This is a genomic window from Devosia sp., from assembly GCF_024707125.1.
Classification (GTDB): domain Bacteria; phylum Pseudomonadota; class Alphaproteobacteria; order Rhizobiales; family Devosiaceae; genus Devosia.
In genome coordinates this window covers 576,717-634,387 of record NZ_JANQAH010000011.1, presented here as the reverse complement: position 1 = coordinate 634,387, position 57,671 = coordinate 576,717, and the positions used below count along the sequence as shown (strand labels likewise).

The 57,671-nt window shown below is 61.5% G+C and carries 43 protein-coding genes, 4 pseudogenes and 1 riboswitch (2 of these 48 cut by a window edge); of the genes and pseudogenes, 30 read left to right on the top strand and 17 right to left on the bottom strand.

What is annotated here, in order from left to right; genetic code table 11:
• The 3 genes in view from NVV77_RS17840 to NVV77_RS17830 are tightly spaced (at most 18 nt apart) and all read left to right on the top strand, a layout consistent with a single transcriptional unit that may run on beyond the window.
• A protein-coding gene (locus NVV77_RS17840; protein ID WP_295415297.1) for a sialic acid TRAP transporter substrate-binding protein SiaP crosses the window boundary here: on the top strand, positions 1-339 show its 3' end. The gene continues 657 nt to the left of window position 1, outside the view; the window shows 339 of its 996 coding nt (coding positions 658-996); its start codon lies beyond the left edge, outside the window; it ends in the stop codon at positions 337-339.
• Between the two features lie 3 nt (positions 340-342).
• Entirely contained in the window at positions 343-852 is a 510-nt protein-coding gene (locus NVV77_RS17835) for a TRAP transporter small permease (RefSeq protein WP_295415296.1), read from the top strand.
• An 18-nt stretch (positions 853-870) separates the two neighbouring features.
• On the top strand, positions 871-2,172 hold the full coding sequence (locus NVV77_RS17830) for a TRAP transporter large permease (protein ID WP_295415295.1): 1,302 nt from the start codon (positions 871-873) through the stop codon (positions 2,170-2,172).
• Positions 2,173-2,304: 132 nt separating this feature from the next.
• On the opposite strand, the gene NVV77_RS17825 is transcribed toward NVV77_RS17830, so the two are convergent.
• Positions 2,305-2,694, bottom strand: coding sequence for a hypothetical protein (locus NVV77_RS17825; protein ID WP_295415294.1), 390 nt, complete (start codon positions 2,692-2,694; stop codon positions 2,305-2,307).
• Between the two features lie 106 nt (positions 2,695-2,800).
• Between NVV77_RS17825 and NVV77_RS17820 the strand changes: the two genes are divergently transcribed.
• Both NVV77_RS17820 and NVV77_RS17815 read left to right on the top strand, forming a co-directional pair.
• The gene (locus NVV77_RS17820; RefSeq protein ID WP_295415293.1) at positions 2,801-4,069 is read left to right on the top strand and encodes an extracellular solute-binding protein; all 1,269 of its coding nucleotides are present in this window, start codon (positions 2,801-2,803) and stop codon (positions 4,067-4,069) included.
• Positions 4,070-4,182: 113 nt separating this feature from the next.
• Positions 4,183-5,775 carry a DUF5060 domain-containing protein gene (locus NVV77_RS17815; protein ID WP_295415292.1) on the top strand — a complete coding sequence of 531 codons (1,593 nt, stop codon included), beginning with the start codon at positions 4,183-4,185 and terminating at the stop codon, positions 5,773-5,775.
• Between the two features lie 145 nt (positions 5,776-5,920).
• On the opposite strand, the gene NVV77_RS17810 is transcribed toward NVV77_RS17815, so the two are convergent.
• Positions 5,921-6,604: a response regulator transcription factor gene (locus NVV77_RS17810; protein WP_295415291.1), complete on the bottom strand. Its 684-nt coding sequence runs from the start codon at positions 6,602-6,604 to the stop codon at positions 5,921-5,923.
• An 84-nt stretch (positions 6,605-6,688) separates the two neighbouring features.
• On the bottom strand, positions 6,689-8,119 hold the full coding sequence (locus NVV77_RS17805; RefSeq protein WP_295415290.1) for a histidine kinase: 1,431 nt from the start codon (positions 8,117-8,119) through the stop codon (positions 6,689-6,691).
• Positions 8,120-8,279: 160 nt separating this feature from the next.
• Between NVV77_RS17805 and NVV77_RS17800 the strand changes: the two genes are divergently transcribed.
• From NVV77_RS17800 to NVV77_RS17770, 8 genes and pseudogenes are all read left to right on the top strand, one after another.
• Entirely contained in the window at positions 8,280-12,242 is a 3,963-nt protein-coding gene (locus NVV77_RS17800) for a peroxidase family protein (protein WP_367178648.1), read from the top strand.
• A complete protein-coding gene (locus NVV77_RS17795) occupies positions 12,190-17,685 on the top strand; it encodes a beta strand repeat-containing protein (protein ID WP_367178667.1) in 5,496 nt (1,831 codons plus the stop codon). The genes NVV77_RS17800 and NVV77_RS17795 overlap by 53 nt, the downstream gene beginning before the upstream one ends.
• A 72-nt stretch (positions 17,686-17,757) precedes the next feature.
• Positions 17,758-19,521: a type I secretion system permease/ATPase gene (locus NVV77_RS17790; RefSeq protein WP_295410010.1), complete on the top strand. Its 1,764-nt coding sequence runs from the start codon at positions 17,758-17,760 to the stop codon at positions 19,519-19,521.
• Positions 19,518-20,393, top strand: a pseudogene (locus NVV77_RS22045) (cadherin-like domain-containing protein); the annotation flags it as partial. The gene NVV77_RS17790 and the pseudogene NVV77_RS22045, both read left to right, overlap by 4 nt.
• Before the next feature lie 86 nt (positions 20,394-20,479).
• Positions 20,480-20,785: pseudogene (locus tag NVV77_RS22040) on the top strand (calcium-binding protein); the annotation flags it as partial.
• A gap of 138 nt (positions 20,786-20,923) precedes the next feature.
• Entirely contained in the window at positions 20,924-21,346 is a 423-nt protein-coding gene (locus NVV77_RS17780) for a hypothetical protein (protein WP_295410007.1), read from the top strand.
• A gap of 23 nt (positions 21,347-21,369) precedes the next feature.
• Positions 21,370-22,719, top strand: coding sequence for an HlyD family type I secretion periplasmic adaptor subunit (locus NVV77_RS17775; protein WP_295415289.1), 1,350 nt, complete (start codon positions 21,370-21,372; stop codon positions 22,717-22,719).
• Positions 22,720-23,433 (top strand): response regulator transcription factor, encoded by a 714-nt coding sequence (locus NVV77_RS17770; protein WP_295415288.1) that lies wholly within the window; start codon positions 22,720-22,722, stop codon positions 23,431-23,433.
• 32 nt (positions 23,434-23,465) lie between these two features.
• Here NVV77_RS17770 and NVV77_RS17765 read toward each other — a convergent pair whose 3' ends face one another.
• The 5 genes and pseudogenes from NVV77_RS17765 to NVV77_RS17745 form a co-directional block, all read right to left on the bottom strand.
• On the bottom strand, positions 23,466-24,473 hold the full coding sequence (locus NVV77_RS17765; RefSeq protein WP_295415287.1) for an ABC transporter substrate-binding protein: 1,008 nt from the start codon (positions 24,471-24,473) through the stop codon (positions 23,466-23,468).
• 2 nt (positions 24,474-24,475) lie between these two features.
• Positions 24,476-25,225: an ABC transporter ATP-binding protein gene (locus NVV77_RS17760; RefSeq protein WP_295415286.1), complete on the bottom strand. Its 750-nt coding sequence runs from the start codon at positions 25,223-25,225 to the stop codon at positions 24,476-24,478.
• Entirely contained in the window at positions 25,222-26,019 is a 798-nt protein-coding gene (locus NVV77_RS17755; RefSeq protein ID WP_295415285.1) for an ABC transporter permease, read from the bottom strand. The genes NVV77_RS17760 and NVV77_RS17755 overlap by 4 nt, the downstream gene beginning before the upstream one ends.
• A gap of 11 nt (positions 26,020-26,030) precedes the next feature.
• Positions 26,031-26,640, bottom strand: a pseudogene (locus NVV77_RS17750) (YkoF family thiamine/hydroxymethylpyrimidine-binding protein).
• Positions 26,631-26,743, bottom strand: a riboswitch (TPP riboswitch). (Overlaps the previous pseudogene by 10 nt.)
• Positions 26,744-26,859: 116 nt before the next feature.
• Positions 26,860-27,528, bottom strand: a complete 669-nt coding sequence (locus NVV77_RS17745; protein ID WP_295415284.1) for a GntR family transcriptional regulator — start codon at positions 27,526-27,528, stop codon at positions 26,860-26,862.
• Positions 27,529-27,664: 136 nt separating this feature from the next.
• On the opposite strand from NVV77_RS17745, the gene NVV77_RS17740 reads away from it, so the two are divergent.
• From NVV77_RS17740 to NVV77_RS17690, 11 genes are all read left to right on the top strand, one after another.
• Positions 27,665-28,282 carry a flavin reductase family protein gene (locus NVV77_RS17740; protein ID WP_295416196.1) on the top strand — a complete coding sequence of 206 codons (618 nt, stop codon included), beginning with the start codon at positions 27,665-27,667 and terminating at the stop codon, positions 28,280-28,282.
• Positions 28,283-28,293: 11 nt separating this feature from the next.
• The gene (locus NVV77_RS17735) at positions 28,294-28,995 is read left to right on the top strand and encodes an aspartate/glutamate racemase family protein (RefSeq protein ID WP_295415283.1); all 702 of its coding nucleotides are present in this window, start codon (positions 28,294-28,296) and stop codon (positions 28,993-28,995) included.
• Between the two features lie 292 nt (positions 28,996-29,287).
• Positions 29,288-30,256: an ABC transporter permease gene (locus NVV77_RS17730; protein WP_295415282.1), complete on the top strand. Its 969-nt coding sequence runs from the start codon at positions 29,288-29,290 to the stop codon at positions 30,254-30,256.
• 12 nt (positions 30,257-30,268) lie between these two features.
• Entirely contained in the window at positions 30,269-31,207 is a 939-nt protein-coding gene (locus NVV77_RS17725) for an ABC transporter permease (RefSeq protein ID WP_295415281.1), read from the top strand.
• Between the two features lie 13 nt (positions 31,208-31,220).
• The gene (locus NVV77_RS17720) at positions 31,221-32,414 is read left to right on the top strand and encodes an amidohydrolase family protein (protein ID WP_295415280.1); all 1,194 of its coding nucleotides are present in this window, start codon (positions 31,221-31,223) and stop codon (positions 32,412-32,414) included.
• Positions 32,411-33,901 carry an amidohydrolase family protein gene (locus NVV77_RS17715; protein WP_295415279.1) on the top strand — a complete coding sequence of 497 codons (1,491 nt, stop codon included), beginning with the start codon at positions 32,411-32,413 and terminating at the stop codon, positions 33,899-33,901. The genes NVV77_RS17720 and NVV77_RS17715 overlap by 4 nt, the downstream gene beginning before the upstream one ends.
• Positions 33,894-34,880 carry an ABC transporter ATP-binding protein gene (locus NVV77_RS17710; protein WP_295415278.1) on the top strand — a complete coding sequence of 329 codons (987 nt, stop codon included), beginning with the start codon at positions 33,894-33,896 and terminating at the stop codon, positions 34,878-34,880. The genes NVV77_RS17715 and NVV77_RS17710 overlap by 8 nt, the downstream gene beginning before the upstream one ends.
• Positions 34,877-35,839, top strand: coding sequence for an ABC transporter ATP-binding protein (locus NVV77_RS17705; protein WP_295415277.1), 963 nt, complete (start codon positions 34,877-34,879; stop codon positions 35,837-35,839). Before NVV77_RS17710 ends, NVV77_RS17705 begins: the two co-directional genes overlap by 4 nt.
• A gap of 83 nt (positions 35,840-35,922) precedes the next feature.
• Complete coding sequence (locus NVV77_RS17700) at positions 35,923-37,491, top strand: ABC transporter substrate-binding protein (protein ID WP_295415276.1); 1,569 nt, start codon at positions 35,923-35,925, stop codon at positions 37,489-37,491.
• Positions 37,492-37,544: 53 nt separating this feature from the next.
• Positions 37,545-39,023 carry an amidohydrolase family protein gene (locus NVV77_RS17695; RefSeq protein WP_295415275.1) on the top strand — a complete coding sequence of 493 codons (1,479 nt, stop codon included), beginning with the start codon at positions 37,545-37,547 and terminating at the stop codon, positions 39,021-39,023.
• Between the two features lie 24 nt (positions 39,024-39,047).
• On the top strand, positions 39,048-40,520 hold the full coding sequence (locus NVV77_RS17690) for an amidohydrolase family protein (protein WP_295415274.1): 1,473 nt from the start codon (positions 39,048-39,050) through the stop codon (positions 40,518-40,520).
• A 31-nt stretch (positions 40,521-40,551) separates the two neighbouring features.
• On the opposite strand, the gene NVV77_RS17685 is transcribed toward NVV77_RS17690, so the two are convergent.
• From NVV77_RS17685 to NVV77_RS17675, 3 genes are all read right to left on the bottom strand, one after another.
• On the bottom strand, positions 40,552-42,183 hold the full coding sequence (locus tag NVV77_RS17685) for a tetratricopeptide repeat protein (protein WP_295415273.1): 1,632 nt from the start codon (positions 42,181-42,183) through the stop codon (positions 40,552-40,554).
• A 468-nt stretch (positions 42,184-42,651) separates the two neighbouring features.
• Positions 42,652-44,061: an aldehyde dehydrogenase family protein gene (locus NVV77_RS17680; RefSeq protein ID WP_295415272.1), complete on the bottom strand. Its 1,410-nt coding sequence runs from the start codon at positions 44,059-44,061 to the stop codon at positions 42,652-42,654.
• 78 nt (positions 44,062-44,139) lie between these two features.
• Entirely contained in the window at positions 44,140-45,123 is a 984-nt protein-coding gene (locus NVV77_RS17675; protein ID WP_295415271.1) for a LuxR C-terminal-related transcriptional regulator, read from the bottom strand.
• A 302-nt stretch (positions 45,124-45,425) separates the two neighbouring features.
• On the opposite strand from NVV77_RS17675, the gene NVV77_RS17670 reads away from it, so the two are divergent.
• Positions 45,426-45,638, top strand: a complete 213-nt coding sequence (locus NVV77_RS17670; RefSeq protein ID WP_295415270.1) for a cold-shock protein — start codon at positions 45,426-45,428, stop codon at positions 45,636-45,638.
• 96 nt (positions 45,639-45,734) lie between these two features.
• Here NVV77_RS17670 and NVV77_RS17665 read toward each other — a convergent pair whose 3' ends face one another.
• Positions 45,735-46,157 carry a VOC family protein gene (locus NVV77_RS17665; protein WP_295415269.1) on the bottom strand — a complete coding sequence of 141 codons (423 nt, stop codon included), beginning with the start codon at positions 46,155-46,157 and terminating at the stop codon, positions 45,735-45,737.
• On the opposite strand from NVV77_RS17665, the gene NVV77_RS17660 reads away from it, so the two are divergent.
• On the top strand, positions 46,143-47,027 hold the full coding sequence (locus NVV77_RS17660) for a helix-turn-helix transcriptional regulator (protein ID WP_295415268.1): 885 nt from the start codon (positions 46,143-46,145) through the stop codon (positions 47,025-47,027). The genes NVV77_RS17665 and NVV77_RS17660 overlap by 15 nt on opposite strands.
• Before the next feature lie 52 nt (positions 47,028-47,079).
• Here NVV77_RS17660 and NVV77_RS17655 read toward each other — a convergent pair whose 3' ends face one another.
• The 4 genes from NVV77_RS17655 to NVV77_RS17640 are packed head-to-tail and all read right to left on the bottom strand — an operon-like array spanning position 47,080 to position 51,333.
• Complete coding sequence (locus tag NVV77_RS17655) at positions 47,080-47,841, bottom strand: SDR family oxidoreductase (protein ID WP_295415267.1); 762 nt, start codon at positions 47,839-47,841, stop codon at positions 47,080-47,082.
• Positions 47,838-48,764, bottom strand: a complete 927-nt coding sequence (locus NVV77_RS17650) for a dihydrodipicolinate synthase family protein (protein ID WP_295415266.1) — start codon at positions 48,762-48,764, stop codon at positions 47,838-47,840. Before NVV77_RS17650 ends, NVV77_RS17655 begins: the two co-directional genes overlap by 4 nt.
• A 21-nt stretch (positions 48,765-48,785) precedes the next feature.
• Entirely contained in the window at positions 48,786-49,646 is an 861-nt protein-coding gene (locus tag NVV77_RS17645; protein WP_295415265.1) for an amidohydrolase, read from the bottom strand.
• The gene (locus NVV77_RS17640) at positions 49,639-51,333 is read right to left on the bottom strand and encodes a dihydroxy-acid dehydratase (RefSeq protein WP_295415264.1); all 1,695 of its coding nucleotides are present in this window, start codon (positions 51,331-51,333) and stop codon (positions 49,639-49,641) included. Before NVV77_RS17640 ends, NVV77_RS17645 begins: the two co-directional genes overlap by 8 nt.
• Before the next feature lie 186 nt (positions 51,334-51,519).
• Between NVV77_RS17640 and NVV77_RS17635 the strand changes: the two genes are divergently transcribed.
• Positions 51,520-52,539 carry a Gfo/Idh/MocA family oxidoreductase gene (locus NVV77_RS17635; protein ID WP_295416195.1) on the top strand — a complete coding sequence of 340 codons (1,020 nt, stop codon included), beginning with the start codon at positions 51,520-51,522 and terminating at the stop codon, positions 52,537-52,539.
• 34 nt (positions 52,540-52,573) lie between these two features.
• Entirely contained in the window at positions 52,574-53,227 is a 654-nt protein-coding gene (locus NVV77_RS17630; protein WP_295415263.1) for a GntR family transcriptional regulator, read from the top strand.
• Positions 53,228-53,565: 338 nt separating this feature from the next.
• Here NVV77_RS17630 and NVV77_RS17625 read toward each other — a convergent pair whose 3' ends face one another.
• A complete protein-coding gene (locus NVV77_RS17625) occupies positions 53,566-55,167 on the bottom strand; it encodes a beta-xylosidase (protein WP_295415262.1) in 1,602 nt (533 codons plus the stop codon).
• Positions 55,168-55,497: 330 nt separating this feature from the next.
• Here NVV77_RS17625 and NVV77_RS17620 point away from each other — a divergent pair, with 330 nt between their 5' ends.
• Together NVV77_RS17620 and NVV77_RS17615 are read left to right on the top strand one after the other, a co-directional pair.
• The gene (locus NVV77_RS17620) at positions 55,498-57,405 is read left to right on the top strand and encodes an ABC transporter substrate-binding protein (protein ID WP_295415261.1); all 1,908 of its coding nucleotides are present in this window, start codon (positions 55,498-55,500) and stop codon (positions 57,403-57,405) included.
• A gap of 73 nt (positions 57,406-57,478) precedes the next feature.
• Positions 57,479-57,671, top strand: a pseudogene (locus NVV77_RS17615) (ABC transporter permease) (it continues 813 nt past the right edge of the window).

The following is a 57,671-nucleotide window of genomic DNA, read 5'->3' as shown; positions in this document are numbered from 1 at the left end:
GCAAAGTTCTACGAAGTCACCAAGCAGATCGTCCTCACCAGCCACCTCGTCGACGGCATCAATGTTGCCGTCAACAACCAGACGTGGGAGCAGCTGACTGACGAGGAAAAGGCGGCAATGACCGAGGCGGCCGTTGCTTCATGCGACTGGAACAATACAGAGCGTCTCGCCAATGAAGAACGCCTCGTGTCCTTCTTCGAGGAGAAGGGTCTGACGATCACCACGCCCGACGTCGATGCCTTCCGTACCCACGTTCAGGATTTCTATCTCACCTCCGACCGGGCGGCCTCCTGGCCAGAAGGCTGGGTCGAGAAGATCAACGCCCTTGCCGCCGAGTAAATCATGACCGACTACACCGCATCCGTGAGGCGGATGCCGACATGGCTGCGGGTACTCAAGGAGGGCGCCGACCTTGTCGGCGTCCTTCTCTTCACCACCGCCTTCCTCGGCTTCATCGTCCAGATTTTCTTCCGCTACGTCGTCAACCGTCCGATCCTGTGGACGGAAGAAGTGACGATGATTGCCTTCGTCTGGACCGTGTTCTGGGCGGCGGCATTCATGGTCAATATCCGCGAGCATGTCGCATTCGACGTCGTCTATGAGGTCATGACGCCGCGGGTAAAGCGCATCATGACCATCTTCTCGATGGTCGTCCTCATCGCCACTTTCCTGCTGCTGATCCCCGCCACCTGGGACTATCTCGAATTCCTGCTGCGCAAGCGCAGTCCGGTGCTGCGGATCTCCATGACCTGGATTTACGGCTGCTACCTGCTGTTCGTGGTCAATTTCACCATCCAGGCCGCAGTGCGGCTATGGCGCCTGTTCACGCCCGATTGGGGCAAGCAGATCTAGCGCCGCGCGAGGTTCATTATGCTGGCTGAATACGCCCTTCCCATCATGCTCGTGGTTCTCGTCGCGACCACGATCGCCGGCCTGCCCATGGGCATCGCCATGATCGCCTCGAGCGTTCTCTATCTCTTCATTTCCGGTCGCGACGTTGGTCTCGGCGCCGAAATGGTGCTTAACGGCATTTTCGGCAATTTCGCCGCCGTCGCCGTGCCGCTCTTCATCTTTGCCGCCAATATCATGGACGCCGGCAAGATATCCGATCGATTACTGCAATTCTGTTTGGCCCTTGTTGGCCGTAGCCCCGGCGGCATGGCGCAGGTGAACATCCTCACCAGCCTCATCTTCTCGGGCATGAGCGGCAGCGCCATTTCCGACGCCGCAGGCGTGGGCAAGGTCGTCAACGACATGATGATGCGCGAAAACCGCTATCCGCCCGGCTATGCCGGTGCGCTGACTGCGGCAACGGCCGTGGTCGGGCCGATTTTCCCGCCCTCCATCCCCATGGTCTACTATGCCCTGGTGTCGTCGGCCTCGATCGGCGCACTGTTCCTCGGCGGCGTGGTCCCCGCATTGTTGATCGTCGGCTTCCAGATGGTCGCAGCTTATTTCACTGCCAAGAGGCGTGGCTTCCCGGTTGAAGATGCCATCCCCTTCCGTCAGTTCCCGATGATCTTTCTCAGGGCCTTTCCCGCCCTGCTGATGCCGGTCATCTTGCTCGGTGGCATCTATACCGGCGTCTTCACGCCCACCGAAGCGGCTGCCGTCTCCGCCTTCTATGCCCTGCTTCTGGCCCTCTTTGCCTATCGCACTCTGGGTCCCAAGAGCTTCGCCGCGGTGGTCTATGCCACGGTCAAGACCACGGCAGTTGTCTCTGTCGTTCTCTGCGGTGCCTTCATCTTCAACTATGTCATTGCCGTCGAGCGCATCCCGCAGATGGTCTATGAGTTCTTCGCCTACTACCAGATGGAAGCCTGGCTGTTCCTGCTCTTGCTGAACATCCTCTTCCTGATCCTCGGCTGTTTCCTCGACGTCTCAACCATCCAGCTCGTCATCGTGCCTTTGTTCATCCCGACCGCTCTCGCGCTCGGCATCGATCTTGTGCATCTCGGCGTCGTGCTGGTGCTCAACATGATGATCGGCCTCATCACCCCGCCCATGGGCATGCTGCTCTTCGTCATCAAGGCGGTGAACGGCATACCGATCAGTGCCATGATCAAGGAGCTCTGGCCGCACCTGCTGCTGCTGATTGTGGTGCTGTTCATGATTACCTACATCCCTGACCTGGTGCTGTGGCTGCCGCGACAGGCAGGGGCGATGCAGTAGGTTTGGCCTGTCTCTGAAGCGATATGCGAGGCGGTTTGCTCCCACCCCTTCCGGGGTGGGGCACTTTTCTTTTCTTTGATGAAGAGCAATGCGCCGCCGCTTAGGGGCGGCCGTCTTGGAATGTGCAAGAGCTCAGGCGACTTCCTGGGGCGCGCAGTGCACACGAGCAGTTTCGCCTCGGCCTGAGTGGCCGCGATCGTTCAAACCAAAATCGCCGAGAAGCTGCCACGATGCTGCTGCGCTCAAATACTGAGCCTCGGTTGCGTCAGCGTTTGTTCCGGGGTGTTTTTCTCGGCTTGCCTGCTGAATTGTCTTCAACGCCAGCCTGATCGAACAGCGCCTTGGTTTCGATTTTTTGTCAAAATTCGACCATTGATTGTCGATTTTTTGCGAAACCGCAGAAATCGATAGTGACATGCGCGAGAAAATCTGCAAATTCTTCCATACAAGATGATGGTTTTGACTAAAGCTTGTCCGGCCGCAAGTGACCCTGCGGTTGTGCGATGGCGTGCGCTTGCTCAAAATTATGCTGAAATTTGAGTTGGTTAGCGCGCCGTAACTGGAAGCTGATGGTTCCAGGAGCGAGCTGATCCTGACGTTCAATGCCTGTTGATGAGGAGAAATAGGTATGTCTTTGAATCGTAGAGCTCTTTTGCAACTGGGTGGTGCTGCCCTTACTCTCTCTGCACTTCCTGCATTCGCGCAGGAACGTCGGTTGCGTGCCATGTGGTGGGGCGGGCAAGATCGCCTGAACCGCACAGTGAAGGCCATCGAAGACTTCATGGCCGCCGAGCCCGGTGTCGTTGTTGAGACGGAAACCGTGGGCTCAACAGCGGACTATTTTGTGAGCCTCGCCACCAAGATCGCTGGCGGCAATCCACCCGACCTCATGCAGCTGGGATACAGCCAGATTGCGGAATACGCGCAGCGCGGCGTACTCGAGCCGCTGGATGATTATGTCGGCAATGAACTCGACATCAGCGACTGGCCCGCGTCTTCCGTTGATGCTCTTCGGGTCGATGGGAAGCTCTACGGCGTCAACCTCGGCAACAACACCACAGCGCTCTTCTACGACAAGGATGCGTTTGCAGCAGTCGGTGCCATCGACATAGCGCTCGATACGTCCTGGAGCGAATGGTTCGACCTGGCCGAGCAGGTCACGAAAGCCAATGGCGGCAAATATTACGGGATGAGCGACGGTAGCGGAAACGCACTGGTCTACGAGAATTTCGTTCGTCAGAAAGGCTTCCAGTCCTACGGCGATGGTGGCGTGGGGGCTCCCGCGGAAACCGCCGCGGAGTGGTTCGACATGTGGGCCCAGGCACGCGCTCGCGGCGCCATTCCGCCCGCCGACGTTGCAGCGCTGGACGTGGAAACGATCAGCGAAAATCTACTGATCCAAGGCCAGGCCGCCACGAATTTTGGGCATTCCAACCAGATCGTCGCGCTGCAGGGAGCAACGCCTAAAAAGCTCGGCATGGCAATGTATCCGCAAGGGGCCGGCGACCTGATCGGTCAATTCATGCGTCCGGCGCAGCACTTCTCGATCTTTTCCGGATCGCAGTTCAGGTCGGACGCCGTCAAGCTCGCGAATTTCCTCGTGATGAACCCGATTGGCGTGAAATCGCTTGGCGTCGAGCGCGGCGTTCCTGCGTCGCCTTCCATGCAGGAGGTTCTTGCACCAGAGCTCGACGAACTGCCGCGCGCGTCCCTCGAATTCGTTGCAGCGGTCACGCCCGTGGCAACGCCCATTCCGCCTCCGCCCCCGAGAGGCGCCACCGAAGTGGAAACGATGTTCCGCGAGCTTAGTCAGCAGGTTTCCTTCGGTCAGATCGACGCTGAACAGGCGGGCAAAACCTTCGTCGAGCAGGCTAACGCGATCCTCGCCCGCGCCTGACTGATCGACCGGCGGGTGCATCTCGCCGGTCATTCCAAACCAACCCGTCACGGGCGATTGCCGCCCGTTATGCAAATAGCGCTCGCCCCCTTTCGTCGGCGACGAGGATCATTATGTCGAAAATAGCCATGTCCACTGCCGAAGCCACGCTCTGGGCTCCCTTGGAACTCTCGCTTTCCGGGCCCGCCGAGGGTAATCCCTACCTTGAAGTGACGCTCTCGGCGACTTTCTCCAATGGCGACCTGACCCTCGTGATACCAGGGTTCTACGACGGTGACGGAACCTATTGCATTCGCTTTTTGCCGACGCGGGAGGGGCACTGGCAGTACCGCACCGCCAGCAATGCCAGCGAAATGCATGACCTGGCTGGTGTGTTGACCGTCGGGCGGGCTCGGGCAGGGGATCATGGTCCTGTAAGGGTCGCCGAGAAGTTCCATTTCAGCTACGCCGACGGCAGCCGCTACCTCAATATCGGCACCACGGCCTACGCCTGGAATGTCCAAGGCGACGCCATGGAAGAGAAGACGCTGGCGACGTTGAAGCGGGCGCCCTTCACCAAGATCCGTATGTGCGTCTTCCCAAAACACTATCGCTATAATCAGAACGAGCCCGATCGCTATCCTTTCGCCTTGCTCAAGCAGGGCGAGAGTAAGTGGCCCGCCACTGTAGAGGACTCTGGTTGGCAATTCGACTTCGACCGACCGAACCCTGCCTATTTCAGGCATCTCGAGATGCGGATCCGGCAGCTCGGCGGGATCGGCGTCGAGGCGGATCTGATCCTGCTGCACCCCTATGATCGCTGGGGCTTTTCGCGGATGAGTGCGGAGCAGGACGATCGCTATCTTCGCTACATTGTTGCGCGCCTCGCTGGCCTGCCCAATGTGTGGTGGTCGATGGCTAACGAATACGACTTCATGGAGAACAAGTCGCTCGCCGACTGGAACCGGATGATCGACGTCGTCGCCGACACCGACCCGTACGGTCACCTTCTCTCGATCCACAACGCCTTCCCGCTCTTTGACTGGCACCATCCCAAGATCACACATGTCAGCATCCAGCGGCCGGAAACCGAGCATTCTCTTCTCTGGCGTGAGCGCTATGGAAAGCCTGTCTCGGTGGACGAGTGCTGCTACGAGGGCGACATCGCCGAGCAGTGGGGGAACATCAGCGGCCGCGACATGATCCACAAGTTCTGGCTGGGTGTCGTCAATGGCGGCCACATCACCCATGGCGAGACGTACTACAACGACGAGGAAGTGCTCTGGTGGGCCAAGGGCGGTGAACTCACCGGCGACAGCGTTTCGCGTATCGCGTTTTTGCGTGATGTCCTGGAAGAAGCTCCTGGCGTCCTGGAGCCCATGCTCGACAATCGCAATCACCGGATCATGAAGTTCGGCGCCGACAATGTAACCGGTCCCGAAATGTCAAAGCCGGCGGCAGGCGAAGAAACTTGGTCCAAGGTCCGTTTTCCGTACCCGATTGCCAGCAATCCCCACAACTACTACGTGGCCTATCTTGGTCACCGTCAGCCGCGGGAGATCGTGGTACCGACGCCACCGGATGAGCACTACAGCGCCGCTGTCCTCGACACCTGGGAAATGACCGAGACACCCGTTGCCGACAGCGTCACCCGTGGCGATCTGATCTACGTCGAACCAAAGCCCAATCTGGCCCTCGTCCTGCGCAGAGTAGCTTCAACGCAATGACGCCGACCTCATCGGAGGTTGAAAGCGGGAGAGGGCTGCCTCTTCTTGTCGACTGACCGCAACAGATGCGGTCAGTTCCCGACCCCGCAATGGTCACTGCGGCGAGGCTGTCAAAAATAAAGTACCAAGCGCCTTACCTGATATATCAACGTCTTAGGGTTAGCGGGTACTCCTGAGGCTCATCAGATTCGAGTTCCACGTACTCTCGGGCTGCCATGGCCACCTCGACGCGGTTGCGCGCCTTGAGCTTCGCCATCAGGGCGCTCATGTAGCTTTTTACAGTGCGTTCAGAAATTTGGAGAGCTTCAGCTATCTCCCGATTGGTGCGGGCCTCAGCCAGAAGGCGTGCAATCTGACGTTCGCGAGGACTAAGTCTAACTTTTCCTTTTGAGCTATCGCGCTTCGCTCGCTCACGAAGGCCGTTCATTACCTGCAAGGCATATTGCTTGGTAATGTACATTTCGCCTGCGCTCACGGTCGAAACCGCGTCGAAAAGTTCCTCGCTGTCGCTGTCCTTCAACACAAAGCCAACTGCACCCGCCTCCAATGCCTTGAGGGCGGCGTCGATGCTCGAATACGCCGTGAAAATCACAATTCGTGTTGGGAACTGTGCTGCCATTTCCGAGATCGTCTGGAAAATGTCACCCGGCATGCTCAAGTCCATGACGACCACGTCGGGTACATGGCGTCGAACGAGATCGAGCGCGGTGTTCGCACAATCGGCCTTGCCGACCACACTGTATGCGGGATCGTCCTCGAACAAGTTCATGATCCCTCTCAGCAAGAGCGGGTGGTCATCGGCAAAGGCTATGGTCAAAGGACTAGCCATTCGGAGCCTCACGGAACTAAGGCGACTAGACTACGCTCAAAGAGGAGGACCGTAAATAATCAGCGGGGAGGACGGCTAACGCCATCACTGGGTCGCGTCCATGGGCAAAACGGCAACTACGATTGTCCCCTTCACCGCATCGGTGGTGACTGACACATTGCCCTTCAGTGCGCCGACTCTATTCCGCATCGCTGTAAGGCCTAGCTTTTGACGCCCCACGCCGCCTGCCACAGGTGTGGAGGACTTCGCGCCGCTATCCCTCACCTCTATGGTCAAAACGTCCTTGTCAGCGAAGGCCACGACTGATTTTGCCGATTCCTTGGCGTGTTTGTAGGCGTTGTTCAGACCTTCCTGGATGACGCGATAGGCGCATATCTTCGTCGCCTCACTGATGTGCGGCGGTAGTTCTCCGAAAGTTACCGTTACCCGGTCGCCGGTGATGTCTTCGTGGTGAGACACGGCAGACCGCATGGCATCTCTGAGCGTAAGGTCGCCGATTTCGGGCAAGCTTAGTCCGGTAGAGAGGTTCCGCAGCTCGGTAATCGCCTCACCCGCTATATTTCTAAGACTGCCGACCAGCGGCGTAAGTTCTTCAGGAACCTCCCTAAAGTGCTTTGCGATGTTTCGGTTGGAGAGCTTGAGAGTGAGGAGGGTGAGGAGCTGGATGGGGCCATCGTGCAAATCCGAGCCAATCCGGTCGAGAAGCTGTTCGTTTGCCTCGCTCGCGTCCAATCTTGCCTTCTCCGCCACCAGCCGCAGCTCTTCGTTCTGATGAGCGAGCTGGCGCGCCTCTTGGACGTGCTGACGCAGCTCAGATCTCTGGGCCACGATCGTCATGTCGCCCCGTCGGACGATGAAATAGAGCACGGCCAACATCAGCATGGTGGTCAGGCAAACGACGATCCAGGTTCGCAGGCGACTGACATAAAGCTCAGCCGCTAGGGCATCGGCATTTTCATAGATTTCGCCGACAGCAAGAACTTCGTCGGTTCCCTGTCGATAGAGGGGGCCATAAACCTCTATCAGGGCTACATCCAGGGATTGCTCATGGGCGCTCTCTTGGCTGACGAGGTCTTCGTATTCGGCAATGATCTCGCCAGAAGCGGCCCTGGTGACGTCAGTTGAGACGAATTGCTGGCCAATCAGATCCTTGTTGGTGCTGTAGATGACGGTTCCGTCGGCGCGCCAAATCTTTATCGAAACCACGCTGTCGCCCACGGGGGTGCCGATAAAGCGGGCATCCAGCGTGCGATGAGCTTCCTCCGATAGCTCCCCGCCGACCTGCAGCTCTTGCACGTGAGGCTCGAGGAACCCTGCCATAAACTGGCCGCCCTGTGCGCCCGAGGTCTCAAGAACGCTTTGCTTGATCTGTTCGGTGATCCAGGTGCCCAAGACAGCCATCGCGACAAACAGGACCAGCGCGGCAGCGATCAGAAACTGGCTTGAAAAGCTCAGAGCACTCCATCGCCATTGGCGACGAACTTCAGACCTTGGTCTTATGATATCACCATCCAAAGTAGTTACTCCGGCTACCAAATAAAGTGTCGAAAATGGCTCGACTATTGCAGGTACGTCGCGAGACCAATTCATACAACACTGTCCTCGAACATTCACCCGCAATTGGACCGTTGGTTCAATCGGGAGGGCGATACATGCCCGTGCTTGGGAGGACAGAATGGCCGTCAAACTCAATCAGCATGATCTGGAATTCGTTCTTAAGCAGATCAAGATCGCCGAGGCGCATGCCAGCGGCATTCCACTGAATGAAATCCGCGTTGACGAGAACGGGGTCTATGGCACCGAGGGCATGCTGGCGATCAGCCAGCCGCATCTGCCCTATGGTCTGCGGACGGTGGATGGCACCTATAACAATATCATCCCTGGTCGCGAACTCTGGGGCGCCGCCGACCAGACCATGCCGCGCATGTTCGATCCGAACTGGCGGAACGAGACCAACGGCACTTCCTTCGATGTGAACGGTCCTTCGCAACCTGGCGGTATCGTCACCAACGGCGACTACAATACTGGCGGAGAAACAGCCGGCAACGGCGGCAACATCGTCGACGCCGACCCGCGCATCATTTCGAATTTGATCGTCGACCAGACACCGAACAACCCGGCGGCGCTGATCGCCGCATTGCGTCATGCCGGGCATGAGGGCGACCTCACGGCAAAAATGGCAATGGTGGCGGCACCCTTCGCGCTGGTCCGGGCGCTAGACCAGGCGCAGTCCCGACTTGAAGGCTGGATCAAGACCAGGGACGACCTGATCGCAGCACTTCCAACTGCTGACCCTGCCACCATTCCCGCCATCAATCAGCTCATCGGAATGATCAATGGCGTCCGGATTCCAGATGCCCAGGGCGCGGTAGCTCAGGCAACAACCCAGGCCAGCACATATCAGGCAGAGTTTGCAGATGGAGACGACGTCGATACTGCGCCCGATCTCGTGGTGGGGGCTCAGAACGTTCTTGATCGCGCCGCTGCAGAGCTCGGAATAGAATTCGAGGTTGACGGCACCTCGCTGAAGCTCCCGAACGTCGCGCCCGACGAAGGCCTTTCTGCGCCCTTCAATGGTTGGATGACGTTCTTCGGCCAGTTCTTCGACCATGGCCTCGATCTGATCTCGAAGGGCGGCGACGGTACGATCTATGTTCCGCTGCAGCCCGACGATCCGCTCTACGTGCCGGGTGGCTTCACCAATTTTATGGTGCTGACGCGCGCGACGCAGGTCCCTGGCGCCGGTGCCGACGGCGTGCTGGGCACGGCCGATGATACCCAGCGCGAGGCAATCAACGTCACCACCCCATTTGTGGACCAGAACCAGACCTATACCTCGCATCCGTCGCATCAGGTTTTCCTGCGCGAGTACAAGCTGGTCGATGGCAAGCCGGTAGCGACAGGGCACATGCTCGATGGCGCTGACGGTGGCCTGCCGACATGGAAGGACGTCAAGCAGAACGCCTTGGATTTCCTCGGCATCGAACTGACGGACCGCGACGTTTTCAATATTCCACTGCTCAGAACCGACCTCTACGGCCAATTCATTCGCGATCCGGTCACGGGCTTTGCGCAGGTTATCATAGACATCGGCGCTGACGGGATTCCGAACACTTCGGACGATGTCACCATGAGCGGCACACCGGGCCTGCTGGGGGCGGTCAAACTCAATCCTGCACTGGTGGGCGGCACGGAGCCGGTCCGTACCTCGCATTCGTTCCTCGACGACATTGCGCACAACGCGGTTCCGGTGCTGACGACGCAAGGTATTCTGGTCACCGATGGCAATAACGTCGCTGGGGTCGATCCCGCCGGCAATGCTGTCCAGTTCAATCCCCTGACCGGTCGCAATACCGAGTACGACAACGAACTGCTCGACAAGCACTTCGTCACCGGCGACGGCCGGGGCAACGAGAATATCGGCCTCACCGCCGTCCACCACGTCTTCCATTCTGAGCACAACCGCCAGGTGGATGTGCAGAAGCTGGAAATCCTGAAATCCAAGGATGTCGGCTTCATCAACGAGTGGCTCAGTGTCGATCTCGCGCAACTCACACCGGCCCAACTGCATGCCATTCAGTCCGGGGGCGTCGCCTTGTCCCTGCTTGCAGGAATAATCACGGCTGCCGAGCTCAACCCGGCGCAGCTCGCTGCTCTTTCGGCCGCCGGTGTCGATCCAGCTGCGCTTGGGCCTGCACTCTCCTGGGACGGGGAGCGTCTGTTCCAGGCGGCGCGCTTTGCCACTGAGATGCAGTACCAGCACCTGGTGTTCGAAGAATTCGGCCGCAAGGTGCAGCCGATGATCGACGTGTTCGTGTTCAACACGATCACCGACATCGATCCGGCGATCTTTGCCGAGTTCGCGCATGTCGTCTACCGCTTCGGCCACTCCATGCTGACCGAAGAAATCAAGCGCATGTTCCTCGACGATCAGGGGAACCCGGTTCGCTACGAGCTTGTCCAGGATAGGGATGAGGCCGGCGCACTCGTTTTCGACGAGAATGGCGACCCGGTTATGGTGACGGTGGAAACGGCGCTGACGCCCGCTCAACTGGCCACTTGGGGCCAGGACATCGGCCTGATCGAAGCCTTCCTCAACCCGATGGAATACGACATGGACGGTGCGATCAGCCACGACCAGGCTGCCGGCGCGATCTTCCGTGGTATGACGCTCGTGCACGGCAACGAGATCGACGAATTCGTTGTCGACGCGCTGCGCACCAACCTGCTTGGCCTGCCGCTCGACCTTGCCGCGATCAACATTGCCCGCGGTCGCGACACCGGCATGCCAACCCTCAATCAGGCACGTGAACAGCTCTATGCAGCCAGCAATTCGACCTTCGTAAAACCCTACGAAAGCTGGTCGGAGTTCGCCACCAATCTCAAGAATCCGGCTTCGGTGGTCAACTTCATCGCTGCCTATGGCACGCACAACAGCATCGAAGCCGAGCAGAGTGTCGAAGGCAAACGGGCAGCAGCGACGGCCCTCGTCATGGGTGTACAAGTGGTCGTCACGATCAATGGCGTTGTAAGAACGTTTGATCCGCCCTCCGATCGGGGTGCTTTCCTGAATGGCGGTTGGAGCGAGCTCGTTGGCCCCTCCGGCAGCCAAGTCGTCAGCACCGAAACCGGCCTCAACCTGATCGATCTGTGGATCGGCGGTCTCGCCGAAAAGAAGATGCCGTTCGGTGGCATGCTCGGCTCTACTTTCAATGCCGTGTTCGAAGCACAGATGGAGATGCTGCAGGACCTCGACCGGTTCTACTACCTGACGCGCACACAGGGGCTGAATCTACTCAACGAACTGGAGAACAATGCTTTCTCCAAACTCGTCGCCATCAATTCCGACATGGTCGACCCCGGCCTCGACGGCGTTCGCGGCACCGAGGACGATATTGAGAGCGTGTTCCGCACAGGCGTCGATCCGTTCGCCAAGCACGACTATGTGCTCAACATAGATCGCGACAAACAGGTCGAGGCAGACCCGGAACATGACGATGCAGCGCTCAACGCCATCGGCATGACCAAGGTGCAGCGCGACAATCTGCTGACCGCTGTCGATGAGACGCCGCTGAAGAACTACATTCGCTTCATCGGCGGCGAGCATACCGTCATCGGGGGCTCTGAAGGCAACGACACCATCATTGCCGACTTCGGTGATGACGCCATCTGGGGCGGGGGCGGCGACGACCGGATCGAGTCCGGCGCCGGCGTGGACTTCGTCATCGGTGGCGCTGGCAACGACATCATCACCGACAGCGGTGATACCGGTGACTTCATCAAGGGTGAGGACGGCGACGACATCATCGCCAATTCCAACGGCCTCGACGTGTTGATGGGCGGCGACGGCAAGGACGTATTCTTCGTTGGCGTCGATGGCACCGAAGTGTTTGCAGGCGAAGGCGACGACTTCATTCTGGGCGGTGCCGATATCGACTTCCTCATGGGCAATGAGGGCAATGACTGGATCGAGGGCGGCGATGGTTTCGACACCATTGCCGGCGAGAACTCCGAACTTTTTCTTCAATTCCACCATCATCGGCCACGATGTGGCCTTCGCTGGCGAGAACGAGAACGACTTCGACATGGAGTCCGGCGACGACATCATGGTTCAAGGCGAATCCGTGATGCGCAATGAAGGCATGTACGGTTTCGACTGGGCCATCCACAAGGGCAACCGCGTGGCCGCCGATTCCGACATGCGCATTCCGATCTTCACCACGGTCGCCGACAACATCCTGCGCGATCGCTTTGATCAGACCGAGGCGCTATCGGGCTGGAAGCACAATGACGTCCTGCGGGGGGACGACCGCGGCAGCAGGGAGGAGATCGAAACCGAGCTCGATATGACAAATCACGAGCTCAGTTGGGCTGGCGTCGACCGTATCCATGGGCTCGAAGCGCTGCTCAACAAGGTGCTGCTGGAGCGGCCGGGCAATGCCCCGGATTTGGAGAAGGCTATCGCCTTCGCCTCGGGTAACGTCCTGATCGGCGGCGACGGCAATGATACCTTTGAAGGCCGCGGCGGCGACGACTTCATCCATGGCGATGCTTGGCTGAACGTGCGCATCCGCATCACCGAGCCTGTACTCTCGCCCACGACGGGCCGCCCAACGGGAGCCCTGCCGAATGACGCCGCGGGTGCCAACGAGATCGCCACGGTCGATACGCTCAAACATGTCTTTACCCAGCAGCAGGTGACCGGCTGGGTCGCCGCACTGGGTGTCAATCCGCCCACGGCGCTCGTGGCCAACATGATGTCCTGGGTCGGCAAATCCATGTTCGATCTGATGATGGATCGAACCATCCTGCCAAGCCAGATGCATATCCACCGCGAAATTCTCTACGACGAGGACGCGAGCGACAATGTCGATACCGCCGTCTATGCGGGCAACAAGGACTGGTACGAGATCACCGAGTTTGAGGACGGCAGCGTGCGCATTGCCCGTCGCGAAATGGAGGAGGTCGATCCGCAGATCGACGAAGGTGTCGATACCCTGGTGGGTATCGAGCGCATCCAGTTCTCTGACCAGACCGTGGTTCTCCAGCAGTCGGGCAACCATGAGCCTGTCGGCCGGCTGACCATCGTTGGCCTGCCGGCCACCGAAGGCCAGGTGCTTTCGGTCCACGCCGGCAACGTCTACGACGCCAACAATCCCGGCCCGGTCGGCAGTGGCAACGTGCCCAACATGACCTTCCGCTGGCAGATCGAACGCAACGACGGCACCGGCGACTACATCAATATTCCGGGCGCCTTCGGAACGACCTTCACGCCCGGCGATGAGCACACCGGCCTGCGCATCCGCGTCGTGGGCACCTATGTCGACGCCGGCGGGGTCACCGAGACCGTGATGTCCCTGACGACCGATCTAGTCGTCGGCACCAATGATCAACCGGTCGGCCCGCTTCTCATCAGCGACATGTCGCCGACGGAGGGCCAGACGCTCACCATGACGGTCGCCTTCACCGACGCGGATGGTATCACCGATGCCTTCGAGGAGGGGCTGATAGCCTATCAGTGGCAGTGGTCGAACTCGCCGGCCGGCCCCTGGACGAACGTCGCCGACGCGACCGGGCTGAGCTGGACTATTCCCACGACCGGCAGTGGCGCCACCGACTTCGGCGGGCGCTATATTCGGGCCCAGGTGATCTACACGGACGATCTCGGCAACGAGCATACCGTCTATTCGACAGCGACGGATGTCGTGGGCGAACTGATAGCCGGGACCGGCGGCGGCAACACGCTGAACGGCAGCGCCGGCGGCGACACGATCAATGGCAATGGTGGCAACGACACGCTGAACGGCCTGGTCGGCAACGACATCCTGAACGGCGGCACCGGCAACGACATCCTGAACGGCGATGCCGGCAACGACCTGCTCGATGGTGGCGAAGGCGACGACGCCTACAACGGCGGCGATGGCGACGACACGTTTATCTACCACAATGGCGAGGGGAATGACGCCTTCCAGGGCGGCGCCGGCGCCGACACGCTGAGCTTCATCGGAGACAATGACGACGATACGCTCGATGTCACCTTCAACGGCACGACGATCACCGCCCTCGAAACCTCGACGATGATAAACGGCGTCGAGCACTTCGAAGCCGATATGCTCGATCACGCAACTGAAGCGGCTGGAGACACGCTCAACTATCAGTCGGCGACCAGTGTTGGCGTCCAGGTCAACCTCCTGACCGGCGAGGCCTCGGGCTTCTCCTGGATCCGCAACATCGAGAATGTCGAGGGTGCCAATCACGACGATACCCTGATCGGCAACAACGAGGCCAACAGGCTGTTTGGCGACGGCGGAGCCGACGTCTTGCGGGGCGGCTTCGGCAACGACGACCTGGAAGGCGGCGCCGACAACGACCTGCTCTATGGCGATGCTGGGGACGACCTGCTCGAAGGTGGCGTCGGCAACGATCGCCTCGACGGGGGCGATGGCAATGATACTGCGACCTATGCCTCGGCAACTGCAGGTGTGACCGTTACCCTTGCTTCAACAGCCACGACGCTGGCCGTTGCCATGGCCGCCGGCGCCGAAGATCTGCTGGTCAGCATCGAAAACCTTACCGGCAGTGCCCACAATGACACTCTCACCGGCAATGCGGGCAACAACATTCTCGATGGCGGTGCTGGCGCGGACCTGTTGACCGGTGGCGCCGGCGACGACACCTACGTCGTCGACGATGTTTCCGGCAGCGGTGTCACCGGTTTCGACAACGTCGTCGAACTGGCAGGTGGTGGCGTCGATACGGTGCGTAGCAGCGTCAGCTACACGCTGGCCGCCGAAGTCGAGAACCTCGTGCTCATCGGCAGCAGCAACATCAACGGCACTGGCAACGCACTCGCCAACCGGATCACCGGCAATTCGGGCAACAATGTCATCGACGGCGGTGATAGCATCGATACTGCGGTGATGGCGGGCCAGCTGTCCAACACGGCCTTCGACTTCAGTTCAGGCGGCGACCTGCGCATGACCACGGCAGGCAACGACATCCTGAGGAATATCGAGCGGATCGAGGTCGGCGGCATCGACTACAATGTCGTAACCGGCAATGACGCCCCCAACACTCTCAACGGGACGACCGGACGGGACATCCTTCTCGGCATCGACGGAAACGACACGCTGAACGGTGGCGATGGGGATGACCTTCTGGTGGGCGGCTTGGGCGCCGATGCGATGAACGGTGGGGCCGGCAACGACACCTACTACGTCGATGATACCTCATCAGGCCCTGTCGATATGGTCACCGAAGCCGCCAATGGCGGGACCGATACCGTCGTCCTCTCTGCATCGGGCAACTACACCCTCGGCAGCAATGTCGAGAACCTGGTGGTTGCAGGTGGCGGCAATCGGACCCTTACCGGCAACGGACTTGCCAACGATATCACCGGCGGCACCGGCAGTGACACGATCAATGGCAATGACGGGGCCGATACTCTGCGCGGCGGTGCTGGCAACGACGACCTTAATGGTGGCGTAGGCGATGACATCCTCATCGGCGGCGCCGGCAACGACGATCTTGTCGGTGGAGTGGGCACGGACACAGCGGTTTTCACCGGCCCTGCCAGCGGCTACGCCATCGTCTTCAATGGCTCGACGCTGACGATCGACGATATCGACGCCTCGAATGGCGACGAGGACGATTCTCAGCTCGAACAGATGGGCACGGCGAACGGCATGGAGCGCATCCAGTTCGCCGACCAAACCTTCGTGGTCAACACGGGAACCGCGGCTGACAATACCATCACGGTGCCCGGTATCGTCGGCCAAATCATCTTCGGCCTTGCCGGCAATGACGAGATCAGGGGTAGCGAAGGCGACGACATCATCATCGGTGGTGCCGGAGATGATGCGCTGTTCGGCAGCAATCTCCCCGAGGGGGACAATGCCACCACCGGTGCGACCGACAACGACACGTTCATCTGGAGTGTCGGTGACGGCAGCGACGCGATCAACGGCGGCTTTGAAGGTGCAGGCGGCGATACGCTGGTCGTCAGCGGCAACGACGAGGATGAGACCTATCGCATCTACACCATCGACGAAGCGATTGCCCGGATCGCATTTGAAGATGGCGATGTCGGCGGCGATTTCGAAGCCGAGATCGTGATTACGCGCCAGGTCGGCGGCGGTGCCGAGGTCGTCATTGCCGCGATGACGGATATCGAGGAGATCGTCGTCAATCCCGGCGGCGGCGACAACAGCGTGCAGATGTTCGGCGATTTCAGCCTGACCAGCCTGCGGCCGGACACCATCACGGTGACGGGCGGCTCCGGCGACGACACGGTGGATATCACCTCGCTCCTTTCGGCGCACCGCATCGTGTTCAAGACTGGCGGCGGCAATGACGTCATCATCGGGACGCTGCGTCCTCAGGATGTCATCGAGTTGCCGGAAGGAAGCGCTGGCGGCGACTACACCGTGGTCCAGAACGGTAACGGCACGACCACGGTGACGAGCGGCACGCATTCGGTGACCTTCCATAGCCCGAATGGCCTGCCACAGCTCGGCCTCGTCGAGCATGACGAGGACGGCGAGGAAAATCCGAGCAATCCTGATCCCACCGATCCCGAGCCTACGGACCCGGACGACGACGAGGACGACGAGGACGAAGACGACGACGATCACGAAGATGACGACGACTGCGACGATGACGATGATGACGACGCCTCGTCTGCCGGTGGTCCTGTACTTGGGACGCCCCAGGATGATGTGTTGCTGGGGACGTCTGGTGGGGACCTGGTGTTCGGCTTTGCCGGGACGGACTACATCATCGCCAATGCCGGAGTGGACGTGATCCGGGCCGGTGCCGGTGATGACTTCGTCGATGCCGGGGCGGGTCGCGATGTGGTCTTTGCCGATGATGGCGACGACGATGTCTTCGGCGGCGATGACGATGACCTGATCTATGGCGAGGCGGGTGACGATCGCCTCTTCGGTGGTTCGGGCAATGACCTCATCGATGCCGGGGCAGATGACGACACCGTCTTCGGTGGCGCCGGCAACGACCTCTTCGTCGGTTCGCTCAACGATGGCAATGACACCTATTATGGTGGCGAGATCTCGGGTGATGCCGGCAATGACACGCTGGACCTGGCCTTCCTCACCGCCAATGCCACGGTGGACCTGGGCACCGGGGTGGGTGGCCGCGGCAGCGCGGTGTCGAGCCAGAGCGGCACCGATACGCTCTATGGGGTGGAGAATGTCACCACCGGCTCGGGCGATGACGTGATCACCATGAGCAATGCCGTCAATGTGGTGGATGGCGGAGCGGGTGAAGACATCTTCGTCTTCGGTTCGGCCACTGCCGCCCATGGCGACACGATCAAGGGCTTTGAGGCCGGCGACAAGATCGACCTCTCGGGGATCGATGCCAATGCCGGGGTGGCGGGGAACAACAGCTTCACCCTCCAAACCTCCACCACGGCCCCGGGCCAGATCGTGGTCACCCATGAGACGCGGGAGGATGGGGAATATACCGTCATCTCGGGCAATACGGCCGGGGACAATGCCCCCGAGTTCCGGATCAGCATTGCCGGCAACCACGCCCTGACCGGCACCGACTTCAACCTTTAGCCTCCAACTGCCCGGCCGGTTTAACCGGCCGGGCTTTTTCCTTTCGATAATCCACCATTCCGGGGGCTGATCATGGCATCGACGACAAAGGTTTTAGCCGAACATCGCGGCGACGAGATGCTGCGCCGGGAGTTCAAGGGCGTCGCGGTCTTCCTGTTCTGGATCTCGGGCATCATCAATGTGCTGGCTTTGACCGGCTCGTTCTACATGCTGCAGATTTACGACCGGGCCCTGACCAGCGGCTCCATCCCGACCCTCCTGGCGCTCTCCATCCTCGTTATCGGGCTCTATCTCTTCCAGGGCGTCTTCGACATCGTGCGCAGCCAATTGCTGGTGCGCATCGGGGCCCGCTTTGATCGCATGCTGGCCCCCATTGCCCATCGCGTCAGCGTCGACATGCCCCGCTTCGGCTTTTCCACCGGCGAGGCCCTGGAACGCGGCCGCGACGTCGACACCATCCGCACCTTTATGGGCAGCCAGGGCCCGGTGGCCCTGTTCGATCTGCCCTGGGTGCCGCTCTACATTTTGTTCGTCTACTTCCTCCACCCCGTGCTCGGCGCCCTGACGCTCGGCGGCGCCTTTGTCCTGACCCTCCTCACCATCTGGACCGAACTCAAGTCGCGCAAACTCGCCGCCGCCGCCCAACAGGCCTTCCTCACCCGCAATGCCGTGGCTGACTCGAATGCCCGCAATGCCGATATCCTGAAGGCCATGGGCTTTGCCGGCCGGGCCGTCAGCCGCTTCAACGAGGTCAACCAGGACCACCTGACCCTGCAGACCCGCGCCAGCGATGTCATCGGCACCTTTGGCGCCTTCTCGCGCATTTTGAGGATGGTGCTGCAATCGGCCCTATTGGGCGTCGGTGCTTACCTGACCATTCAGGGCCAGATGTCTGCCGGCGCCATCATCGCCGTCTCGGTCGCTTCCTCCCGCGCCCTGGCCCCCATCGACATGGCCATCGGCAATTGGAAGGGCGTCGTTGCCGCCCGCCAGGCGTTCAAGCGGTTGCGCGATACCATGGTGGCCCTCTCCAACATGACCAAGCCGCTTGACCTGCCGGCCCCGTCCAAGTCGCTCAAAGTGGACAAGATCTCGGTGGCCGCGCCGGCCAGTGGCCGGGTCCTCCTCACCGAAGTCGCCTTCGAGCTCAATGCCGGCCAGGGTCTTGGGGTGATCGGCCCCAGCGGCGGCGGCAAGACCACGCTGGTTCGCGCCCTGACCGGTATCTGGCCATCCCTGCGCGGTGCCATCCGTCTCGACGAGGCCGACCTCACCCAGTGGGACGAGGACAAGCTCGGCCAATATGTGGGCTATCTCCCCCAGGACGTGGCTCTGCTCGATGGCACGATCGTGGAAAACATCACCCGCCTGGCCCCGCAGCGCGATGCCCGCGCCATTGTCGCGGCCACCAAGGCGGCGGGCGTGCACGAGATGATCGTCAGGCTCCCCGATGGCTATGACACCCAGCTTGGCCCCATGGGCACCGCCCTCTCGGCCGGCCAGCGCCAGCGCATCGGTCTGGCCCGGGCGCTTTATGGCGATCCCTTCGTGGTCATCATGGACGAACCCAATGCCTTCCTCGATGCCGAGGGCGAACAGGCGCTGAACCTGGCCATCCGCCAGATCCGGGCCCGTGGCGGCATTGCCATTGTCGTTGCCCATCGCCCCTCGATCCTGGCCGAGGTCGACATGGTGGCGGTCATCCAGAATGGCCGGCTGACCGCCTTCGGTCCCAAGGAAGAGATCGTTGCCGGCCAGCGCCAGGCCAACCTCAATACCAATGCCGGTGGCCTCAAAGTGGTCGAGCCGCGGACGGAAACGGGAGGCATGGCATGATCATCGAGGCCAAATCCAGCCAGCAGCAGCACCAAAAATCCGATCCGGCCGACCTCAGGAAAAAGCTCGAGTTCAACGTTCCCGAGAAAACCTCGCGCCTGCCGGTCTATCTGGCGCTGTTCTTCACCGGCATCGCCGCCTATGTGAAAAGCGTCTTTCCCGCTGACGCCCAGGACCACGTGTCTCCGGGCACCGAAGCCAATCCCGCCGCCAATAGCGGCGCTCCCCGCGGCACCCGCCACGAACCCGGCGGCCCCGGGGTCGATCTCATGACCACCGGCGGCATCGAGGAAGAGCATCCGAGGAGTTCAGTCCGTCACGCGGCCCTGGGCTGGGACGAGGCTTTTACCATGCCCGACCCGATCGCCTTCCACTATACCGCGGCCTCCTTCGACTTCCTGGGTCCCAATGTCGCCCCCTTCTTCCCTGCTGCCGTCCACTACCGGCCGCAGAACGACAATGCTGCCCTCTTCGATCGCGCCGAACCGAACATCACCCCGTCCTCCTCTGGTCCAAAGCCTCATCAGGACACCCCGAGCCCCAGCGAGGACGACGGCGACAATGACAATGCCGACCCCGATGACGACGACGAGGATGATGACGACGACAATGGCACCAACCGCGCCCCCACCGTTCTGGGCCCGGTCCGCCTCCACGACGTCTTTGCCGGCCAGGTGGTCCTGATCGGCCTCTCCCAACTGCTCTTCGGGGCCAGCGATCCCGACAATGATATTCTGACCATCAACGACCTCACCGTCACTGGCGCCACCCTGGTGCAGACCGGTGCAGGCTGGACCCTGACGACGCTCCCCGGCATGCTCGGTCTCGTCACCTTCACCTATGAGATCAGCGATGGCCTGATCGAGATCGTGCAGACCGCCAGTCTCGAGATCGTCCGCAACCAGGTGCACCTGACCGCCAATGCCGACGTCTATGCCGGCACCCCCGGGACGACGACATCGACGCTCTGCCCGGCCATGACATCATCGACGCCCGCGCCGGCAATGACAGCGTCACCGGCGGGCTCGGCGACGACCACATCATTGGCGGGGACGGCGACGACACCCTCTTTGGCAACGAGGGCAATGACATCATCTTCGGCGGCGAGGGCAACGACACCATCGGCGGCGGCGCCGGCAATGACCTGCTCTTCGGCGAAGCCGGCAATGACATCATCCATGGCGACGAAGGCAACGACACCATCGAGGGTGGCGCCGGTGACGACATCATCCATGGCGGCGAAGGCGACGATGCCATCGCTCCCGGCTCAGGCGACGACCATGTCGATGGCGGCGAGGGTTTTGACACGCTCGACTATTCCGAGAGCGCCGACGACCTCATCGTCGACTTCGTCACCGGCCTCGCCACCAGCGACAGCATGGGCACGGACACGTTCCAAAACATGGAAGCGGCCATTGGCGGCAGCGGCAATGACACCTTCTTCATCGGCACCACGGCCACGGTCATCACCGGCGGGCGCGGCGACGACCTCTTCATCTTCACCGTGATCGACGAGGCCCCAAGCCTCAGCCGGCAGCTCGTCCACGACATCCTCGACTTCGTGGTCGGTGATCGCATCCGCGTGGCGGACTACGACATCTCCCGCAAAGCGGCGCGCACCGAGGAAGAGCGCTTCGAAGATTTTTATGAAGAACTCGACGAGGGCGATCGCGAGGACCTGCCGATCCGCGTCCGCTACGAGCGCTATGACGATATCGACCATTCCATCATCGAGGCCGATGTCGATGGTGACGACGTCTTCGAAATCGCCATCCGCGTCGATGGCATCCAACTGCCCTTCACCATCGAACACACCATCGTCTGACCTGCGTCCCGGAGTTCTGCGTGATGACCACGATCGACACCTATGCCGCCTTCACCGCCAAACCCGTCAACCATCGGACGCGACGCGCTGACCAGGACAGTTTTGGGCTGCGTGGCCGGGTCATTGCCGGCAGCATTTTCGCCGTGCTGCTGGTCGTCGGCATCGGCGGCTGGTCGGCCACGGCAAAACTCTCCGGCGCCGTCATCTCGCTCGGCACCGTGCTCGTCGACGATGAGGTCAAGGCCATCCAGCACCTCGATGGCGGCGTCGTGCGCGCCATCGAGGTGCGCGAGGGCGATATTGTCGCAAAGGACGATGTTCTGTTCCGGCTCGATGACGTGCAGATTCGCACCGAGCGCTCGATCCTCCTCGGCCAATTGGCCGAACTGGTCGCGCGGCAGGCCCGGCTCCAGGCCCAGGCAGGGCAGGAGAATGAAATCGACTTCCCCGAGCACTATCTCGCCAGCTATCCCGGCGCGGCCCCGATCCTGGCCGGCGAGCAGCAATTGTTCGACAGCACCAGGCTCAACCAGCAATCGCTGCGCTCGCAGCTGAAGCTGCAGGTTGCCCAGTTGCGCGAAGAGATCGCCGGGCTCGACTATCAGAACTCTGCCCTCAGGGACGAACTCGTGCTGGTCCGCGAGGAACGCTCCCGCATGGGCGAACTTGCGAGCAAGGGCCTGATTGAAACCACCAAGCTCAATGCCACCGACCGCGAACTTGCCCGCATGATGGGTTCCGAAGGCGAGATCGCTGCCGGCATTGCCCGGGCCACTGCCCGGATCAGTGAAATCGAGCTGCAGATCCTCGCCATCGACCAGACCGGCGGCATGGAGGCCCTGCGCGAGCTGCGCACCGTCGACGCGCGCCTTGCCGAACTCACCGACCGCCTGACCGAAGTCGATGCCCGCCAGGCCCGCACCATCATCCGCTCTCCGGTCAGTGGCACGGTCAACGAGGTCTCCGTCACCACCCTTGGCGGCGTCATCACGCCGGCCGAAAAACTCATGACCATCGTCCCCACCGATGCGGACCTCAAGATCGAGTTCCGCGTCGCTACCAACGACATCGACCAGCTCCGCCTCGGGCAACCCGTAAAACTCCGCTTCTCCGCCTTCAACCAGCGCACCACCCCCGAAATCGCGGGCCTGGTCACCCGCATCTCGGCCGCCGCCACCAGCGACCCGCAGTCGGGTCAGAGCTACTATCTCGCCGAGGCCGACCCCACCGATGACCTCGACCAACTGGGCCCCACCGGCCTCGTCCCCGGCATGCCTGTGGAAGTCTTCGTCCAAACCGAAGAACAGGTCGCAATCGCCTACTTCGTCAAACCATTCACAGACCAAATAACCCGCGCATTCAGGGAGGAGTAAATGGAGGCCGTTTGGAACCATCAGGCCGTGCGTCACCAAGCCAAGACGATCGCGCTCGCAGATGACCACCCTGTCTTTCTGCAAGGGCTTGTTGAGCTCTTGGCCAATGAGGCCAACACGTTCATCGTTGGCCAAGCCGCGGATGTGTCGCAATTGGTTGAACTCGTCGCAGGCACCAAACCTGATGTTGCAATCATCGACCTCTCGATGCCTGGCGACGTTTTCCAAGCCATTTCAACCATCGCGGAAGGCGTGCCGGAAACCAGAATGCTGGTCTACACCGCCTATTGCAGTCCAGATTCGGCTATCCGGGCCCTGGAGGCGGGAGCCTTAGGATTTGTCTTGAAGACTTCGCCCTACGAGGAGCTCTTGGAAGCCATCGGTGAGGTTGGCGCGGGTCAAATGTTTGTTGCCAAACAATATGCGGCCTCCGTCATGACGTCGCTGAAGGCCCACGCCAAATCGGCGGCCGCATTCGAGGCGGCCTGTCTTACGTCCCGAGAGATGGCCATCGTCGCGCACGTTGTGCATGGCTACACCAATAAGCAGATTGCCTGTCAGCTGCACCTAAGTGAGAAGACCGTTAAGTACTACATGACGCAGATCATGCAGAAGCTCAAAGCACGCAACCGCGTGGAGGTGGCAATTTCTGCCAAGCAGCAGGAACAGGACCTCAACGGGCAGAACATTCGCGACTTTGCGATTCAAACCTAACCAGGTTTCCTTTCGAAGGCGACGCTGCCATTCTACCTCTTAGTGGTGAGATATTCGTTGGAGTAATAGGTCGAAACGTCAGGGGCCTTTGTTAGCGGTTTGCCCTCGCCATCCTTCAGGATCCCCGACCGGAAAATGAACTCGCCTACAGCCTCCATTTTGGCAGCATTGATCGTTCCGACCTCGCCGTCTTCGCCCCTGAGGTAGTGGTCGTCGATCAGAGCTTGGAGCGACGCTCGAACGAAATCGCGGTCGAGGGCTGCCTCGGGATTGGCGGCAACGAGAATGTCGGCCGCCTCATCGGGGTTTTCGACCGCGTAGGCATAGCCTTTTTGCGTGGCGCCGATGAAGGCCGTAGCGGTGTCTGGGTGTTCTGCGAGATAGGCGCCACTGGTACCAATGAAATTCGTATGCTGGTCGGGCACCCCGAAATCGGCATAGCGGAACGCGCGCTGCTTGCGACCATCACGATCCGCCTTCACGCCCTCCCAAGTGTAAACTTCAAGGGTGAAATCAACGGCACCATTGTAGAGCGCCTCATAGGCCGAGGTGCCAAGGGTCAACGTCTCATATTCGCCCTTGCCGCCATCATTGCGGATCATTGTGCCCAACAGGACGTCCTCCCACGCCCCACCGAACCCCGCATAGGTTTTTCCATCAAGGTCCTTGGGGCTTTGGATATCCTGTCGGTCGCCATTGAACACCAGTCGACCCGTTTCCGTCTGCACAAGGGCATAAGTTGCAACCAGATCGGCGCCGGCGGCCCGCTGGATGAAGAGGCCGATGGACCCGAGAACACCAAAATCGGCGACGCGGTTGGCAACGAGGGTAGCGGCGGAGGTATCCGAATAGGGCAGGATCTGCACGTCCAGACCAGCTTCATCGTAGAAGCCCTTCGCTTCCGCCACATAGAGGCCGATGTGGTTGGTGTTGGGCGTCCAATCCAGCGCCATGGTTACCGGCGTTGGTTGCGCCATGACGGGCACGGCTGTGGCCAACGTAGCAATGAGAAGAGCGGCGGCGGGGCGAAGGAGCGGCATGGTCAAACCTCGGCTTTGAAGAGCGTTTGCAGGATTTCGAACTCGATGGCGGCCAGAGCGTTAGAACCCGTAGGGGGTCTGGGGTGTGTCAAGGGCACCTGGATTGTGCGGTCGATCCGAGCCGGGCGGGCGGAAAGCACATAGACCCGGTCGGATAACAGGGTGGCTTCACGCACATCGTGGGTGATCAGGAGCACGGTCCAACGATGACGCGTCCACATCTCGGCAAGCCAGCGCTGCATTCGGGTGCGGGTGAGGGCATCGAGAGCGCCGAACGGTTCGTCGAGTAGCAGGATGGGTTTGCCCTGGACCACGGTCCGCAAGAGCGCGGCGCGCTGGCGCATCCCACCTGACAATTGGGCGGGATAGTGGAACTCGAAGCCATTGAGGCCGAATTCGGCGAACAATGGACGAACTTTATCGCGTGTGGCGCTGCGGGACATTCCTGCCACTTCCAGGCCGAGCGTCGTGTTGTCGATGACGCGACGCCAAGGCATCAGCGCATCGCGTTGCGGCATGAAGGCGAAGCGGTGCCGACCCGGTATCAGGGGGCTGCCGTCGAACAGTATCTCGCCACTATCCGGTTCCAACGCCCCGGTCAGCAGATTGAGTATTGTGGACTTCCCGGCCCCGGACGGTCCAACGATGGAGACGAACTCACCCGGGCGCACGAAGAGGCTGATGTCATGCAGCACGGTGTTGCCATCGAAGCCCTTATTCACACCCCGCATTTCCAGACCCGCCGTGCTCATCGGCTCTCCCCGAGGCGGGCCCACGGCATGGCGGCGCGTTGGACTAAAACCGTGGCCCCAAAAAGGGCCAGGGTCAGCGTCGCGCTGACGAAAACAGCGGCCAGCACTAGGTCGGGACGAAAATTGTTCTTGGCGTTGAGGATGTAGATCCCAAGTCCTTTGGCGGCGCCGGCATATTCCGAGAAGATCGCGCCGACGACGGCGTAGGTGATGGAAATCCGCAGGCCGGCGAAGAAATAGGGCAGGGAGGACGGCAGTCGCGCCATGGTGAAGATGCGCCAGCGCGAGGCCCCCATGGAGGCGAGCAAGGCCTCGAGATCGCGGTCGGTGGCGGCGTAACCCTGTGCCAACGCCACCAGCACCGGAAAGAACGTCACCAGGGCGACCAGCACGATCTTGGGCGTCAGTCCAAAGCCGAACCAGAGCACGATCAGCGGGGCGATGGCGATCAATGGCAGAGTTTGAGTGATGATGAAGACGGGGAATAGCGCCCTTCGCAGCGGCGGGAAGAAGTCCACCAGAAGCGAAAAGACAAATGCGGCAATCAGCGAACAGCTGAAGCCGAAGGTGGTGGCCTGGAGCGTCGCCAGGCTGTGACTTGCGAGTGCCTCGCGTTGTTCAAAGGCCTGCAGCAGAATTCTCGAAGGCGCCGGCAGCGCCGTCGGCGAAATACCCGAGAAATGCACATAGGCTTCCCAGCCAAGGACGAGCGTGGCAACCGACAACACGGCCGGACCAGCATGACTGGAAAGACGCGCAACGGCGCGCAAAGGAGCGGATCCGATCGACATCATGGCTCCAACGCTTAACGGGCGCTGGGGCTGTTGGCCGAAACCGTGAGATCGATGGTGACATGCCCCTCGGGCGGCCCGAAGCGACAGAAAGCCTGTTCCAGGGTGGCAAACAAGGCGCCGGTATCGCCGTTGAGTTTGGTGCAGAAGTGCTTGGACGTCTCGAAGGTGCCCGAGTTTTTCAGGAAGTCGATGCAGCCGTAAATTTCGTCCATGTGGTTCCCTTGCCCCATGACGTAGAGCGAGAACTGGGCGACCGAGAAAACGTTCATTGTCGGTGCATCGGCAACTGCGGCCAGAGCAGCTTGCTGACGTTCGGCAAGCGGAGCCATTGGACCGGCGAAATGCCCCGATTGACAGATGGCGTCATCTGGTTCGCCCGGACAGCCGCGTGAAATTGCCGCCGAGAGGGTGCAATGAACACCAGTCCTTGCAGCTGCGCTGAAAAGGTCCCGCATGGCCGGGAACAGGACTTCCGGCGGCCCGACGAGAAGTGTGGAAACGTCATCGGTCTCGATGCGCAGGCGATCCCGATAGGGATCAAGCGCCGAAAAGGGCACTCATGATGATGCCGACGAAATCGTCGGCCATCGGATAAAGGGAAATTTGTGCGCCAGAGAACATAGCCCGCCTCGCTCCGCTGGTATTACCCAGATCAGCTGTAGGGTCCGAAGGCTTGTCGCCTCCATCTCAGCCCCGACTCTACGGAGCACCCCTGTGGAATGGCGCGACCATAGGCGAGCCAGGGACGATCGCGCAAGTGAGGATTTCAACTATCTCGGCGCCGAGGAGGACTGCCCCATGAGGTCTTGCCCTCGCATGCCTACCTAGCCCCTTTGACAGCTACAGCAATGCGTCCTTGAGGCTGCGGGCGAGGTCGAGGTTGCCGGAGAGCTTGAGCTCATTTTCGACATGCTCGAGGTGATGGACCATTGCGTGTTGCGCCTTTTGCAGGTCGCCGTTCTTGAGATGCATCAGCAGCTCTTCGTGCTCGTCCGGTCCGCAATTGTATTTGTCTGAATCGCGGAAGGCCGCCGTGATTAGCGAGGTGCGACTGACAAGGTCGCGCATCAGGCCCCAGAGGAAATCGGCTCCGGCCATTTCGGCCAGCATGAGGTGAAAACCGCCGGAGAGCTTGATGATCTCGCGCTGGTCGTTGGTGGCGTTGGCTGCGCGCTCCTTGGCGACATGCGCGAAGAGGTCGAGCAGCTTTTCGGCATCGAGATGGCCGATGAGTCGGGCCAACACGCGCTGCTCGACTTCGCGCCGGATGTGGAAAATGTCGCGCGCTTCTTCCGCGCTCGGCTCGGCAACGATGGCGCCCTTGTTGGCCTCGGTCTTAACGAGGCCGTCGCGCTCGAGAGCCGTCAAGACCTGACGGATGCGGGCCCGGCTCACCCCGAAAATTTCCGCAAGCTCCGCCTCTTTCAGGCGCATCCCCGGACGCAGTCGGCGCTCGGCGATGGAGAGCCAGATGCGTTCGGCGATATGTTCGACGGTTATGGGTGCCATTTGTGCGGACCGGACAGCGTTGCCTTGTGACTTCTAACTCTTTTTTCCATCTGGTCCACATAAATCAAAGCCGTTATTGTAGACAATAATGTCGACTTTATGCGACGCGCTTGTGACCGTGACTGAAAGTACCGCGATGGAATTCGATCTGACTGCGCTCGAGCCGATGGACCGCTACCGCCTGCTCACCAATTTTGTGGGCCCGCGCCCTATTGCGCTCGTCACAACGCGTTCCGCGAACGGCCATAGCAACGGCGCACCGATGAGCTTCTTCAATGTCTTTTCCCATGATCCGGCGATCGTTGCGCTTGGCATCCAGCCGCGCCCCAACGGGCAGGAGAAGGACACGGTCGCCAATATCCGGCGCACCAACGAGTTCACTGTGAATATGGTCGATATGCCCCTGGCCGAGACCATGTTGATCTGCGGTCTACCGGTTGATGCCGATACCGATGAACTGGCCCTGGCCGAGGCCGAGACTGCTCCCGGCGCCCAGGTCGATTGCGTTTACCTGCCCGCCAGCCCCTGCGCCATGGAGTGCCGCGTCGAGCGCATCATCGAATATCCGCGCCGCGTCATCATCCTGGGCGAAGTGGTGCATATGCACATAAGGCGCGATTGCCTCGACGAGCAGCAGCGCTACGTCAATCCCGAGGTCTATCACCCCATCGCCCGGCTCCATGCCGACAATTACATCGTCTCTGATCAGCAGTTTGTCCTCAAAGCTCCCGCGCTGGCGGACCTCAAGAAATAGATGCCAAAGCCATGCAAATCCTGCTGATTAATCCCAATTCCACCGCGTCAATGACCGAGCAGGCACTGCGCACGGCCCAGCGCGTGGCCTCTCCGGGCACAGTGATCGATGCGCGCACCGGTAGCGGCACCCCAGTCAGCATCGAGGGTTTTTCCGACGAAGCTCTATCGGTTCCCGCCATGCTGGCCGACATTCGTGCGGCCGAAGCTGCTGGTGCCGAGGCCACCGTCATCGCCTGTTTCGACGATCCCGGCCTCGATGCTGCCCGCGAATATGCCGCCGGGCCCGTGCTTGGAATTTGCCAAGCGGCCGTTCAGGCGGCCATGGTCGTCGCCAAGCGCTTTTCCATCATCACCACGTTGCCGCGCTCCGTGCCGGCCATCGAAGACTTGGTGCTGCGCTATGGCGCCAGCCAGCATTGCCGCCGCGTCCGTTGCATCGATCTGCCAGTCCTGACGCTCGAAGCCGAGCCCGAGCGCGCCTTCGATCTGCTTCTCGCCGAGATCGCACGGGCCCGCGACGAGGACCGTGCCGAGGCCGTGGTGTTGGGGTGCGCGGGCATGTCCGAAATGACCGATGCACTGACCGCGGCCACTGGCGTCGTCGTTATCGATGGCATCGTCGTTGCCATCAAGGCAGCCGAGGCTTTGGTCGGGGCGGGGCTGCGCACGTCCAAGGCTAATTCCTACGCCTTTCCTCGTCAGAAGGACTGAGTGTTGCCGGGCAATCGCGTCTTGTCGCGCCGATTGCCGAACTCTTTGCGCGCATCTTGCGGGTAATAATGTCGGCAGAATTGTCGACAATATGATTGACACGAGTTTGCTCGACGGTAAGGATGCAACCATGCGGTCAGGAGAAGGCCGCTGGAGGATGGAGGAAAAGATGGGTTTTGCCGGGAGCGCCATGGCGTCCCGAAATGACGGAATGACCGGCAATCCCGGTCAGTGCCTGGCCATGCGCCCGGTTGCCGTCCCAAAGCTCTCTTTGCCAAACGGGAAATAGCCAATGCTGGTCTTCATCATCAAAAAGCTAGCCAATGCTCTACTGGTGATGCTGACCGTGGCCCTTCTGGCCTTCCTGATTTTCCGCCTGGCGGGCGATCCGGTGGACATGATGTCCACCGAGCAGACGACCCAGGCCGACAAGGAGCTGCTGCGCGAAAAGCTCGGCCTCAACGACAATTTCCTCGTTCAATATACCCGCTTTGTCGGCAACGCCGCCCAGGGCAATTTCGGCATTTCCTACCGCAACGGCCAGGAAGTCCTTGGCCTGATCGCTGAGCGTTTCCCCGCCACCATGGAACTGGTGATCGTCGCGACCATCCTGTCGCTGCTCGTTGGCCTGCCACTCGGCGTGCTGACGTCGATAAAACGGGGGGCCTGGTATTCGGAAATCCTGCAATTCGGCTCGATTATCGGGGTGTCGCTCCCCAGTTTCGTGGTCGGCATCCTGCTTATTCTGGTGTTCTCCGTTTCGCTGGGCGTGCTTCCCGCCTTCGGGCGCGGTGATGTCGTCGAACTTGGGTGGTGGTCGACCGGCTTTCTCACGCGCACCGGCCTTCTGGCGCTGATCCTGCCCTCGATTTCGCTCTCGCTCTATCAGGTGACCCTGGTGATGCGGCTCGTGCGCGCCGAAATGCTTGAGGTCATGCGCTCGGACTTCGTCAAATTTGCCCGGGCCCGCGGCATTCCACGCTTCCGAATCTATTTCCGCCACGCCCTGCGCAATTGCCTCATGCCGGTCGTGACGCTCACCGCAATGAATATCGGCACGCTGATCGCCTTCGCGCTGATCACCGAAACCGTCTTCCAGTGGCCGGGCATGGGCATGCTGTTCATCCAGGCCGTGACCTTCGTCGATATCCCGGTCATGGCGGCCTATCTCTGCATCGTCTCCTTCATCTTCGTTTTCCTCAACACCATGGTCGACATCCTCTACGCGGTGATCGACCCCCGCCTGCGCGGCGCCAAATAGGGGAAGAGAACCATGTCGATCCAGTCCACACCCCAACGTCCTTCGCTGATCGAGCGCATCCGCCGCAGCGACCTCCGGTGGTCCTTTTCCCACTCGGTGCCGGCCCGCTTTGCGGCGGTGCTGCTGACCGTGCTGGTGCTCTCGGCATTCCTTGCCCCGCTCATCGCGCCGCAAAATCCCTATGACGCGATGCAGCTCGACATGTGGAAGTCCGAACTGCCGCCGATCTGGGTCGAGGGCAGCGAATGGCCCTATATCCTGGGCACCGACACCCAGGCCCGCGACATGCTCTCGGTGATGCTTTATGGCACGCGCACCTCGCTGCTGATTGGCCTCGCCGCGGTGTCATTTTCGCTGCTGATCGGCCTCAGCTTCGGCCTCATCGCCGGCTATTTCGGGGGTGTCGTCGACAACCTTCTTATGCGCATCGGCGACGTGGTCCTGTCCATCCCGACCATTCTCATCGCTATCCTGGTCTCGGCCATCGTCCGCCAGATGCTGCCACCCGATCTGCGCGAAATTGGCGCCTCGGCCGTGCTGGTCCTTGCCATCACGCTATCGGGCTGGGTGCAATATGCCCGCACCGTGCGGGCCCAGACCATTGTCGAACGCGGCAAGGAATATGTGATGGCCGCGCGCCTGCTGCGGGTGCCGCCGCGGCGCATCATGGTCAAGCACATCCTGCCCAATACGCTGACCCCGGTTTTCGTCGCGGCAACGCTCAGCTTCGGCATGGCCATTCTCACTGAGGCGACGCTGTCGTTCCTCGGCATCGGCATGCCGCCGGGCCAGCCGTCCCTGGGGACGCTGATCCGCATCGGCAATCAATACCTGTTCTCGGGCATGTGGTGGATCGTCATCTTCCCCGTCATGCAGCTCTGCCTGCTGGTCATTTCGGTGAACCTGCTGGGCGATTGGCTGCGCGATGCCCTCAATCCCAAGCTGCGATAGTCGAGGGTAAGAAATGCACGACCTGCACCTCAAAAATGTCCGCCCCCTCGGCGAGGCCAACTGCGACATTCTCATCAAGAATGGCGTTATCGTCGAAATCGGCAAGGTTGCCGACCAGCCCGGCATGCCGGTGGAAGACGGTGGCAATGCCATCGTCTGGCCCGGTCTCATCGACGCCCACACCCATCTCGACAAGACCACCTGGGGCATGGGCTGGCACGAAAACAACCGTGAAGCGGTGCTGCGCAGCCGCATCGATTTCGAGCGCGAAAACCGCATTGCTCTGGGCATGGACCCGCATATCCAGTCCATGCGCCATGCGATCGGCCTCGCTTCCAATGGCGCGACCCACGTCCGCAGCCACGTCGATATCGACACCACCCATGGGCTGAGCCTCGTTGAAGGCGTCGAGCGCACCCGCGAAGCCCTCAAGGGCATTATTGACATCGAATTGGTCGCCTTCCCGCAGTCCGGCGTCATGGGTCGCCCAGGCACCGTCGAGCTGCTCGATGCGGCTCTTGCCAATGGCTGCGAAGTCCTGGGCGGCATCGACCCCTGCGGCATTGATCGCGACCCCAAGGGCCAGCTTGACGTGCTCTTTGATCTCGCACTCAAGCATGGCGTCGATGTCGACATTCATCTCCATGAAGTGGGCGACCTCGGCGCCTTCACCATGGAGCTGATTTTCGAGCGCGTCCGCGCCAATGGCATGCAGGGCCGCTTCGGCATCAGCCACGCTTTTGCGCTGGGAATGAGCGACACCGTTCGTGCCGGCAAGCTCATCGACGAAATCGCCGAACTCGATATCGCCATTCTCACGACCGGCGCGCCCTCGGCCACTGTTCCCTCGGTCAAGCGCCTGCGCGAGGCCGGGGTGCGCACCGGCGCCGGTTGCGATGGCATCCGCGATACCTGGGGCCCATGGGGCCAGCCCGATATGATGGATCGCGCCCGCATCATCGGCATGAAGAATGCCGTGCGCTCCGACATCGACCTGCGGCACATGCTCGAACTCGTCTCCCAGGGCGGCGCCGACGTTATGCGGCTCGAAAATTACGGCGTGAAGGTCGGCGCCAAGGCCGATTTCACCCTGCTGGTCGGCGAAACCGTTGCCCATTCCGTCGTCGAAATCGCCCCGCGGCCAATGGTGGTCAAGGGCGGCCGCGTCATTGCCCGCAACGGCACCTGCATCGTGGACATGGTATGAGCGCGCTTGCTTCTCTCAAACTCGGCGCAAGACCAGAGGGGCGCACGCTCCTCACCGCCGCCTGGGTTCTCGCCCATGAAGAGGCCGGTCCCATCCTCCTCAAAAACGGCGAAGTCGTCATCGAGGGCGACCGGGTCATTTTCACCGGCCATGGTTTTGCCGGCGAGGTCGCCCGCCGCATTGATTTCGGCCGCGCGCTGATCTCGCCCGGTCTCATCGATCTCGACGCACTCTCTGATCTCGACACAACCATTCTCGGCATCGACCATTTCCCCGGCTGGAAAAAGGGTCGCGTCCTGCCGCTGACCTATGTCGAAAAAGGGCCGTACGAAATGTACACGCCCGAGGAACTGGCCTTCCAGAAGCGCTTTGCCTTCGGCCAGTTGCTCCTCAACGGCATCACCACTGCCGCTCCCATTGCCTCGCTCTTCTATCGCGAATGGGCCGAGACCGTTGCCGAGTTCGATGCCGCGGCCGATGCTGCCGGCGAACTTGGTCTCCGCGTCTATCTCAGCCCTGCCTATCGCGCTGGCGGCATGGTTCTCCATGCGCCGGGCGACATGCGTCCGCATTTCGATGAACAGCGCGGCCTTGATGGTCTTGCGGATGCCGTCAGCTACATCGAGCGCCAGTCCGGCCGCTATGAGGGCCTCATTCAGGGGCTTCTGGCGCCTGACCGCGTCGAAACCTGCACCACGGCGCTGCTGCGTGCCACTTTCGAGCAGGCCGAAGCCCTCGATTGCAAGGTTCGCCTCCACATGGCCCAGGGCACCATGGAGATGGACGTGGTCAAATCTCTCCACGGCACCACCGGCCCGGTTTGGCTCGCCCGCGAAGGCCTTCTCAGCGACCGCCTCATTGCTCCGCACGCCACCGTCGCCACCGACGAAGACCTGGGGCTCTATGCCGAGCACGGCGTTTCCATCGTCCATTGTCCGCTGGTTTCGGGCAGGGGTGGGGGCACGTTGAGATCTTTCTCGCGCGTCCGCGATATGGGCATCACCATTGCGCTGGGCACCGATACGACGCCCCCCGACATGATCATGAACATGCTGGTCGGCCTCATCGCCTGCCGCATCAATGACGGCGCGCCCGAACGCATTCTCTGCCGCGACCTTTTCGACGCCGCCACCCTCGGCGGCGCGAAAGCCCTCGGCCGCGCCGATATCGGTCGCCTGGCTCCCGGCAGCAAGGCCGACATCGCCGTCTTCCGCCTCGACGATGTGCACATGGCCCCCTCCATCGACCCGATCACGACTCTCGTGACCGGCGGCTCTGGCAAGGTGACAGATGCCGTGTTCGTCGATGGTCGCCTCTCCATGCGCCATAGCGAAGTCGCCGGCATCGACATGACAGCGGCGCGCGAAAAGGCCCAGGCCCAGTTCGACCGGCTCATCGCCCAATATCCGGCCCGCTCCTACGGGCACCCGCCGGTTTCGGAAATTTTCCCGCCCAGCTATCCCGAACGGGAGCATCCGCATGGCTGACGACAAACGACCTTGCCTCGAGGTGAAGAACCTCGTCGTCGAGTTTCCCAACCGCCACGGCACACTGACCGCGCTCAACGATGTGTCCCTGACCATCGCGCCCGGCGAAATCCTCGGCGTCGTTGGGGAATCGGGCGCGGGCAAGTCCATGACGGGCCTCGCCATTCTCGGCCTCCTCGAACGGCCCGGCCGCGTCGCCTCGGGCGATATCCTCCTCGAAGGCCGCTCCATTGCCAGCCTCAGCGATAGCGAAATGGAAAAGGTCCGCGGCCGCGAGATCGGCGCGATTTTCCAGGACCCGCTGACCTCGCTCAATCCGCTCTTCACCGTGGGCAGCCAGCTCGGCGAGACCATCCGCCAGCACATTCCCAATACCTCCAAGGCCCAGGCCCGCACCCGCGCCATCGAACTCCTCCGCGAAGTCGGCATTCCTGGCCCCGACGAGCGCGTCGATCACTATCCGCACCAGTTTTCCGGCGGCATGCGCCAGCGTGTCGTCATTGCCCTGGCGCTTGCCGCGCGCCCCAAACTCATCATCGCCGATGAGCCCACCACGGCGCTCGACGTGTCCATCCAGGCCCAGATCACCGGCCTCCTGCGCCGCCTCTGCAAGGAAAACGGCACGGCGGTGATGCTGGTGACCCACGATATGGGCGTCATTGCCGAAACCGCCGATCGCGTCGCCGTCATGTATGCCGGCCGCCTGATCGAGATCGGCCCGGTGGAGCAGGTGCTGAAGCACCCTTCGCACCCCTATACGCGCGGCCTCATGGCCTCGATTCCGGCGCTTGGTGCCCGCGTCGAAAAACTCAACCAGATTGATGGCGCCATGCCACGGCTCAACGCCATCCCACCCGGTTGCGCCTTCAATCCGCGCTGTCGCGACGCTGGTCCGCGCTGTCGCCAGGACCTGCCGGTGCTCGCGCCGACGCCCGCTGGCAAAGCCGCCTGCTGGCTTCACAATGGAGGCGTCGCATGACCCGCTCCGACACGTCGGCCCTCGAGGTCGTCAATCTCGACAAGACGTTTGACGTCTCGGCCTCCTTCCTCAATCGCCTTATCTACGGCCGCAAGCGCCAGATGCTGCATGCCGTCAACGATGTCAGCTTCTCCGTCCCGCTGGGCGGCTGCGTCAGCCTTGTGGGCGAGTCCGGTTGCGGCAAATCCACCGTCGCCCGCCTGGTTACCGGGCTCTACGATCCAAGCGCGGGCACGATCCGCTTTGCCAATGGAAAATCCGGCGCGCCGCTTTCCGCGCAGATGATTTTCCAGGACCCCTATGCCTCGCTCAATCCGCGCTGGCGGGTGAAGAACATCATCGCCGAGCCGCTGCGCGAACTGAAGTTGCGCAGTTCCGAGGCCGAGATCGCCGAGCGCGTCGCTGAACTGCTCGGTATCGTCGGCCTCAACATCGCCGATGGCGAAAAATTCCCGCATGAATTTTCCGGCGGCCAGCGCCAGCGCATTTCCATCGCCCGCGCTCTCGCCTCCGAGCCCGAATTCCTCGTCTGCGACGAGCCGACCTCGGCGCTCGACGTGTCGGTTCAGGCCCAGATCCTCAACCTGATGCGGCGCCTGCAGGACGAGTTGGGGCTGACCTATCTTTTCATCAGCCACGACCTCAGCGTCGTGCGCCACATGTCCGACCGCATCGCCGTGATGTATCTCGGCCGCATCGTCGAAGAGGCGGAGACCGAAGTCCTCTTCGCCGATCCAAAACACCCCTATACGCGCCTGCTGCTCGAAACCATTCCCGATGTGAACGAGCCGCATCGCGACCGCGAGATCGTGGCGGGCGAAGTGCCGAGCCCGCTCGCGCCGCCGCCCGGCTGCACCTTCCACACCCGCTGCCCCCTGGCTCAGGCCCAATGCAAGGTCGAACGCCCGGAGCTGCGAGACAAACCCGATGGCAGCCGCGTCGCCTGCCATTTCGCCTGAGGAGGGAAAGCTCAGGACGGGACGCACCGTTTCGGGGAGCCAAGCCCGGAACACCAAAACGCCGACATAACAGGAGAGAACGGATGTCTGTCGTAAAAACTATGCTGGCCGCCCTGGCGGTCTCGCTGTCGCTGGGGGCCATGGCGGCGCAGGCCGAAACGGTCAAGTGGGGCTCGCGAGCCGATATCTACTCGCTCGATCCCAACTCGATCCCCTCGACCTCGAACCTCGCCTTCCTCAACCACATCTATGAAGGCCTCGTACGCTACGACAAGACCTTCCAGATCGAGCCGGCCCTGGCCACCTCGTGGGAACTGATCGACGGCAAGTTCTGGCGCTTCAAGCTGCGCGAAGGCGTAAAATTCCACAACGGCGCTGAGCTCACTGCCGATGACGTGGTTGCGTCCGTCAAGCGCGCTGCCGATCCGGCCTCGCCGCTCAAGGGCAATATGCCCCTCTACAAGGATATCCGTAAGGTCGACGACTACACCGTCGAGATCGATGTCAGCACCACCTCGTCGCTGTTCCTCAACGACATCACCAATATTTTCATCTTCGACGCCGATTGGCTCAAGGACAACAATACCGAAAAGCCGTCCGATTTCGCCCAGGGCATCGAAGGCTATGCCACCAGCCACACCAATGGCACCGGCCCCTTCATGCTCGAAAGCCGCGCGCCGGACAGCAAGACCGTGCTCATTGCCAACGAAGGCTGGTGGGACGAGAAGCACCACAATATCGACCGTCTCGAATTCATCCCGATCACTTCGGCTGCCACTCGCATTGCGGCGCTGCTTTCCGATGAAGTCGATCTGATCGACAGCGCTCCTATCCAGGATCTTGAACGTCTCAAGGCCGATCCGACCAAGACGGTGATGAGCCTCACCGAGTTGCGCACGGTTTTTGTCGCCTTCAACCGCAACGAAACGTTGCTCGATGGCCGTCCGAACCCGTTCAACGACATCCGTGTGCGCCAGGCCTTCGAAGCTGCCATCGACCGTGACCTGATCAACCAGCGCATCATGCGTGGCCTTGCCCGCCCGTCCGGTTCGATGATCGCTCCGGATATTGCCGGTTACTCGGCTGAACTCGACACCTATGAACCGGCCGACCCGGCCAAGGCGCAGGCTCTCCTCAAGGAAGCCGGCCAGGAAGGCGCTCAGTTCACCTATACCTGCATGAACGACGAGAGCATCAACGAAGAAGACTTCTGCCAGGGCATTGCCAATATGCTCACCCGCGCAGGTTTCGCGCCCACCATCGATATGGGTCCGCGCGCCGTGCAGTCGCCTAAGCGCACCAAGGGTGAAGTCGAAGTTTTCAACATCAGCTGGGCCAACGAGCCGACGCTGGACGCCTTCTCGCTGCTCTCGCAGGTGCTCGCGACCCGCGACGGCGCCTATGGCGTGTCCAACTATGGTGGCTGGTCGGTGCCGGCGCTCGACGATCTCGTCAAGCAGGCCGCCGCCGCGACCGATCCGGCAGAGCGCCTCTCGCTCGAAGAGCAGGCCCTGCGCATCGCCAAGGATGAACTGTTGATGATCCCGCTGCACCAGCAGCCGATCGCCTGGGCCACCGGCAGCCGCATCGACACCATCGACGTGCGCGCTGACAACAAGGCTCGCCACTGGTTCACGATGGTCGGCGAGTAAGCCACCACCCCGGCGCCCTTCGGGGCGCCGGTTCTTTCTTTTATCGAAGGGGAATGACTATGGCCGGCCTCAACGATCTCGCGCTGGGCTCCCGACCGAACGGCAAAACCCTGCTCACGGCCGAATGGCTCGTCGCCCACGAGGGTGACACCCATGTGCTCATCCGCAATGGCGAACTGGTTTTTGAGGGCAACCGCATCCTCTATGCCGGCCGTCGCTTTGAGGGCGACGTCGCCCGCCGCATCGACCTCGGCGCGGCGCTGATCAGTCCGGGCCTGATCGATCTCGACGCCCTCTCGGACCTCGATACCTATACGCTCGTCACCGACAATCAGCCCGGCTGGCCGCGCGGCCGCATCTGGCCTGAAAGCTATGTCGCCCGTGGCCCTTATGAGATGTATTCGCCCGAGGAGTTGGCCTTTCAGAAGAAGTTCGCCTTCGCGACGCTCCTTCTCAACGGCATCACCACTGCGCTCCCCATCGCCTCCCTCTACTATCGCGAATGGGCCGAAACGACCGATGAGTTCGACGCGGCGGCCGATGCGGCCACCGCCCTCGGGCTCCGTGTCTTCCTCGGCCCGGCCTATCGCTCCGGCGGCGCTGTCGTCGACGATAGCGGCATTTTTCACATGCGCTTCGACGAGGGCAGGGGCCTTGCAGGGCTCGACACCGCCCTCGATTTTGTTCGTCGTCACCACGGCACCCATGGCGGTCTCGTCAACGGCCTTCTGGCTCCCGATCGCGTCGAAACCTGCACTCAAACCATGCTCGAACGCACCATGGCTGCCGCGCTTGAACTCGATTGCCCTGTCCGCATCCACATGGCCCAAGGCAAGTTCGAACTCGACATGATGGACCGCCTCCACGGCACCACCGGCCCGCAATGGCTGGCCCGTCACGGCCTCCTCAACGATCACCTTATCGCCCCGCACGGCACCTATGCCAGCGATCGCGATGTGGCGCTTTATGCCGAACATGGCGTTAGCCTCGCCCATTCTCCGCTGGTCTCGGCGCGCATGGGCAGTGTCCTCAAATCCTTTGCCAGCTTTCGCGCGGCCGGCGTCAATATCGGCATGGCGACCGATACGGCCCCGTCCGACATGTGGATGAACATGCTGGTCGGCCTCATCGCCTGCCGCATCGCCGAAAATTCCAACGCCGCCAGCTCAGCCGACTTTTTCAACGCCGCCACGCTCGGCGGTGCCAAGGCGCTGCGCCGCACCGATCTCGGCCGCCTCTCTGCCGGCGCCTGCGCAGATATCGCCATCTTCCGCCTCGACGATATCAATATGACGCCCACGGTTGACCCCATCACCACTCTGCTCATGGGCGGCAATGGCAAGGTCACCGAAGCTGTCTTTGTCGATGGCCGCCTTTCCATGCGCCACGGACAGGTGCACGATTTCGACCTCGTTGCCGCGCGCCAGCAGGCGCAGCGTCAGTTCGAGGGCCTTGTGGCAAAGTATCCCGACCGAAGCTGGCGGCATCCGCCGGTCGAAGACCTCTTCCGCCCCAGCTTCCCGCTGCGCTGAAAATTACGGACTTGGAGCAAAACCATGGCAGGCACTGTTTTCATCAACGGCACCGTGGTCCCTGTGGACGCCGAACGTCGCATCATCGAAGACGGAGCGGTGCGTGTGGTCGGTGACCGAATTGTCGCCGTCGGCCCCAAATCCGAAATCACCATCGAGCCCGACGATCGCGTGGTCGATTGCAGCGGAAAACTCATCATTCCCGGTCTCATCGATGCTCACGGCCACGCCGGGCACTGCCTTATCCGCAGCATCGGGGTCGATACCAATCCGCTCTGGATGAAGATAGTTACCCCTGTCTACTACCACGCGGTCACCCGCGAATTCTGGTATGCCGACGGCCTCGTCTCCGGCCTTGAACGCTTGACCTCTGGCGTCACCACCTCGGTCAGCATCATTTCCTCGATGCCGCGCAGCGACGATCCGCAATTCGCGGTCAATCACGCCCGCGCCTATAGCGAGATTGGCCTCCGGGAAATCATTTGCACCGGTCCTGCGGGCCTTCCCTGGCCGCGCGCCGTCACCCGCTGGGAAACAGGCGAACCCCAGCGACGCAGTGTCTCCTTCGACGAAATGATGGATGGCACCGAAGCCACCATCGAAGCCATCAATGGCAGCGCGAACGGACGCATCCAGGTCTATGTGACCCCCTTCACCATCGTGCCCTCGCTCGATCCGTCAAACATGTCGACGCCCGACCAGGCGGTGTCCCTCACCCAGGCTGACCGCGACCAGGCCCGCGCCGTTCGCGAACTGGCGCGCAAACACGGCGTACGCATCCACTCCGACGCCTTTGCCGGCCATATCCGCCTCGCCTTCCAGGACAAGGAAAATGCCCTTCTCGGCCCCGATATCCACCTCCAGCACTGCTGGGGTATTTCCCATGAGGAAATCGACATCCTGGCCGAAACCGGCACCCACGTGACTCACGCCCCGCCGGGGCGCTCCACGCCGGTCATCGAAATGCTGGCCCGCGGTGTCAATGTCGCCGTCACCTCGGATGGCACTGCGCCCAGCCGCTATTTCGACATGCTGCAGATCGCACGCTCTTTCCAGTCCACCCAGCACGTGTTGCGCAACCACGACCGCTATTATTTCCCGCCCGGAAAGGTGCTCGAAATGATCACCATCGACGCCGCCCGTGCCCTCGGTATGGAAAAGGAAATCGGCTCGCTCGAAGTGGGCAAGAAGGCCGACATCGTCGTCATCGATATGGACCAGCCGCATCTGACGCCCAACTGGCTTCCGGTCCACCGCCTCATTCATCAGGCCGTTGGTTCCGACGTCGAAATGGTGATGGTCGACGGTGAATTCGTTCTTTTGGATCGTAAGCCAGTCCATGTCGACATGTCGGCGGCTCTCGCCGAGGGCAATCGGCAGGCGCAGGCGCTGGTCAAGCGCGCCGGTCTTGATCAGCATCTGCGTGATCCCGGCTGGGGCCAATTCTATCGCAGTTTTGACACGCGCGTCGAATTGCCCGACCTGCCGATCAACTGAACGCCCGAAGTGCGTCAGGCGGCCTGATGTCTTACGGGTTTCTCGACCGAAGGATTAGTTCAAAGCGCGGATGCGTTCGGAGGGCCTCGAAGTCGGGATCGCTTCGGAGCATATCTATGGTGTTTTGAGGGACGTTGCGGGCGGCGCGCTCCAGGTGATCCAGTGCCCGATCCATGTCACCCAATAGCGAACAGACGCATGCTGCATTGACCTGCGCGATGAAGTCTGTCGGATCAATCACCAACGCGCGGTCGAGCCAGGCATACGCCTTGTCCTTATGACCGAGATGGGCAAGGGCCACGGCGCCACGATGCAAGGGAGCGGCGTTTTCGGGGTGCAACTCACTGGCGCGGCCCGCTCGTTCTACGGCGATGATTGCCCAGTCCAGTTTCTGCGGGTCGTCTTTGGGCAGGTAGCTCGCTGCCATCATCGGCGAGACGTAGTCATCTGCTCGCAACCGGGCGGTCAGCGTGAAGCTTGCAAGGGCTTGCTCCCTGTCGGCGGTGAAGCGCGCCAGGGTCATGGCGAAAAAGAAATTGGCCTCGTAGGAATTGGGGTCGATGGATAGGGCCGTCCGATAGGCGTGGTCGGCTTCCACATATTGCTCGTTGCAGAACAGCGCAAAGCCTCTGGCTGCATGCGCCTCGGCCAGGCCGGGATCGAGATGGATCGCCTTGTCAGCCATGGCCAGTGTCGTCGTCAGCGAGACGTCCTCGCCATGCCAATCGCGCAGATAGCAGTCGCAGATCGCCATGCCAGCATAGGCGCGGGCATAGTTCGGATCGAGTTCGGCGGCCTTGCCGTACATGCGACGGGCCGGCAGCAAGTACGACCGGGTCAGGACAACTGCGAGCTGGCGGCCTCTAAGCTCGTAGTTATAGGCCTCAAGGTTGGTAGTTCGAGCCTGCTGGATCGCGCGTTTCTCTTCGGGCAATAGTTCGAGTTCGAGATGGGCGACGACGGCCTCGGTGATCTCATCCTGAATGGCAAAGATATCCGCCACCTGCCGGTCGAACCGTTCCGCCCACAGCAATTCGCCCGTGGCGCCGACGAGGAGGCGGATCGATACCCTTGTGCGCTCACCGGCGAGGCGGACGCTGCCTTCGAGAAGGTATGTGACGCCGAGCTCGTGGGCGATCTCGGCGCCCCGGCGCTCCGTCCTTTTGAAGGCGAAACTGTAGTTCTTCGATACGACCTTTAGCCTGCCGTTTCTGGCCAGCGCCGTGGTGATATCTTCGGCAATTCCGTCGGAGAACCACTCGTGTTCGGCAGCGGCAGTCTCAAAGGGTAGCACGGCAATCGAAGGTCTCTCGGCCGTCGGCCGCCTTTGGGGCGCTTGGTCTTGCTCGTCGCCATGCATCGAGAGGCGTTGCTCGTCGAGGATAAGACCTCGCCGTGGCACGGTACGGATAAATCCCCCCGCCTCGGGGCCAAGGGCGGCCCTGATGTCCTTGAGACACTGGCTCAGTGAATCGTCGGAGACAACGACGTCCGGCCACACCGCCTCGATCAGTTCGTCCCTGCCGATGACTCGGCCAGGATTGCGGACAAGATAGGTGAGCAATTCAAGCGATTTGGGGCGCAGCATCACCTCGCCGCGACTGTTGCGGAGCCTGCCTTGTTTTAGATCGAGCGTATGACCAGCGAAGCCGAAAACCGACATGGATGGAATGTTCCGTCGCGCCGCCCGCAACTATGCCCGAACATCAGCGGTGGTTCCAGCGCACTCGTCCACAAAGTTGGTCCTAGAGGTCGTTCGGGCGGGTGTCATAATTACTGCTCGAAGGGAGCGAGGTCTCCCTGCCATCGAGCCAGCGCTCGCGCTGCGAGAAGCGCTGGATGCCGATCTCTGCCAATTGTTCGTCGTTCAGAAAATCGAGATACGCGCGGACCGGGGGAGGCTGGCCAAGCTGCACAGGGCGCGGACGACACCGCCTATCCTTGCAAGGATTGCCGCCAGTTTCGCGCCTTGTTTTCGACTATGGGAGACAAAGGGAATACTCACGGATCGCTCCTCTTCTGCCGGCGGTGGCAGCGGAGGCGAGCATCCCGCCGTTCGGATGCGAAATCTGGAAAACGGAGCGAAATTGGCGTGAAATTATCCCGAATATCTCGAGGGCCGGCGGCTCGGTTACGTTGCGAGCCTCGGCGACGAAATCACTTTCAGCTGCGTGAATTCGAGCAACCCCTCCTTGCCCAGTTCGGTGCCGATGCCTGATTGCTTGGAGCCGCCGAATGGCACATCAGCGTCGATCCCCACATGCTGGTTGATGCCGACTGTTCCCGCATCCATCCGCTCGGCGAGCGCACTGGCGCGTGCCAAGTCCGGCGACCAGATCGAGCCGCCCAGTCCGTATGGGGAGTTGTTGGCGCGGGCGAGGACGTCTTCGTCGTCGGTGAAGCGGATCACGGGCAGTACCGGTCCGAACTGTTCCTCGTCGACGAGCCGCGTTCCCTCCGCGATGTCGCGAACGATTGTCGGTCTCAGGAAGTAACCCGGACGGTCAGGCCGCGTGCCGCCGGCGATCACGGTTCCGGACTTTCTGGCGTCGTCGAGGATGTCGAGAACTCTTTCGAACTGAGCCTTGTTCTGGAGCGGGCCATGCGTCGTCCCCTGCTCGAAGCCATCACCGACAACAGCAGCGTCCGCCAGGGTGGCGAGTTCCGCGCACATGGCGTCGTAGATGGCGTCGTGCACATAGAGACGCTTGATGGCGATGCAGACCTGGCCGCTATTGCCGAAGGCAGAGGCGAACAGTTTTGGTGCCACTTCCTTGGGGTTGGCGTCGTCGAGCACGATGGCGGCGTCGTTGCCGCCGAGTTCGAGCGATAGACGTTTTAGCGTGGCCGAAGCATTGGCCATCACCTTGCGGCCAGTCGCCGCCGATCCGGTGAAGGAAACCTTTCGGATATCCGGGTGTTGCGTCAGGGCGTCGCCGAGATCGTTGTCGTCGGCGATGACGTTGAGGACCCCGGCTGGCAATAGATCGGCCAGTAATTCCCCGAGCCGCAGCGTGGTCAGCGGCGTTGTTGGGGCGGGCTTGGCGATCACCGTATTGCCGGCCAGCAGGGCGAAAGGCAGTTTGAAGGCCAGCAGGGCCATCGGGAAGTTCCAGGGCAGGACCAGCGCCACGACTCCCAGCGGTTTGCGGTGCAGCTCAACATGGTTTCCGGCACCATTGCTCATCACCTCGCCGGCTATTTCGTACGCGGCATGCGAGCGGAAGGCGTGCGCCAGAAACCAGAGTTCGCCCTTGGCGCTGTCGATCGGCTTGCCCTGTTCCTGGGTTAGCAATCGCGCCAGTTCGTCGGCATGCGCATCGACGCGATCGGCGATGGCCTGGAGAATATCCCTGCGGTGGTCGATGGGTGTTGCGGCCCAGGTGGGAAATGCGGTCTTTGCTGCAGCTACCGCATGGTTGAGTTGTGCTTCGGAGGCTCTCGGGCACTCGGCAAGTACCTCTTCGGTCGCTGGATTGAGCACGGGGGAGGAGGCGTCGCCAGCAACCAGTTGGCCATCGATGAGAAGCCTGAAGGTCATGATCAGTGTCCTCGCAAATCTAGCAGAGCTTGATGGATGCTGGCGGAATCCACTGTCACCCGATCGAGTGACACTCCTCTAGCGCGGTGCGGCGACCGAGAGCAGCACCCGCACCAGCGCCGGCTGCGTATGGACGCCGACCTTGTCGAACATGCGCCTGAGATGCGTGCGAACCGTATTGATGCTCACGCCACTGGCGTCGGCAATCTCCACCAGCGACTGTCCCTGGACGATCCTGTTGGCAAGTCGCAGCTGCGAGGGGGACAGGCCAAAGGCCGACGCAGCCATCGCCAGCCGCTCCTCGACCAGGTGGGAATTGCCGAACGAGAACAGGATCATGCCTGACTCTGCCACGACCCACCAAAGCCTGGTCGGCAACCCTTCGCCGGCATCCATGATGACAGGCATCGCTCCCCGTCGAGCCATGAGGAAGCGATCGCGTTGCGCCGCCCACTGGATGGCGGACTGCAGTCGCAGGTCGGCGGCGCGATTGCGTATGCGGAGCTGACCGTTGCGGATGACCAGGTCATCGTCATTCGCGAGGGCCTCTTCGGCGTCCGCACTTTTCCAGATGACGCGTCCATCAAGCCCGAGCCTCAATACGGGCCCGCCCAGTTGATCCAGGCCCGGGACCATGACGCTGACCAGCGCGATCCTCCATTCTCCGTCGTGTTTCTCAAGAATCCTCAGCTCGTAGGCGAGGCTGGTGGTGCCTGGCAGATCGCTTATAGGCCCGTCGCTGCCGGGGTAGTGGAGCTGGAACGTCGCCCAGGCTATGTCCCCGCTCACACGGACCGTCATATTGTCCCAATTGGTCTCGAAAGCGTAGCTCGGGCTGGGGGCGAGGAAAGCGGCCATTGCCTGGCGGGAGCGCTCGCCGATCTCCTCCCATCCATGCCGGATGGCGAGGCCTCCGTGGCGCCAGTAGCTCCACCACCAGGTGTGGGGCGCGTGCAGGTGACAGCGCTCGTAAGCTTCGATGTCCTTCATCCAGAAGGCGACATGCTCGGCCTTTACGACGGCCAGGATATCATCCACTTCGCTCGGTGCCGCGACGTTCATGTCTGCCCCCGACAACGCAATTTGCTGAGAATATAGCAGTCGGCCCTGCGCTAACAGGGCGCCCCCGCCGATAGAAAAGCCCGTTGCGAGGTTGCTACAGGGTGCAAACCAGATCGAACTATCGACCGCCTTTGCTCTCGCAAAGTTGGTCGGCATGCCGCTGTCTAGCGAGATGCAAGGGCGCGGGAAGCCTGCGCGAGACAGTGCCAACTGCTAAAATCGTCCTCGATGGCGCATCGGGAGGCTTGTGGCATTCGAGAACTTCGATAATTTGCCCGCCTCCAAACTGGAAAGGCAAGCTCATGGCTATCAAAGGCACGGTCAAGTTCTTCAACACGACCAAAGGGTTCGGTTTCATTTCGCCCGAGGGCGGCGGGAAGGACGCGTTCGTGCACATTTCTGCTGTCCAGCGTTCTGGACTGGATGGCCTCTACGAGAACGACAAGGTTGAGTACGAGCTCGAGACCGGCCGTGACGGCAAGGAATCGGCGACCAACCTCAAGCTGATCGACTAGAGTCCGAAGGGCGCCGCAATTTTGCGGCGCCCAACTCCCCGGCGCATTCATCGCCGCGCCGTTGCTGCGCTCCACATTATTCGTCGGCAGCGCCTGTTAGTGTCCGTGCAACTCGACATAGTGAGGGTTGTACATGATCCCCAGAACATTGCCGAACGGATCAACCACCGAGGCCGTTACGAAACCCGTTTCGCCGCGCTTGGTGATCGGATCATATTCGGTAGCACCCAGTGCCTTGAGGCGGGTGAAGGCCGCTTCGATGTCGTCGACATGCCAGAGCAGAATGGCGCCACCCGGTCCCTGCTGCATGCCTTCGGGCGCGTATTTGCGGTCGATGATACCGAATTCGTCGGCATCGTCGCCGATGCGAAACTCGATATAGGCGGGGTTGTCCCGGCTCGGCACCTGGAAATAGGCCTCGACGCCGAAAAGTTCCGAATACCAGTCGCGGGCGGCGGCGACGTTATCTGCGAAGTAGTTGACGGTGGCCATGCCGCGGAGGAAGTGCTTGGTGCTCATTTGTCTGCTCGATATTGCGTTGTTGATGGAGCCATGATGGCGCGGGATGAGATTGGTGTATTTCAAAAACCCGCAGAGATTTACGATCCGCGCGGAAGGCTCGATCCCGCCGGGTTCGAGCGGCATGTTCGTTTCAGCACAACGGCGCCGGTTGAGCCGCTAAAGCCTTTTGTCGAGCATTTTTGGGTCATCCGTTGGGACGTGGCAGAGGGCACCTATCACTCGGCCGAGGTAATGCATCGGCCCTATGTCGATGTGTTCCTGGCCCTCGATCAGTCCGGCATTCAGGGGACCTTCCGCGGCAAGCGGGTCTATCCTGCGTCCGGCAGCGGTCGCATCATTGGCGCGCGCTTCCGCCCGGGCGCCTTCCACGCCTTCTGGAGCGGGGAGCTATCAAACCTTCAGGATCAGATCCTTCCGCTCGACCGCGTGTTTTTGGGTTTGGATCAGGCGCGCATAGAGCATCTGCTGGCCGGTAGCGATGAAGAGGCGCTGGCGGCCTTGTCGGATCTGCTGCTGTCGCTCGATCCGCAGCCGGACGAGAATATCGCGCTCGTTAATGCCATCATCGCTGCCATCGAAGCCGACGAGGCCCTGACTACCGTATCCGCGGTCGCGGGTGCCTTTGTCCGCAGCGAGCGCTGGTTGCAGCAACTATTTCGGGACTATCTCGGCATCGGCCTGAAGTGGTTCCTGCAGCGGCGGCGCCTGCTGGCTGCCGCCGAGCTGATCCGCGCCAGCGATGCCCCCGACTGGATCGGCATCGCCTATGATCTGGGATATTCGAGCCAGCAGCATTTTATTACTGACTTTCGTCAGGTGCTGGGGGAAACGCCGCTGCAGTATCGCGCCGGCCTGACGCGGGGTTGAAGCGACCGTCGGACGCCGGCTGCTTCCAAAGTTGTTCTCGGCCGTTGCCGGTCTAGATCGAGCGGATCATGCCGCCGTCTACGCGGATCAAGCTGCCGGTGACGTAGGAGGCGCGCTCGCTGGCGATGAAGGCGACGACATTGGCCAATTCTTCCACGCTGCCATAGCGGCCCGCTGGGATGGTGGCAATCGACTGGGCCTTTATCTCCTCGATACTTTTACCAAGCCGCCTGGCAGCGGCGGCGTCGAGTTCATCGACGCGGCTCGTGTGGATGCGGCCCTGGACGATGATGTTGGCCGTGATGTTGTCAGCGGCGACCTCGCTGGCGAGGGTCTTGCTCCACCCGACGAGAGCTTGGCGGATGGAGTTGGAGAGGGCGAGGCGGGGGAGCGGCGACTCCACACCGGAAGAAGTCAAAGTGATGATGCGGCCCCATTTTCTCTCGCGCATGCCCGGCAGTAGTGCCTGGGTGATTGATATCAGCGGGGCGGCCATGGTGTTGAAAGCCTTGGTGTAGTCATCGGCGGGAAGGGCGGATGCCTCGCCGGGGGGCGGGCCACCGGAATTGTTGATGAGAATATCTGCGCCACCCTGGGCGAGGATGCCCTCGATGAAGGTCTGGACGGAGGCCTGATCGGTCAAGTCCAGCGACAAACCGCTTATGTTATTTCCAAGTTTTTCAATGGTTTCCACCGAGCGGGCGCCGCCGATGACGATGGCGCCTTCAGCGGCGAGGGTTTGGGCTATGGCGGCGCCGAGACCCTTGCTGGCGCCAAGGACGACGGCGCGCTTGCCTTCGAAACCGAGTTTCATGCGCCGATCTCCGCGAGACGTTTTGCCTGGCGAGCGAGGAGGCGTTCCACGTCGGCGATATCCTTCGGCGACAAGGCTCCGCCGGGTTTTCTCAAGGCAGCGGAAGAGATGACGCCGCGCTTGGCGAGAACGTACTTTCTTGCTGAGAGGCCAATGCCTTGCTGCTGTTCGTAGCGGGCGAGGGGGAGGTAGGCGTCAAAAATGTCGTGGGCGCGTTCGACGTCGCCCTTGGCGTAGTTGGAGACGACGCCGACCATCATTTCGGGGTAGCAGAAACCGGTCATGGCGCCATCGGCGCCGCGGCCCATCTCCTCGGGGAGGAAGAGACCGCCATTGCCGCAAAGGATTGAAATTCTTCGGGTTTCCCCCTTGTCGCTGGAGGCGCGGAGGGCGGTGATCTTGGCAAGGCCCGGCCAATCTTCATGCTTGAGCATGACGCAGGTGGGGACGTCCTTGACGATGCGGTCGATGACTTTTGGGGCGATGGTGACGTTGGTCGTAAGAGGATAATCCTGGAGGACCCAGGGGGTTTTGCCGAGGGCGTCGCCGACGGAGGTGTAGAAGGCGTAGGCCTGGTCGTCGGTTTTGGTGGTCCAGGGTGGGGCGACCATGACGCCGGCGGCGCCCATTTCCATAACGGAATCAGCGAGTTCGCGCATGGGGGCGAGACCGGGAGCGGTGACGCCGACGATGACCGGGACCTTGGCGCGGCCGATGACGCGCTTGGCGATGGCTTTGGATTCTTCGGAGGTCATTTTGGGCGCTTCGCCCAAGAGGCCGAGGATGGTGAGGCCGGTGACGCCTTTTTCCTCATAGAAGTCGACCATGCGGTCGACGCTATTCCAATCGATATCGCCATTGTCCAAAAATGGTGTGACGGCAATTACATAGACGCCTTTGGCGGCTTCGGTCAGCAAGGGCATCGGGCGTCTCCGGTCAGGGAATTAGTGCTGGAAATAGAGGTTCTGGGCATTGTCGGCGAAGATCGCAGCATGGCTCTCGGCGGGTAGGACGTCGAGGCTCAGGGCGATCAGATCGTCGTCTTCGGGCACGGTTTCGAAGAGCTCGGTATGCGGCCAATCGGTGCCCCATAGGAGGCGAGTTGGTTGGCAGACTGTTAGCATCGAGAGTGCCGCGCGATAGAATTGGTGACTCTTGGTGTCACGGAGGCGATAGGGCGCCGAAATCTTTGCAAAAACCCGTCCGGTTTCGAGGGCGCGGGCGAGGTCGTCGAGCGCCGTGCCGGGGGCGTCGAGGGGGATGAAGGCGAGGTGATCGATGACGCCGGTAATGTCATGGCGCGCGGTCAATTCGGCGACGGTGGCTATGGCTTCGGGGCCGACCTGGAACTGGGCGTGCCAGCCGAGGGCGCGAATGCGGGGGGCGAGTTCAACGAAGGCGTCGAAGCCGATGCCGGATTTGTTGCGCAGGTTGAAGCGGACGCCGCGGACGCCGAGCGTGTCGAGGCGACGGAGTTCGGCGTCGCTGGTTTCGGGCGGGATGACGACAATGCCGCGGAGGCGCTCGCCATGGCCGGCAAGGGCGGTGAGCAGGACGCGGTTGTCGAGGCCATAGACGCTGGGCTGCACGAGGACGCCGCGGGTGACGCCAAAGGTGTCGGCGAGGGTGAGCCAGTTTTCTATGGTCAGCATTTGGGGTGTGTAGCTCCGCGGCGAGGCCAGCGGCGCTTCGCGGGCGAAGACGTGGAAATGCGCGTCGCAGGTGTTTGGCGGCAGGCGCAGATTGGTTGGATTGCGCAGCGGGCGCGGCGGCAGGCAGAGTGGGGCGTCGAGCACGTCAGCCATTTTCTTGGGTCGCCATCAGGAAATCGAAGTCGAGACCGTCATCGGCCTGGGTGACGTGGCGATCGTAGAGATTGGCATAGCCGCGCGGGGGCGATGGCGGCGGCGGGGGTAGTGTGGCCATGCGGGCGTCGAGTTCGGCGGCGGTGATGAGCAGCTCGAGGCGACGGCCGGGGACGTCGAGGCGAATGCGGTCGCCAGTGCGGACAGCGGCGAGAGGGCCGCTATCGGCGGATTCCGGGGTGATGTGGAGGACGACGGTGCCGAAGGCGGTGCCGCTCATGCGGGCGTCGGACAGACGCACCATGTCTTTCACGCCCTGGCGGGCGAGGTGGCGCGGAATGGGGATGTAGCCGGCCTCGGGCATGCCGGGGGCGCCCTTGGGGCCGGCATTGCGGAGGACGAGGACATCGTCGGCAGTGATCGTGGGGTCTTCGAGGCGATCGGTCATGTCTTGCACTGAATCGAAGACGACGGCGCGGCCTTCGTGGACCTGCAGTTTCGGATCGGCCGCCGAATGTTTGATTACGGCGCCGCGGGGGGCAAGGTTGCCTGAAAGGACTGCGATGGCGCCTGAGGCGGAGATGGGATTTTCGCGGGGGCGAATGATCTGCTCTTCGTAGCGCGAAGGCAGGTTGCCTATAGCGTCGCCCAATGCGCCGCCAAAGGCGCGGGGGGCGGTGAGGTCTAGAAGGTCGGTCAATTCCGAAAGCAGGCGGGGAACGCCGCCGGCGGCATGGAATTCGCCCATATAGCCGCTGCCTGATGGTTTTAGATCGACAAGGACCGGGACCTGCTTACCAATGGCGTCGAATTCGGCCATGTCGAGCTTTTTGCCCAAGCGTCCATAGATGGCGGCGAGGTGGACGACGGCATTGGTGGAGCCGCCGAGGGCCTGCAGGGTGACGAGGCCGTTGCGAAGGGCCTGTGGTGTCAACACTTCCGAGGTGGTGAGGCCGGTTTCAGTCATGGCGACGGCGGCGCGGCCGGTTTCTTCGGCGAGACGGAAACGTTCGGACGAGGTGGCCGAGGCGGAGCCGGACATGGGGAGGGCGAGACCCATGGCTTCGACGAGGGCGGCCATGGTGGAGGCCGTGCCCATGACGGTGCAGGTGCCGACGGAACTGGCGAGGCGGCCATTGATCTCGTTGATCTCGGCCTCATCGATGGTGTCGGCGCGGAACTGGGCCCAGAGGCGGCGGCAATCGGTGCAGGCGCCGAGGCGCTCGCCGCGGTGATTGCCAGTGTCCATTGGGCCGGTGGGCAGGATGATGGCGGGCACTTCGCTCGAAGCGGCGGCCATGACCTGGGCCGGGATGGTCTTGTCGCAGCCGCCGATGAGAATGACCGAATCCATGGGCTGGGCGCGCACCATTTCCTCGGTTTCCATGGCCATGAGATTGCGTAGGAACATCGAGGTGGGCGCAGCAAAGCTCTCATGGATCGACATGGTCGGGAAAACCATGGGCATGCCACCGGCCAGCATGACGCCGCGCTTGGCGGCTTCGATCAGCTGCGGGACGTTGCCGTGGCAGGGATTGTAGTCGGAATAGGTATTGGCAATGCCGACGATGGGGCGATCGAGCGCGTCGTCGGAATAGCCCATGGCCTTGATGAAAGCTTTGCGGAGAAACAGGGAAAAATCCTGGTCGCCATAGCTCGTCAAACGTCTGCGAAGCCCGCGCGTCACCATAGTCCTCCCGGCCGCTATAGCGTGCGGCATCCTTGGGCCATTCCTACAGCCATTTGGATTATTGTCAATAATGTGCGGTGACGAAATGCGAGAAGTGGGTGTACGGGAAGCTCAAATGCGCATAAAGTCAGGGAAATCGTCATAATCACCGATAATCCGATACGGACCGTGTCTGGTGATATTATTGATAAGAGGGTTGCGGTGCGCATTGGTTTGGTGGGGGCCGGGTGGGTGACGCAATATCATCTGCCAGCCTGGGCGAAGGTGGATGGCGCCGAGGTGGTGGCTATATGCGATCCCGATCCCATGGCGTTGAAGGCGCGGGCGGATGGTTTTGGGATTGCCGGGCGTTACTCCAGTTTCGGGGCGATGCTGGAGGGCGAAAAACTCGATGCGCTCGATATTGCGACGCCGCGGCGGTTTCATGCGAACAATGTGAGGATTGGCGCGGCGGCGGGATTGCCGATGCTGTGCCAGAAGCCGTTGGGGGTTGATCTGGCCGAGGCGGAGGCGCTGGTGGCGGAGGTCGGGAACCGCGTGCCGCTGATGGTGCATGAGAACTGGCGGTTTCGGCCCTATTATCGGGAATTGCGCGGGTGGCTTGAGGCTGGGGCGGTCGGAGACATTACTTCCATCCGGCTCGATTTTCATTCGAGCGGCATGATTGCCGGGGCGGATGGGCAGCGGCCGGCGCTGGTGCGGCAGCCGTTTTTCCGTAGTGAGCAGCGGCTGCTGGTGATGGAGGTGCTCATCCATCACCTCGATACGCTGCGCTCGCTGTTCGGGGAATTTGATCTCCATTCGGCGCGGCTAGGGCGGAGCAATGACGAGATCCTTGGTGAGGATAGTGCCATATTGGGCTTGCGACGGCGCGGCGATGGCGTGCCGCTGAATGTGTCGGGGAATCTCGCCGTGCATGGGGCGGCGCCGGCACCGAGCGATCAACTCTGGATTTTTGGGTCCGAGGGGACCGTGCATCTCGATGGATCAGTGTTGCGACTTTTTGGGCCGCGGCCGCGGGAAGTGACCTTTGATCCCGGCGTGAGCTATCAGGCTGCCTATGATGGGGCGATTGCGCATTTTGTGTCGGCGCTGACGCGCGGGCAGGTTTTTGAAACGAGCGCGGTGGATAATCTGGAAACACTGCGGTTGGTCGAGGCGGCCTATCAACTGAGCGGATTTAAACCGGCTGCGACTATCTGATAGAAGACGAAGCAGACTGCCTGCGGGGCTCTTGATGGCTGACGAAAACGAAAATACCGACCTCGATCATGAGGGCATTGCGCGGGCGCTCGAAGAGGACATCATTTTCGGTCGATTGGCGCCGGGGGCGCGGCTGACCGAGGATTCCTTGCTCTCGCGCTTTCCGGTGACGCGGCATTTTGTGCGGCAGGCGCTGGTGCAGCTTGAGCAGATGGGTATCGTCGTGCGCGAGCGGAACAAGGGTGCGATGGTGCGCACGCTGACGCCGGACGAGGTGCGGCAGATTTATGCCGTGCGCGAGCTGGTGCAACGGCAGGCGGCGCTGCTTATTCCGTTGCCGGCGCCTCAGGCCCTTATTGATGAATTGCTTGAAATCCATGAGGAGCATGGCGAGCACATCGAAAGCGGCTATCTGCGCGGTGTGCACGAGACCAATGACCGGTTTCACCTGACGCTGTTTGGCGCCTGCGGGAACAAGTATCTGGTGCAGACCATCGAGCTTTATATGCGCTACAGCCTGCCCGTGCGCGCGAACTCGATGGCGGATCGGGCGGCACTGGACATTTCGCATAGTCAGCACCGGTTGATGATCGAGATGCTGAGCGGACGGGATAATTGGCTGCTAGCGCAGTTGTGCGTGGATCATCTGCAGCCGTCGAAGAGAAGGTATATTGGGCTGGTGGAGTAGCCTTAGGCGTGAATGCCACTAGGCGACTATGAGCGGGGAGAGCCTCCCCCTCACCCGTCTCGCGCTGCGCGCGATCCACCCTCTCCCCGATGGGGCGAGGAATAAGAGGTGCTCGCCAGTCCATTCTTCTCCCCATCGGGGAGAAGGTGGCGCGTAGCGCCGGATGAGGGGGATTGCGGCGGGAGCCCTGCGGACGAGGTGAGATCCCCCTCACCGACACGGCCTTTGGCCGAGCCACCTCTCCCCGATGGGGAGATGAACAGAGAAGAGGCAGAGCTGAAGAAAAAAGCACCCCGCCCCTTGGGAGGATTGGCGGGGTGCTGGCGCATCGGATCAGATCAGTAATCGATGCGGAGGAGGGAGACGCCCTGGCGGGGGAGGTTGGTGGTCAGGGTGACGGTGCCGGAGGTGGCGTCGGCCGTGCCGGTTTCGAGGACGGCGAGTTGGCCAGAGGCTTCGAGCTTCTTGTAGTCGTCGCCGGTGACCGACTGGGGGGAGCCCATGGCTTTCCAGACGCCGAAGGAGTTGGAGTGGTCCTTGTCCATACGGTAGTGGGTCAGCTTGTGGTTGCCGGGCTTTAGATTGCTTAGGGCCAGGGTGACATTGGCCGCGCCGTCTTCGACGTCGTCGTCGTGATAATTCCAGACGAGGATCGAGACGCCCTTATCGTCGCGGGTGGCGACGGCGTTGACGTCGGGCTGGTCGCGGACGCCGTGTTCCATGATGTTCTCGATGGAAATGGCGTGGTCGGATTTGGCGGTGACCCACTCGCCCTTGAGCTTGCCGAGCATGCGGAAGCCATTGAGCACGGCTTTGTCGACACCGTTGGTCGCGAGATCGCGGAATCCGTCGTACCAGGGCTGGTCTTCGAAGAGGAAGGCCCAGGTGACGGCGCCTTCGATCTCGACGCCGGCGCGCTGGCTAAGTTCGTAGGTGCGGATCATGCTTTCAACGACATAAGCGCCGTATAGGGGCCCGTTGCGGTAGCCGTTTTGCGGGTGGACGCGGGCGGAGCAGGCTGCGCAGCCTTCGGGGTCGGATTCGCCGATGACGGTCGGCAGGTGGCGCAGGGTGGGGAATTCGTTGACGATGGCGAGGTTCGCCTCGATGTCGCGTAGCTGCTTGTGGAGGCCCATGCGGACATGGTCCTTCCAGATCACCGGGTTGCCCTTGGCGTGGAAGGCGATGAAGTCGATGGGCGAATTGTGGTCGACGACATATTGCAGGAATTCACGCAGGAATTTCTGGGCCTTGGGATTGTTGAAGGCGCCGCAGGTGTGCGGGCCGCCGACGCGGGCGCCGGGCAGGGCGGCTTTGATAGCGCGAGCGGTGACGTCGTACATCTCGCAGAATTCGGGAATGGTGCCCTTCCAGTAGAGGCCGTCGGGCTCGTTCCAGACTTCCCAGGGCCAGGTGAGGACTTTTTCCTCGCCATAGCGATCGGCCAGATGCCGGGCCCAGGCGTGGACGAGGTCGCTCCACTTTTTCAAGTTGTTGGGCGGCATGGCCCAGCCGGTCATGATGGTGGCGTATTTGTCTTCGGGCGCCCAGTGGTGGCGGTATTCGCCGGGATCGTCGGACAGCGCTTCGGGCATGAAGCCGACCTGGATCAGTGGGATATTGCCGGCTTCGACATAGGCGTCGAAGATCTGGTCCATGATGGTCCAGTCATAGACCGGGTTGCCATTGGCGTCTTCTGTATAGGCATTGGTCGAGCCCCACTTGAGGGCATAGGCGCCATCGCCTGAGGTGAGAAGATTGTGCGTGCGCACGCGCGGGGCTTCGGGGCTCAGCTCGGTCAGCGCGTTGAGCAGCTTCTTGCCATTGGCGGTGTAGGTGTAATTCGGCTCGTCATAGCCGAACCAGTTCCACAATGGCCGGTATGCACCGCGGCTCGCGCCCGCGTCCACGTCGATGCGGACGTCATAAGTCGCTGTCATCGTCTTCTCTCCACCCTGATTACCTTGGGAATTGAACCGCGGTCCTCTGCCGCTGTTGTCGATATCACCCTATCAATCGGAACCTTGTTGTCAATAATATCGATGAAATTAGCGACGCAAATTGCGCAAAACCGCAGAAATGTGCGGATGGTGATGTTATTTTGTCGATAATCCTGTTGCTCTCGGTTTGAAAATTGTCGATAAAGATGCCGGACGGTGCTGCGGGAGGACTATGCGCGGCGCGGTTACGAGACGAGGGAGGCGACGTGCCGAGCCCTATGGGCTCAGCAGGGTCGCTGTCCGCTTTTGCGGGCATCAGGAGGAACGACCATGCTATTCAAGAAGCTGGCTGCAGCCGCTCTTGCCATCGCCGCTATGGCGATGCCGGTTGCTGCCCAGGATTTCATCGCGGGTATCCCCCGCAACGAGGCGCTGATTATCCAGGGACCGGCGGCGCAGAATGCCGAATGGTTCAATCTCTGGGCGCCGGGCGGTGGTGCATCGACCAATGGCAATCAGCAGCTGACGGCCGACACGCTCTGGTGGATCAACCCGGAAGGTACGGGCGACGCGGCCTGGACCAATGCGCTGGCTGCCGACAAGCCCGTCTATAATGACGATTTCACGCAGATGACGGTGACGCTCAAGGAGGGCATCTTCTGGAGCGATGGCGTCGAGTTCACGGCCGATGACGTCAAGTACACGGTGGATACGCAGATCGCCCATCCCGGCATGGGGTGGAGCGCGCCGTTTACGGTGAACGTCGAGAGTGTCGAAGTTCCTGATCGCAATACCGTGGTCTTCAACTTGAAGGCGCCGAATTCGCGCTTCCATACGCTCTTTACGGTGCGCTGGAATGCGGCCTGGATCATGCCAAAGCATGTGTTCGAGACGGTCGATGATCCGCTGACCTATGCCGCCAATCCGCCGGTTTCGCTCTCGGCCTATGTGCTCCATAGCTATGACACTGCCGGCAACTGGGTGATCTGGAAGCTGCGCGATGACTGGCAGCGGACGTCGATTGGCCAGGGTCTGACCGAGGCGCCGCAGGTGAAATATGTGGTCTATCGCAATGCCGGTAATCCGGATGCGCGTGTCATCGAGCAGATGAACCACAACCTCGACGTGATCAACGATATCGCGCCTGAAGGCATGTTCACCATTGCCCGCGATGCGGCTGACTCAACGGCCTACTGGTTCCCGGGCTTCCCGTTTGCCCATCCCGATCCGACGCTGCCGTCGGTGCTGTTCAACCACCAGGTCGAGCCGTTCAACAACAAGGATGTACGCTGGGCGCTGGCGCTGCTGATCGATATTCGCTCGGTGGCCATGGGCTCCTATCGCGGTGCGGCGAACCTTGCTGCGCTCTCGACCCCGCCGACGGGTTCGGCGATCACTGACTACTATCAGCCGATGCAGGAATGGCTGGCCAATTACGAGGTCAATACCGGCACCCGCACGATCAAGCCTTATGACTCGACGACTGCCGAGCAGATTGCTGCATTGGTCAAACCGCAGTGGGGCGACCAGATCCCGTCCGATCCGACGCAGCTCAAGGCCATGTTCGGCGAGGGCTGGTGGAAGACCGATGCGGCTGCGGCGGCTGAATTGCTGCAGAAGGCTGGCTTCACCAAGAGTGGCAATCAGTGGCTGAAGCCTGATGGCACCCCGTTCACCATCAAGCTGATGGTTGAAGGCGACGCCATTCCGACGCTGGCCCGAGCCGGCACGATCATCGCCCAGCAGTGGTCGATGGAGGGCATCCAGACGACGGTTGACGTTGCCGGTCCGACCAATGGCCAGCGCCTTGGCGGTGGTGACTATGAAGCGGCTGTCTACTGGACCGTCGAGACCTGGGGCGGTCACCCCGACCTCTCGTTCTTCCTTGAAAGCTACCACTCCGACTTCATCAAGCCGGCCGGTGAAATCCAGCCGCCGCGCAACCTGACGCGCTGGCAGGATGAGCGTCTTGACCAGATCATCGAAGCCAACCGCACGGTCGGGTTCGACGATCCCAAGGTGGTCGAACTCGGGATGGACTATCTCAAGCTCGCCGTCGAAGAGATGCCGTTCATTCCGCTGATGGCCTACAACAAGTTCGCGCCCTTCGACACGACCTACTGGACGGGTTACCCGAGCGCTGCGAACCCCTATGCGGCTTCGGGCCCGAACTGGAGCAACCTGCGCTACATGATCGTGGCGCTGGAAGCCAACCCGAGCGCGCCGGCTGCGCAGTAAAGCCTAGTCGCGGGCGGGGGTGACAAACCCCGCCCGCACCTTCCGACACTTATTGTTCGAGAACGGGCCCCAGATGGACGGCTTTGCCAAATATCTCGTCCGGCGCTTCTTCCAGTTTTTCCTCGTGATCTTCCTGGGTGTGTCGCTGGCTTTCCTCATCACCAACCTGTCCCCGGTCGATCCGGTGGAGCAGTCGGTTTCGTTGATGACCAGTTTCGGCGCTACCGATCCGCGCTCGGTCGAACTGATGCGCTCGGCGCTCGAGG

Coding starts and splice junctions, on each gene's coding strand:
- NVV77_RS17730 (WP_295415282.1), top strand. CDS start 29,288: ATGCTGGTCTTCATCATCAAAAAGCTAGCCAATGCTCTACTGGTGATG.
- NVV77_RS17760 (WP_295415286.1), bottom strand. CDS start 25,225: ATGAGCACGGCGGGTCTGGAAATGCGGGGTGTGAATAAGGGCTTCGAT.
- NVV77_RS17800 (WP_367178648.1), top strand. CDS start 8,280: ATGGCCGTCAAACTCAATCAGCATGATCTGGAATTCGTTCTTAAGCAG.
- NVV77_RS17820 (WP_295415293.1), top strand. CDS start 2,801: ATGTCTTTGAATCGTAGAGCTCTTTTGCAACTGGGTGGTGCTGCCCTT.
- NVV77_RS17665 (WP_295415269.1), bottom strand. CDS start 46,157: ATGAGCACCAAGCACTTCCTCCGCGGCATGGCCACCGTCAACTACTTC.
- NVV77_RS17710 (WP_295415278.1), top strand. CDS start 33,894: ATGGCTGACGACAAACGACCTTGCCTCGAGGTGAAGAACCTCGTCGTC.
- NVV77_RS17680 (WP_295415272.1), bottom strand. CDS start 44,061: ATGACCTTCAGGCTTCTCATCGATGGCCAACTGGTTGCTGGCGACGCC.
- NVV77_RS17775 (WP_295415289.1), top strand. CDS start 21,370: ATGACCACGATCGACACCTATGCCGCCTTCACCGCCAAACCCGTCAAC.
- NVV77_RS17705 (WP_295415277.1), top strand. CDS start 34,877: ATGACCCGCTCCGACACGTCGGCCCTCGAGGTCGTCAATCTCGACAAG.
- NVV77_RS17770 (WP_295415288.1), top strand. CDS start 22,720: ATGGAGGCCGTTTGGAACCATCAGGCCGTGCGTCACCAAGCCAAGACG.
- NVV77_RS17620 (WP_295415261.1), top strand. CDS start 55,498: ATGCTATTCAAGAAGCTGGCTGCAGCCGCTCTTGCCATCGCCGCTATG.
- NVV77_RS17795 (WP_367178667.1), top strand. CDS start 12,190: ATGGAGTCCGGCGACGACATCATGGTTCAAGGCGAATCCGTGATGCGC.
- NVV77_RS17765 (WP_295415287.1), bottom strand. CDS start 24,473: ATGCCGCTCCTTCGCCCCGCCGCCGCTCTTCTCATTGCTACGTTGGCC.
- NVV77_RS17625 (WP_295415262.1), bottom strand. CDS start 55,167: ATGACAGCGACTTATGACGTCCGCATCGACGTGGACGCGGGCGCGAGC.
- NVV77_RS17725 (WP_295415281.1), top strand. CDS start 30,269: ATGTCGATCCAGTCCACACCCCAACGTCCTTCGCTGATCGAGCGCATC.
- NVV77_RS17755 (WP_295415285.1), bottom strand. CDS start 26,019: ATGATGTCGATCGGATCCGCTCCTTTGCGCGCCGTTGCGCGTCTTTCC.
- NVV77_RS17715 (WP_295415279.1), top strand. CDS start 32,411: ATGAGCGCGCTTGCTTCTCTCAAACTCGGCGCAAGACCAGAGGGGCGC.
- NVV77_RS17675 (WP_295415271.1), bottom strand. CDS start 45,123: ATGAACGTCGCGGCACCGAGCGAAGTGGATGATATCCTGGCCGTCGTA.
- NVV77_RS17630 (WP_295415263.1), top strand. CDS start 52,574: ATGGCTGACGAAAACGAAAATACCGACCTCGATCATGAGGGCATTGCG.
- NVV77_RS17650 (WP_295415266.1), bottom strand. CDS start 48,764: ATGCCCTTGCTGACCGAAGCCGCCAAAGGCGTCTATGTAATTGCCGTC.
- NVV77_RS17685 (WP_295415273.1), bottom strand. CDS start 42,183: ATGTCGGTTTTCGGCTTCGCTGGTCATACGCTCGATCTAAAACAAGGC.
- NVV77_RS17790 (WP_295410010.1), top strand. CDS start 17,758: ATGGCATCGACGACAAAGGTTTTAGCCGAACATCGCGGCGACGAGATG.
- NVV77_RS17670 (WP_295415270.1), top strand. CDS start 45,426: ATGGCTATCAAAGGCACGGTCAAGTTCTTCAACACGACCAAAGGGTTC.
- NVV77_RS17735 (WP_295415283.1), top strand. CDS start 28,294: ATGCAAATCCTGCTGATTAATCCCAATTCCACCGCGTCAATGACCGAG.
- NVV77_RS17780 (WP_295410007.1), top strand. CDS start 20,924: ATGGAAGCGGCCATTGGCGGCAGCGGCAATGACACCTTCTTCATCGGC.
- NVV77_RS17645 (WP_295415265.1), bottom strand. CDS start 49,646: ATGGCTGACGTGCTCGACGCCCCACTCTGCCTGCCGCCGCGCCCGCTG.
- NVV77_RS17695 (WP_295415275.1), top strand. CDS start 37,545: ATGACTATGGCCGGCCTCAACGATCTCGCGCTGGGCTCCCGACCGAAC.
- NVV77_RS17830 (WP_295415295.1), top strand. CDS start 871: ATGCTGGCTGAATACGCCCTTCCCATCATGCTCGTGGTTCTCGTCGCG.
- NVV77_RS17720 (WP_295415280.1), top strand. CDS start 31,221: ATGCACGACCTGCACCTCAAAAATGTCCGCCCCCTCGGCGAGGCCAAC.
- NVV77_RS17690 (WP_295415274.1), top strand. CDS start 39,048: ATGGCAGGCACTGTTTTCATCAACGGCACCGTGGTCCCTGTGGACGCC.
- NVV77_RS17815 (WP_295415292.1), top strand. CDS start 4,183: ATGTCGAAAATAGCCATGTCCACTGCCGAAGCCACGCTCTGGGCTCCC.
- NVV77_RS17740 (WP_295416196.1), top strand. CDS start 27,665: ATGGAATTCGATCTGACTGCGCTCGAGCCGATGGACCGCTACCGCCTG.
- NVV77_RS17745 (WP_295415284.1), bottom strand. CDS start 27,528: ATGGCACCCATAACCGTCGAACATATCGCCGAACGCATCTGGCTCTCC.
- NVV77_RS17700 (WP_295415276.1), top strand. CDS start 35,923: ATGTCTGTCGTAAAAACTATGCTGGCCGCCCTGGCGGTCTCGCTGTCG.
- NVV77_RS17835 (WP_295415296.1), top strand. CDS start 343: ATGACCGACTACACCGCATCCGTGAGGCGGATGCCGACATGGCTGCGG.
- NVV77_RS17810 (WP_295415291.1), bottom strand. CDS start 6,604: ATGGCTAGTCCTTTGACCATAGCCTTTGCCGATGACCACCCGCTCTTG.
- NVV77_RS17655 (WP_295415267.1), bottom strand. CDS start 47,841: ATGAAACTCGGTTTCGAAGGCAAGCGCGCCGTCGTCCTTGGCGCCAGC.